This window comes from Litorisediminicola beolgyonensis, from assembly GCF_042679605.1.
In the GTDB taxonomy this organism is placed as follows: Bacteria; Pseudomonadota; Alphaproteobacteria; order Rhodobacterales; family Rhodobacteraceae; genus Litorisediminicola; species Litorisediminicola beolgyonensis.
The window spans coordinates 1-41,002 of sequence record NZ_JBHTMU010000035.1 but is presented as its reverse complement, the minus strand read 5'-3'; the positions used below and the strand labels follow the sequence as shown (position 1 = coordinate 41,002).

At 61.2% G+C, this 41,002-nt stretch carries 27 protein-coding genes; 13 read left to right on the top strand and 14 right to left on the bottom strand.

The annotated features are described in order from the left end of the window. Positions 1-595 precede the first annotated feature (595 nt). Together ACFQ4E_RS16270 and ACFQ4E_RS16265 are read right to left on the bottom strand one after the other, a co-directional pair. The gene (locus ACFQ4E_RS16270) at positions 596-1,123 is read right to left on the bottom strand and encodes a nuclear transport factor 2 family protein (protein WP_386805415.1); all 528 of its coding nucleotides are present in this window, start codon (positions 1,121-1,123) and stop codon (positions 596-598) included. Between the two features lie 12 nt (positions 1,124-1,135). Next, complete coding sequence (locus ACFQ4E_RS16265) at positions 1,136-1,996, bottom strand: SDR family oxidoreductase (RefSeq protein WP_386805413.1); 861 nt, start codon at positions 1,994-1,996, stop codon at positions 1,136-1,138. Positions 1,997-2,104: 108 nt separating this feature from the next. On the opposite strand from ACFQ4E_RS16265, the gene ACFQ4E_RS16260 reads away from it, so the two are divergent. Further along, positions 2,105-2,497: a winged helix-turn-helix transcriptional regulator gene (locus ACFQ4E_RS16260; protein WP_386805411.1), complete on the top strand. Its 393-nt coding sequence runs from the start codon at positions 2,105-2,107 to the stop codon at positions 2,495-2,497. A 112-nt stretch (positions 2,498-2,609) separates the two neighbouring features. On the opposite strand, the gene minE is transcribed toward ACFQ4E_RS16260, so the two are convergent. The 8 genes from minE to repA form a co-directional block, all read right to left on the bottom strand. Next, positions 2,610-2,867 carry a cell division topological specificity factor MinE gene (minE, locus tag ACFQ4E_RS16255; RefSeq protein WP_386805409.1) on the bottom strand — a complete coding sequence of 86 codons (258 nt, stop codon included), beginning with the start codon at positions 2,865-2,867 and terminating at the stop codon, positions 2,610-2,612. Then, on the bottom strand, positions 2,864-3,709 hold the full coding sequence (minD, locus tag ACFQ4E_RS16250) for a septum site-determining protein MinD (protein WP_386805407.1): 846 nt from the start codon (positions 3,707-3,709) through the stop codon (positions 2,864-2,866). Before minD ends, minE begins: the two co-directional genes overlap by 4 nt. After that, a complete protein-coding gene (gene minC, locus ACFQ4E_RS16245) occupies positions 3,706-4,440 on the bottom strand; it encodes a septum site-determining protein MinC (RefSeq protein WP_386805405.1) in 735 nt (244 codons plus the stop codon). The genes minD and minC overlap by 4 nt, the downstream gene beginning before the upstream one ends. Before the next feature lie 170 nt (positions 4,441-4,610). After that, on the bottom strand, positions 4,611-5,024 hold the full coding sequence (locus ACFQ4E_RS16240) for a type II toxin-antitoxin system VapC family toxin (protein ID WP_386805403.1): 414 nt from the start codon (positions 5,022-5,024) through the stop codon (positions 4,611-4,613). After that, the gene (locus tag ACFQ4E_RS16235) at positions 5,021-5,263 is read right to left on the bottom strand and encodes a type II toxin-antitoxin system Phd/YefM family antitoxin (protein WP_386805401.1); all 243 of its coding nucleotides are present in this window, start codon (positions 5,261-5,263) and stop codon (positions 5,021-5,023) included. The genes ACFQ4E_RS16240 and ACFQ4E_RS16235 overlap by 4 nt, the downstream gene beginning before the upstream one ends. A gap of 310 nt (positions 5,264-5,573) precedes the next feature. Further along, positions 5,574-6,779, bottom strand: coding sequence for a plasmid replication protein RepC (repC, locus tag ACFQ4E_RS16230; protein ID WP_386805398.1), 1,206 nt, complete (start codon positions 6,777-6,779; stop codon positions 5,574-5,576). 191 nt (positions 6,780-6,970) lie between these two features. After that, positions 6,971-7,960, bottom strand: a complete 990-nt coding sequence (gene repB / locus ACFQ4E_RS16225; protein WP_386805396.1) for a plasmid partitioning protein RepB — start codon at positions 7,958-7,960, stop codon at positions 6,971-6,973. 2 nt (positions 7,961-7,962) lie between these two features. Continuing rightward, positions 7,963-9,138 (bottom strand): plasmid partitioning protein RepA, encoded by a 1,176-nt coding sequence (gene repA / locus ACFQ4E_RS16220; protein ID WP_386805394.1) that lies wholly within the window; start codon positions 9,136-9,138, stop codon positions 7,963-7,965. Between the two features lie 339 nt (positions 9,139-9,477). Between repA and ACFQ4E_RS16215 the strand changes: the two genes are divergently transcribed. The 4 genes from ACFQ4E_RS16215 (at position 9,478) to ACFQ4E_RS16200 (ending at position 22,751) form a co-directional block, all read left to right on the top strand. Further along, positions 9,478-10,146, top strand: a complete 669-nt coding sequence (locus ACFQ4E_RS16215; RefSeq protein WP_386805392.1) for an imm11 family protein — start codon at positions 9,478-9,480, stop codon at positions 10,144-10,146. 1 nt (position 10,147) lies between these two features. Beyond that, positions 10,148-11,014, top strand: coding sequence for a hypothetical protein (locus ACFQ4E_RS16210; RefSeq protein WP_386805390.1), 867 nt, complete (start codon positions 10,148-10,150; stop codon positions 11,012-11,014). A gap of 212 nt (positions 11,015-11,226) precedes the next feature. Further along, entirely contained in the window at positions 11,227-11,901 is a 675-nt protein-coding gene (locus tag ACFQ4E_RS16205) for a hypothetical protein (protein ID WP_386805388.1), read from the top strand. Positions 11,902-12,791: 890 nt separating this feature from the next. Next, positions 12,792-22,751 carry a cadherin-like domain-containing protein gene (locus ACFQ4E_RS16200; RefSeq protein ID WP_386805386.1) on the top strand — a complete coding sequence of 3,320 codons (9,960 nt, stop codon included), beginning with the start codon at positions 12,792-12,794 and terminating at the stop codon, positions 22,749-22,751. A 204-nt stretch (positions 22,752-22,955) separates the two neighbouring features. On the opposite strand, the gene ACFQ4E_RS16195 is transcribed toward ACFQ4E_RS16200, so the two are convergent. Together ACFQ4E_RS16195 and ACFQ4E_RS16190 are read right to left on the bottom strand one after the other, a co-directional pair. Next, positions 22,956-25,172: a hypothetical protein gene (locus tag ACFQ4E_RS16195; protein WP_386805384.1), complete on the bottom strand. Its 2,217-nt coding sequence runs from the start codon at positions 25,170-25,172 to the stop codon at positions 22,956-22,958. Continuing rightward, on the bottom strand, positions 25,172-26,035 hold the full coding sequence (locus ACFQ4E_RS16190; protein ID WP_386805382.1) for a phosphatase PAP2 family protein: 864 nt from the start codon (positions 26,033-26,035) through the stop codon (positions 25,172-25,174). The genes ACFQ4E_RS16195 and ACFQ4E_RS16190 overlap by 1 nt, the downstream gene beginning before the upstream one ends. Before the next feature lie 480 nt (positions 26,036-26,515). Here ACFQ4E_RS16190 and ACFQ4E_RS16185 point away from each other — a divergent pair, with 480 nt between their 5' ends. Continuing rightward, positions 26,516-28,105 (top strand): hypothetical protein, encoded by a 1,590-nt coding sequence (locus tag ACFQ4E_RS16185; RefSeq protein WP_386805380.1) that lies wholly within the window; start codon positions 26,516-26,518, stop codon positions 28,103-28,105. Between the two features lie 500 nt (positions 28,106-28,605). Here ACFQ4E_RS16185 and ACFQ4E_RS16180 read toward each other — a convergent pair whose 3' ends face one another. Further along, entirely contained in the window at positions 28,606-30,531 is a 1,926-nt protein-coding gene (locus ACFQ4E_RS16180; RefSeq protein WP_386805378.1) for a glycosyltransferase family 39 protein, read from the bottom strand. 486 nt (positions 30,532-31,017) lie between these two features. On the opposite strand from ACFQ4E_RS16180, the gene ACFQ4E_RS16175 reads away from it, so the two are divergent. From ACFQ4E_RS16175 to ACFQ4E_RS16155, 5 genes are all read left to right on the top strand, one after another. Then, positions 31,018-31,980: a glycosyltransferase family 2 protein gene (locus ACFQ4E_RS16175; RefSeq protein WP_386805376.1), complete on the top strand. Its 963-nt coding sequence runs from the start codon at positions 31,018-31,020 to the stop codon at positions 31,978-31,980. A gap of 229 nt (positions 31,981-32,209) precedes the next feature. After that, positions 32,210-33,538, top strand: coding sequence for an oligosaccharide flippase family protein (locus ACFQ4E_RS16170; protein ID WP_386805375.1), 1,329 nt, complete (start codon positions 32,210-32,212; stop codon positions 33,536-33,538). Continuing rightward, positions 33,535-34,440: a sulfotransferase gene (locus ACFQ4E_RS16165; RefSeq protein WP_386805373.1), complete on the top strand. Its 906-nt coding sequence runs from the start codon at positions 33,535-33,537 to the stop codon at positions 34,438-34,440. Before ACFQ4E_RS16170 ends, ACFQ4E_RS16165 begins: the two co-directional genes overlap by 4 nt. Before the next feature lie 63 nt (positions 34,441-34,503). Continuing rightward, on the top strand, positions 34,504-35,652 hold the full coding sequence (locus ACFQ4E_RS16160) for a glycosyltransferase family 4 protein (protein ID WP_386805371.1): 1,149 nt from the start codon (positions 34,504-34,506) through the stop codon (positions 35,650-35,652). Further along, the gene (locus ACFQ4E_RS16155) at positions 35,649-36,662 is read left to right on the top strand and encodes a glycosyltransferase family 2 protein (RefSeq protein WP_386805369.1); all 1,014 of its coding nucleotides are present in this window, start codon (positions 35,649-35,651) and stop codon (positions 36,660-36,662) included. The genes ACFQ4E_RS16160 and ACFQ4E_RS16155 overlap by 4 nt, the downstream gene beginning before the upstream one ends. 103 nt (positions 36,663-36,765) lie before the next feature. On the opposite strand, the gene ACFQ4E_RS16150 is transcribed toward ACFQ4E_RS16155, so the two are convergent. Beyond that, complete coding sequence (locus ACFQ4E_RS16150) at positions 36,766-37,626, bottom strand: glycosyltransferase family 25 protein (protein ID WP_386805367.1); 861 nt, start codon at positions 37,624-37,626, stop codon at positions 36,766-36,768. Between the two features lie 424 nt (positions 37,627-38,050). On the opposite strand from ACFQ4E_RS16150, the gene ACFQ4E_RS16145 reads away from it, so the two are divergent. Further along, complete coding sequence (locus tag ACFQ4E_RS16145) at positions 38,051-39,133, top strand: glycosyltransferase family 4 protein (protein WP_386805365.1); 1,083 nt, start codon at positions 38,051-38,053, stop codon at positions 39,131-39,133. A gap of 958 nt (positions 39,134-40,091) precedes the next feature. Continuing rightward, positions 40,092-40,886, top strand: a complete 795-nt coding sequence (locus ACFQ4E_RS16140) for a terminase small subunit (RefSeq protein ID WP_386805363.1) — start codon at positions 40,092-40,094, stop codon at positions 40,884-40,886. Positions 40,887-41,002 lie beyond the last annotated feature (116 nt).

The following is a 41,002-nucleotide window of genomic DNA, read 5'->3' as shown; positions in this document are numbered from 1 at the left end:
GAGATTAGACATATCACCGCTCTGTTTTCGTGCGGTGAATCATGCCCTTCGGCTCAGATCAATGGGTCCTGAGCCTAACTCATTTCGACCGAATAAATTTACATAAGACGGATTACGCGGTTTTGTGGCTCTCTGTGAGCCAACACTGTCGCAATGAGTAAAATTTCTTTTTGCCTTCGGCACAGAGCCATTCATTTACAGAGGCCAGTCGGTAAAAGAAGGAACTTGCCGTGAACCGGTTTCGTCTCGGAGCGACGGTCCTCGACATGATGACCGATGCGCAATGAGCGACCGCCGTTTACGACTTCTCCGACAAGACGTAGCGCGGCAACCGGTCGAAGGTCGAGACCGGCCCCGTTCCACGCGGCGGGTGATGCGCGAAGACCTGACCGACGCGCAGAACGCGGCGAGCGCGCGCCGAGGTTTCGCACCACACATGTCTCCGTCTCGATCCCCGAGGTCCTCGACGCGGGACTGAGGGCGGTGATCGCCTTGGCGCGAGCGGACCTCGAAACGGAATGAACGAGCACCTCGGAGCTTGCCTTCTCGACCGGATTTGCCGAGTTCGGGCACGACTGGTTCGTGCAGCCCTATCTCAACGAAGGGTTTTTCCCATCGGGCGCGCGTGTCGATTGTCCGCTAGGAACCAGGGCCGGTCAAGGCGGGCATCGCTGCCCGCCTCCGGGTCGGGCCACTCCGCCGGTGTCCACATCGGATTACCGGACACGGTGTCGGTCACCTCGGGCTGAAGAACGTCCCAATGCTCGACGATCCTGCCATCGGCGACACGGAACATGTCGACCCCGATCATCGGTTCGGGACCGAAGCCCTCGACCCGGAAATGGACGGCCACCAGGCCCTGCTCCTCGTCGGCGATGACATTTCCGATCTGGTAGCGGAAGCCCGGAGGGCTGGTCGCGGCGAAGCCGCGCAGCGTGTCCAACCCGTTCGGAAACATCGGGTTGTGCTGGATGTAATCTTCCGAAAAGAGCCGGTTGATCGTATCCAGATCGCGCTTCACGAAAACCGCCGCAAGACCTTCGGTAACGATCTCGCGGGCGCTGTCGGCCAAGGTCGCGGCCGGCGCGGCGAGCAGCACGGTGGTCAGGATCAGGTGTTTCATCGCATGCACTCCTCAGCCTGCAGCCAACACGGCCTTGATCGTATCGGCGAGCGGCGTGGTCGGGCGGCCGATCAAGCCGGAGAGGGTCCTGCTGTCGTCGAAAAGCGCGCCGGTGGCCGCGCCCGCATCCGAGTCCGCCAGCATCGCGGCGAGCCCCTCGGGCAGGCCGGCACCGACCAGCGCGTCCTCATAGGCCTCCTCGGGCATGTCGACATAACTCACGGTTGTGCCGGACAACTCCGTCAGGAGCGCCGCGACCTCAGTCTGCGTGAAGGCCGCATCGCCGCCCAGCTCCAGAACCGCGCCGTCATGGCCACCGGTCAGAACAATCGCCGCGGCCTCGGCATAGTCGTTGCGCGTGGCATAGGAGAACCGGCCGTCCTTCGCGGCACCGAAATGCTGCCCCATCGCCAGGGCGCCACCCACGGCCATGCCGAGGTTCTCGGAATACCAGCCATTGCGCAGGAGCGTGTGGGGGATGCCGCTCTCAGCCAGCATCTCTTCTGTCGCCTTGTGCTCGCGCGCCAGCATCAACGGGCTATGGGCAGCATCGAGGATCGAGGTATAGGCGATGAACTCGACGCCCCGGGCCTTTGCGGCCTTGATGACGTTCCTGTGCTGCGGGACGCGCGCGCCCACTTCGGAGCCCGAAATCAGCAGGAAACGGTCGACCCCGTCCAGCGCGGTCTCCAGGCTGGCCGGATCGGAATAGTCGCCGATCCGGGCCGACACGCCCCTGGCGTCGAACTCGGCCTTGGCTTCGTCGCTGCGCACCAGCACGGCGACATCCGCGGGGGCGACGGTCTTCAGCAGGTGGTCCAGCACCAGACGGCCCAGCTGGCCCGTCGCGCCTGTGATCATGTATGTGGTCATCGTCTTTTCCTTCGGTCACGAATCGAATACAGGTCTCATTTAGAGACCGTATCTGTCCGGCGGAAGTAGGCACCTTTTCGGGACAAGGTTACGCAGAGGGAACCGCACATGTGCGCCATGCGGATCAATAAACTGGAACAATGGAGGGCCGAAGGATTCGAGCCTTCCAACTGCCCCGTGCGGCAAGTTCTGGACAAGGTGTCGGCGAAATGGCCGACGCTCGTGCTTTTGGAGCTGCAACCTGGGCCGCAGCGCTTCAATGCGCTCTCCCGCGCCCTGCCGGATATCTCCAAACGCATGCTGACCCAATCCCTGCGCGACCTCGAGCGGGACGGCCTGGTTGATCGGCAGGTCTTTGACACCAAGCCCCCGAGCGTCAGCTATTCCTTGACCGATCTCGGACACTCGCTGCTCGTTCCGCTTCTGCATCTCATCTACTGGGCCAGCCTGAACATGGAGGAAATCGGCGCCGCCCGACGAACTTTCGACAACGCGCCCTGACCCATCCGCCTTGGCGCCAACCCACGGGACCGGCAGTCTCCTGCCCGTCCTCGCGAGATCGCCGAAGCAAGCGATGAAACTACGTTTGGGCCGGGCACATCAGGCCCAAACGTCACCTTTCAGGCAGCTCGATATTGATCTCCAGGCTCGACAGGGCGTCGCCGCGTTCCATGCGGATGTCGATGCCCTCTTCGGCGACCTGCACATGTTTGCGGATCGCCGCCACGATGTCGCGCTGGAGCTGCGGCAGGTAGTCGGGCGCTTCGCGCCCCCTGCCCCGTTCATGCGCCAGGAGGATTTGCAGGCGGTCGCGCGCGGTCTCGGCCGATTTGGGGCGCCGCGGTTTGAGTGTGAAACCGAAGAGACTCATGCCGACCGTCCGAAGAGCCGTGCTAAGAGACCCGGGCGCGCCTCGCCCGCGATCCGCATCTCGACCTCTTCGCCCAAAAGCCGCGCCACCGCGTCCTCGTAGGCGCGCGCCGCAGCCGAGGGCTCGTCCAGCACCACCGGCGTGCCGAGGTTCGAGGCCCTGAGCACCGCGGGGCTTTCGGGCACCACGCCCAGAAGCGGCACCGCGAGGATCTCCAGCACGTCCTCGACCGTCATCATCTCGCCCCGCTCGATCCGGGCGGCGTCGTGGCGGGTCAGGAGGACCTGCGCCTTCACCGGCTCCGCGCCCTCGGTTTCGGCCCGGCGCGTCTTGCTGCCCAGAAGCCCCAACACCCGGTCGCTGTCCCGCACCGAGGAGACCTCGGGATTGGTCACGACCACGGCCTCGTCGGCGAAATACATCGCCAGATGCGCGCCGCGCTCGATCCCGGCGGGACTGTCGCAGATCACGTAGTCGAACTCGTCGCGCAGCTCGTCCAGAACCGTCTTCACGCCCTCCATCGTCAGCGCGTCCTTGTCGCGCGTCTGCGAGGTCGGCAGCACGAAGAGCGTATCGAGACGTTTGTCCTTGATCAGAGCCTGTTTCAGCCGCGCATCGCCCTGGATCACGTTGATGAAATCGAAGACCACGCGGCGTTCGCAGCCCATGATCATATCGAGATTGCGCAGACCGACGTCGAAATCGATGACCACCGTGCGGTGCCCGCGCCGGGCCAGCGAAGCCGCGATCGCCGCCGAGGACGTGGTCTTGCCGACCCCGCCCTTTCCCGAGGTGACGACGATCACTCGCCCCTTGGGCGTGTCGTCCTTGAGATGTGTCATGCGAAGCTCTCCATCCGTAGAGTGTCCTGTTCGAGAAAGACCTGAACCGCCCTGCCCCGCAGGTCCGGCTCGATGGCATCGCTGGTGCGGTAGAGCCCGGCGATGGCCAGAAGCTCTGCGTCGAGGCTCTGGCAGAAGATGCGCGCGGTCTCGTCGCCCTCGACCCCCGCCATCGCCCTGCCCCGGAGCGCGCCGTAGACATGAATGCTGCCTGCGGCGGCCAGCTCCGCGCCGGACGCCACAGAGCCGATCACCGTCAGGTCGCCGCGCTCCGCGACCTCGAGCTGACCCGAGCGCACCGGGCGCGTGACGACGCGGTTCTCGAGACCGAGCCGCTTGGCCACAGTCCGCGCGGGCGTGCCCTTCAGCGGAGCCTCGCGACCGGCATTTGTGGGGGTCAGACCGAGGCCGCGGCAGGTCACGGACTGAGCCTCGGTCGCTCCCTGGAAGCCGAAGACATGCAGCTCGCGCGCCGAGAGCGCCTCGATCAGCCTCGGCAACGCGGAGCTGTCCATCCCCGGCGCCTTGGCGAGGTCGAGCACCATCGGCGCCCCGGCGAAGAAATGCTGGGTCTTCGTGAGCTGCGCGTCGAGCGCGGCCAGGAACGCGTCATCGAGCGCCACGTCCTCGGGACGCAGCGCCACCGCGGTCAGGAACCTGCCGCGGATCTGGAATAGCTGACCCGCTGCCGACGCGCCTGCGCTCCGGCCGGGTTCGGACTGATCTGTCACGTCGAACCTGTGTGCTCTGCTCGTGCGGGCGCGACTCGGCGCCTCTTGTTCTGCCCCGATGCCTACCCTCAAACGCGACGGGGTCCACGTGGAAAATCGCAGCTCGGACGATTCCAGCGAGGTCCCGCTGTCCAGCGTTTTCTTCGGTCCGCGAAGACCGTCGGCGGCTGTCAGCCGTCGCTGAACGGATCGATGATCCGGCAGCCCGTCGGTGCGAAATCCGCGGCGTTGCCGGTGACAACGGTCCAGTCGCGCGCCAGCGCCTGCGCCGCGATCATCAGGTCGGCGCCGGGATGGCCGATCCTGGCCGAGAGCGCACCCCAAACCCGGGCGTCCTCGGGCGTGAAGGGCAAGAGCCGGTCGGAGAAGAGTGTCATGGTCCGGTCGAGCCACACCCGCAGGTCGGCGGCGAAATCGGGATTTCGACCCTCTTGCAGCCCAATTCCGCGCTCGATCTCGCCTATAGTGATGACGCTGATGAACAGCTCCGCTTCAGCCTGCCCCGCCAGCCAGGCCGCAACTTGAGGCGCTCTGCCCGACCGGCGCACCGCCGAAATGACGTTGGTGTCGAGGATGAAGCTCAAAACTGGACATCACGCGGACGGGCCTCGGCCCGCGGTAGATCGCCCTCGGGAAAGGACATGAGGTGATCCGCGAAACTGTCCCGCCGGGTCTGAGCCGCATCGAGCAAGCGGTGATATTCCTCGACCGACAGCACCACCACCGCCGGCTTTCCGCGCCGCGACACTTCCTGGGGCCGCCCGGCCAGCGCCGCGTCGACCACGGCGCTAAAGCGGTTCTTGGCATCCTGAAGGCTGAGCATTGCGGGGCGTCCTGTCTAGCTACCTGGCTAGATAAATATTGCGGATTGTGGCAATTTTCAAGACCGACGGTTCGGAAGACATGCGTCTCGCCCCAAGTGTGGCGGAGATACCGGCGCGATCAGGCCCATCGGGCGCGCGCCCCCTGCCCTAGCCACAAAATCCCAATAAAATACGAGGCGTTTTCATAATTCCTAATAATTTCATAGTCTTGCAGAAAGTTGACAGCTGTCAACTCTTGTCTCCAAGGTGTCGCGCCCTGCCCTCTTCAACCAGAAAGTTGACAACTGTCAACTTTTGCCCGGCCCGAATTCATGCCGCCTTCTTCGATCCGGTCGACAGAAGCGCCATCACCATCGGACCGGGCGAGAACGCCCCCTGCCCCGCTTTGGTGGTCAGCGCGCGCAGGTAGCCGCCGGGCGACTGGATGCTGTCGGTGCGTTCGAGGATGCAGGCGAGCGTGATCGCGGCGTCGAGGGGGCCCATGTCGGCGCAGGCTGTCTCCCAGGCATGGGCGCTGATGCCCATCATCCCGTAGGCGAAGCTTGCGGCACGGAAGAGATCGTCCCAGGTTCCGATCCTTTGATCCGGGCCGTAGTCGATGATCGATGGGGCCGCTTTCAAGACGAGTTCCAGCGGCAGACGCGGCGCGGCGCCGGGTTTGGGCGAAGGCTCCCCCGCCCCTCGCCGCAGTTCTGCGGGAGGTTCAAGATCTGAAGAGTCTTCGTTTGAATTCTGTTGGTGCCGCTCATTTTCGACGACTCTGCCGCTCATTTCTTTCGTTTCGATGGAGGCAGCGTACGCCTCGGTCACGTCTGTCCCCAGAGTTTTCACCGTGCCCGCAAGATCGCGGAGAGCCCCCCCGTCGAGCTTCCGGCGAAGGGCCCGGCGGGCAAGACGGGCACGGTCCTCCAGCGCGTCCCAGAGGCCCGGGAGCCCCTCTTCCTGTGCGTGGGCGATGAGGCTCGAGGCGTCGCGCAGCGCCAAGACGACGGTCTCGCGCAGGCGGCGACGCTCTTCCTGGGCCTCGCGGGTGGCGCGGGCGGCGGCGGCGATCTCGTCCGCGCGGGCGAGAAGCGGTGCGAGGTCGAAGCCGAAGGCACGGTCGATGCGGCCGGAACGGTCACGGCGGGCGTAGCGCTTGCCGTTGGGGCTGTCGTGGCGCACGAGCAGTCCGGCTGTCACCAGGGCGGCGAGGTGGCGTCGCAGCGTGCTTTCCGCCATGCCATGCGCGCGCTCCGACAGCGCGGCGTTCGAGGGAAAAACCACCATCGCCTCGGAGGCGCCGAGGTCGTCGGCGGGATAGAAGCTTAAGAGCGCGTTCAGGACCGTGAGGTCGCGGTCGCTCACGCCGAAGCCCGCGCGGGCGGTGCAGAGGTCGCGGAAGAGCGCCCATTTCGGGCGCGGCTCGGGCGCCGGGGCAGGGGGGGTCAGGGCCTCTTCGGTCAGCATCCGGGATGCGATTTGCCCAGCCGATACCGGCTGGCGCCCGAAGGGCGTCAGGGTCAGTCGTTCCATATCCTGTCACGAGGCAAAACTTTTCTGCCCGCCGAATCGGCGGCTGTTGACAGCCGTCAGGAGGGGAGACTAAGTTGGGCTTGCTACAACACCAAAGAGCCTTCCGGGTCCGTCCTGGGGGGCTTTTCTTTTATCGTCTTGCCGGCTCGTGCCTCCTTGTCATTGCTCTTGTTGCTGCTCGGGACGGGGCCTCAGGCCCCGGGTCCACCGCCGGAGTTTTCCCAGTTGCGGTGAATCTCGCAGAGGTTCTCGGCCAGCCAGTCGGCGAAGCCTTCGCCGGTACGGGGCAGGGTGATCGAGACCGATTTGCGGCTTTGCTTGAGGGTCGCCAGAGGCGTCCCGTCATGGCGTTTCAGGGTCTGTTGCGGCTTGGAGGGCGGCCTCAGCGCGGCATGCTCGGGCTCGGCCGCCTTCGTGCCGCGCTTCGACAGCCAGTGCACCAACGCGTCGAAGCGCGCGTCCGAGGTTTCCGCGCCGCTGGCCTGCAGCATCTGTTGGGCGAGCTCGACATCGACATCAGCGTGCTTCTGCAGGAGGTCGGCCAGCTCGAGCCAGCGGTCGCGGCCGACGGAGGGCGCGGAGCCGATGATCTCGATCAGCCCGACCGGCAAGGCATCCGCCACGTTCAGAAGCCGCGAAATCAGTGTCTTGTCGGTCGAAAGCGCGTCGCAGATGATCTTGCGCTCGTAGCCCGCGTCTTTCATCTGGCGGGCAAAATTGGCCTTTTCGATAAAGCTCAGATCGCGGCGGGCGGCGTTTTCCTGGCCTTGGGCCATGATCACCGCGTCATCGTCGAGATCGCGGACCATCGCCTTGACTGGCTGCCCGAGATCTTGCAGCGCCATGACCCGGCGGCGGCCGTAGACGATCTGGTAAGCGCCGTCCTGATCAGGATGGGGGCGCACCAGCACGGGGACCTGCTGGCCATAGGTGCGGATCGACTCCATCAGTTTGGCGTGACCCTCTTCGTCATGCTCGAGCCGGTCGGTCAGGCCGCCGCTCTTGATCGCGAAGGGGTCGATCTCGATCACCGAACGGCTTTTCAGATCGGCGATGGAGCGGGAGACCGCGCCGATGGCCCCGCGCGAGTAGGCGGCGCTGTCCGGGCGGGCAGGGGAGCTGGCGCCCTCGGGCTTTGCGGACTGTCCCATCAGGTCCTGAAGCAGGTTCTTGCGTGCCATCCTTAGCGCCCCCATGCAGCCTGGATCAGGCCCTCGATCTCGCCGTTCACGGCGTTCAGGCTTTCCATCGCACGATCGTATGTGGATCGGGTGAACTGACCGCGCTCGACCTCGTAGAGGGTCTGCTTGGTGATGCCCGCATCCGAGATCGCGGTGGATTTCAGCACCGTGTGGTTCAGGACGTGATCGCCGAACATGGCGCGCATGAAGCTGACCATCTGGTTCTGCGGACCGTCTCCGGGCTCGTAGCGGGTGACGACATAGCGCAGCCAGTCATAGCTCATGTCGCCCCCGGCCTCGGCGACGACGCCAAGAAGGTTCGAGGTCATCAGAAGAAACTGGCACATCGACATGACGTCGAGCATCTGCGGGTGCACGGTGACCAGAACGGCGGTCGCGGCCGAAAGCGCGGACATGGTGAGAAAGCCCAGTTGCGGCGGGCAATCCATCACGACCACGTCGTAATCATCGGCGATTTGGGCCAGAACAGAGTCTATTCTGGTGAAAAACATCGCGCCCTGGTTCTGCGCGAGCGCGCGGGGCGTGTCATGCTCGAACTCCATGAGATCGAGATTGCCGGGCACGATATCGAGATTGGGGAAATAGGTGCGCTGGATGATGTCGCGGATCGGCACCGGGTCCTCGTAGCGGATCGCGTCATAGAGCGTGCCGCCGTCGAGCAGGTCGAACTCGGGCTGGAAGCCGTGGAGCGCGGAGAGCGAAGCCTGGGGGTCGAGATCGACCGCAAGCACCCGGTATCCATCGAGCGCGAGCTTCTGCGCCAGATGCGCCGAGGTGGTGGTCTTGCCGGAGCCGCCCTTGAAGTTGATTACCGTGATCACTTGCAGATGGTCGCCCTCGCGACGACCCGGAAGGTAGGTTCCGGGCGTTTTTGCGCCGTGTTCGAGATGATTTCTGAGCTCGAGAATGTCCGAGGGCGAATAGAGCCTGCGCCCGCCCGGCGCGATCTCGGGGGAGGGGCCGCGACCATCGAGATGGAGCTTGCGGAGATAGGCGTCCTTGACGCCCAGGAGCGCAGCCACCTCGCCCGAAGTGAACTTGCGCAGCTCCTTGCGGGCGTTCGGGGGAAAAAGTTGCGCCCGGTGCGCCTGAAGGCGCTCCGAGAGCCGGGCGGCATGGTCGCCCACGAGCTGGTCGATCCGCTCGGGTTTGGTCATAGTCTCGCTCGTCACTGCCTCGACGCTGCCCCGTTGTTACGGTTTGCGCCGTGTTTTTCGCTTTGTTGCGTAAGTTAATGACGCGCGCGGGAGATTCGGGCAAGATCTTTCTGCCCCACATGCTGTGGCACGCAGGGCAGGGGGCACAAGAGGGCAGTCCGGTTGGGCTGGAATAGAGCCTGTTGCGGGCCATTTGATCCGGTTGTTCAAGCGCAACGGATCCGCCTCGACGGTGCGACCAGTCACAGCCGTGCTTGCCGAAGGGAACAAATCCCGCAAGGGTTGTGCGCGGGTCGCGCGCTTGGTCCGACCCGGGACAGGAAGACCTACGGCAGGCAGATGGTTTGGGCTTTGATCGACCCGGGACAGTTCGGGACATATTTCATTGACGGCGACTATCCCGGCTGGGCCGATCGGTTGCGGGTCTATTACGAGACCGCGATGAGCGACGCGGAAAAGCGCGCCATGGGCATGGAAGATCGCCTGCTGCTCTCGGAGTTCGCGGCGAAATTCACGAAGGATCGGGGTCGCCTGGCAGAGCATGAACGCCCCGCAACATTCGTCTCTCAAAGCCCGCTCCACTCGCTTGGCGCGATGGTCAAGCTGACCGACAGGCTTTTGGCGGTCGATGACCGGCTGGCGGAGATCATCGAGCGCCACGAGCCGGGGCGCCACCAATTCTGGCCCATCGACATCCGATTTCACGGCGGCGCCACGCCGGACCGGCCCTATTTCGGCTTCGTGATCGGCATCTTCCTCGAAACGTTCGATCCGGACCGATCCGATCCCGGCGCATGGCGGGCGCGTGGTCCTCGCTATTCAGCGATCACCACGACGACGCCACATGTCTCGAAGCTGGCGCTCTCCAGCGAGGCGATGGGCGATGCGCATATCTGGAGAGAGACCCGCCTGTCGCGCCCCGAGATTTGCCTATCCGACGTGCTCCATGCGGCAATCGCGGAGGCGGGGCTCGCGGTCCCGAAAACAATCCAGATGAGAGAGGTCTGAGATGGCGGGCCGCAGAGCCGTGTTCTTCTCGTCGCCAGGATGGCGCTTGGTCGTGCTTGCCGCTTTTGCCACGGCCGCCGCCTTCTTCGCGGGAGTGATCGCCACGCCGTCCCCGCAAGCCGCCCTGATCGCGCCAAAGGCGCTGGAAAACGGGCTCGTGGAATACAGGCTGGTCGATTTCGGCGCGGATGGCGTGCGCTTCACCGAAGATGACCCGGTCTGGGTGCTGCGGTTTCCGTCCTCCTACGACGTGCAGGTTCCCGATCTGCGCCGCAGTCAAGAGCAACGCGAGGCCAATCCCGCCTGGAAGAACAACTGGGAGCTGGGCATGCGCCTCGGCCCGTCAGGTGAGCCTGTCACGGAAAGCACCGATCTGAGCGGAGAGGGGATCGCGCTGCGGGTGACCGCCGCGCGGGTGGACTATGGCGATCCCGGAGGGGACGGCTGGCTCCTCGGATCGACGTTTTCGGCCCAGGTCAGCCGCATGGCGCAGTACCAGTGTCACCCGGAGATCGAGGAGTTCCCCGGCATCTGGCGCCTGCGGGAGCAGCGGCCTGCTGAGACGGCCGAACTCCGCGCGCGGCTCTCCGACGAGCTTGGCGTTCCGGAGAGCAGGACCGGTTTCGTCGGCAAATGCCGCATCGAAGGGACCAATTTCGACAGGTATATCGCCTATCACGAAGACGGTGCGGTGATGGGGCAGGGAACCTGTTCCCGTTCGGAGCGCGGCACTTGCACGCTCACGGTCTGGCTGCCGCAACGCCGGGAAACGATGCTACAGTTCGACAGGGACAGGCTGTCTGAACTGCGTAGGATCTATGCGTCGGTGGTCGATCTGTTCACGCGCGCCACTGTTTCCGATCCTTGAGTCCGGGCAGGTCGCCCGTCGCAGACCGACGTGACAGACGCGCTGATGTCGCAGAGCAAAATGAAGGACGGGCGATCCGAGATGGGCAGGTGAGGCCGAGAACAGATTGGACAGCCAGTGCCGTCCCCATGGCGCGCGCACTTATGTGTGCGTCTATCGTCCTTGCGGGTATCGCTGACGTCGCGATCTCCGGAGAGACAGAAGCCGGAGCTTTGATCAAGCGCTTCGAGATAGATGGTTTGGTCGTCGATCTGCCCTGCGGCCGCGACAGCCGGGGTCTCAACATCGTCGTCGGCACAAGCCCGCATGTAGAGACCTGCGCCGCCGATCCCGACCCGGTCGAGACCGAGCGATTGTACTTCTATCCGTGCTGCCAAGGCGTGCTCGACTGGGCGGGCATGGCATCGCCGACCGCCGACACTCCCGTCTGGGATGGCGGCGCGACGATCTTCAAGCTTGACGGGCGGCGTGCGGAGAGCCGTTCGGATGAAATCCGGGCCACGTTCCATGCGACCTTGGCGGAGTTCGATCTTGCGCTTGTCAGAACCCCCGACGGACGGCTCAGGCCAGCCGAGACCGAGCCGATGCACGGAATGTTCGTTCTCCACAACGACGACGAGGTGACCTTGCTGCTTACGGAGGACCGTCTTCTTGCCGGGCGCCAGCTCTTGGGTGAGTGTCGAACCTATTGCGATTTCACCTCTGTGCTCGATGAGACCGACGGACCCGGTGCGCGTCCGGTCGTCACGTTCGGAGGGCTGCGCTGCCCGAATTTATGCCGATCCATGCGGATCGACAGGGAACGCATGTCAGGACCCGCCTGGTTGGCGGACGTCACCCGGACTCTCCGCGCGCTCGACCGGTTCCTGTTCCGCGACCAGCCGTGAGCCAGTCTGCGGCATCGGCTCCGGCAATGCGGTCAGGTTGGCGTCCCGGTGACCTGCTCCCCTGAAAAGTCCACGTTTTGAGGTTAGCCTGTTCTCCGTATGATGTGCCACCTAGCGTGCCCTCGGCCGGCGTCGTGCGCTGATTTCATCAGGTCCGCCGGAACCTTGTGCCCGATGGCACTGTGCGGCCGTTCCTCATTTTAGGTTCTACGCCAAAACTCCGACTTTTCCGCCGCATAGACAGCTCGCAGTTTCCGGAAAGCAATTCACGACGCGAACGTTTTCGATGCGCCGCAGGCAGGTCCTCACGCTGACCGCGCGTTTTTCACGCTGAATTCACGGCGCCGGTCTGCCTACAGCGTCGCGACCTCGTCATGATCGCACTGTGCATCGATATGCGATGCGCAAGGAGCAGCGCGGGAAGGGGGGCGTCCGTGTCGATAGTGCATCACCGTTTTCGATTGTCCGGCCGCGACCCCGGTGTTGTCGCGCAGCTCTGCACGGCATCGCGGAGGTCTGCGGGCCCGTATGACTGGCGGACCCGGACCTCCGCATCGCCGATCGCGCTTGGACCCGCGGGCGTGGCCCGTTCGCAGGTCATAGACCGCGCGTCCTGCGAGGGCCAAAGGCTGCCGTGTGACGAACTTGGCGCACCCGCTTCAACTCCCAAACTCGAGACGTTTTCCACGACGGCGCGTCCCGGGTGCGCCGGGCATCCCGACCGGAGCTCCCTCCCGGTCGGGACACCGGCCCGATTGCCCGACTGGGCGCGCTAGCGGTCTCGGCCGCCGCGGGCCCGGGATCGGGCCGCCACAGGACATTTCAAGCATCGGGGTCCCGGGCGCCAAAAGGCGTGCGCAGGTGAGACCCGTAGTCAAGGGGACCATATCATGACGATCAGCTATTCGGATATTGCCGGTGACACCTATGCGGGCTTCGGGCCGGACGACGTCCTAACCTTCAATCTGTCCCTGAATGCGACGCTCTTCCGGATCGTGCAGGTGGGTCCCGACGTGGAGATCCGGCAGGGCGGCACCGTGACGACCCTGAGCTCCACCGACCTGGCGCTGGTGACCGGCTCCCTGGACGACGGCACGCTTCGGCTCTCCTTTGCGGATGGCTCGGTCTATCTGCGCGCCGACGGGTCCGGCGCTCCGCTGATCGGCAGCGGCTCAGGCGACGCGATCGACGGCGCGGATCTCAGTGGAGCCTACGAGATCGCCGCCGGTTCGGGCAATGACCTGATCTATATCGGCACCGGATTGTCGGGTGATGACCGCATCGACGGCGGCGACGGCTTCGATCGTCTGATCTTCGAGGGCGTGATGGCCGACCTGATCCAGTTCGATGCCGCGACGGTGACCGGGGTCGAGCGTTTCGAGGCGGCGGAGGGCAGCCAGGTCCGCATCGCGCTCGCGAACGAGACGGTCGGCGTGCAGGCGATCTTCGACTATACCGCGACGGCGCAGGTGCAGTCCGATCTGAGCCATGTGGATGGCAGCGCCGTCACCTCGGCCCAGTTGCGGCTGACCGGCGGCGACGGCGCAGACACGCTGATCGGTGGGGCGCTGGATGACACGCTGCGGGGGAACGACGGCAATGACAGCCTCGAAGGTGGGGAGGGCGCCGACCTCATCATCGGCGGGGCAGGGCGCGACACGCTGACCGGCGGTCTGGGCGACGATCGCTTCAGCTTCGGTTTCGCGTCACCGCGCAGCGAAAGCTCTCCGAACGTCGCGGATACGATCACCGATTTCGAGGGCCGGGGCGTCGCGGGCGGTGACATCATCGAGTTGCCGGCCTTCGCGGGCAGCCTGCCGCTCGTGTTCAATTCCGAAAGCATCGATTTTGCGCCCGATCCCGACGGGGCCATCGGCGAACAGCTGCCGCCCGAACTGATCGGAGACGGCTTCGCGGATGTGAGCTGGCGGCGCGACGGGACCGGACATCTGATCTGGGTCGATGCGGATGATGATGGCCAGTTCTCGGAAGAGGACATCCTCATCCGTCTGTCCGGGGTGAGCGCCGCGACGGATCTGAGCATCACCGCAGAGGATTTCGCCTCGGCGTTCCGGGTCGTGCGTCTCACCCAGGGCCCCGACATGTATCCGGAGACGGCGGGGGCGAATACCGGACAGGACGAGATCTACGGGCTGGGCGGGAATGACGTGATCTCGACCGGAGCGCAGAACGACACGGTATATGGCGGCGGCGGCGACGACCGCATCTTCGGCGGCGACGGAAGCGATAGCCTGCTCGGCGATGACGGTGACGATTATATCGAGGCCGGGACGGGCGACCGGGACACGGTCCGCGGCGGCGACGGCAATGACGAGATTCACGGCATCTCCGGCAACGAGCAGGTGTTGCAGGGCGATGCCGGGAACGACCGCATCTTCGGCGGCACCGGCACGGACCGCATCGCCGGCGGCGCGGACAACGATGAGCTCGACGGCGGCGACGCGAACGACACGATCGGCGGCGGCAGCGGAGACGACCTGATCCGGGGCGGAAAAGGCGACGATTTTCTGAGCGGCGGCACCGGCAACGATGTTCTCGAGGGCGGCGACGGTGACGATGTCCTGAACGTGTCGGCCGGGCTGGACGTGCTGACCGGAGGGATTGGCGCCGATCAGTTCTGGGTCTCGACGTTCTATACCTCGACCGGAACGGTCATCACGCCGAACCGGGTCACGGATTTCGATGTCGCGAGCGGCGACCGGATCGTGATCCCGAGTTATCCGACGGGCAGGCCGCTCGCGTTTCGCGGCGCGGTTCTCGAGGCGGGGTTCACCGGCGCGGTCGGCGACAGCCTGAGGGGCATCGACAACGATCCGCTGGGATCGGGCTTCACGCAGGTCTTCTTCTGGCAGAATGGCGTCGATGCCGAGATGTTCATCGACCTCGATGGCGACCGCGTTCTCGACAGCACCGATGTGCGGATCATCTTCGAGGGTCTGGATGCGGCCCTGATCGGCGAGGATGCGTTTGTTCCCGGCACGTTCACGGTGCAGATCGGATCGCCCGGTGACGACACCCTGTTCGGAGACAGCCTCGCGAACGAGATCTACGGGTTGGGAGGCGCCGACGAAATCACCGGCAATGGCGGCCGCGACACCCTTTTCGGCGGCACCGGCAACGACACCCTGATCGGCGGAACCGGCAATGACACTCTTGTCGGCGACGAGGATGACGATTTGCTGATCGGTGGGGGCGGCTTCGACTTTCTCCAAGGCAGGTCCGGAAACGACCGGATCAACGGCAGCGGTGGCCAGGTCTATGCCAATGGAGGCTCCGGCGACGATATCCTCGACGGCGGCGATCTGGCGGACACTCTTTTCGGGGATACGGACAACGATCTTCTCCGCGGACATGGCGGCAACGATTCCCTCGATGGCGCGTCCGGGGACGACGAGCTTCATGGCGGCGACGGCGCGGACATCCTTTCGCCCGGAGCGGGCGACGATGTCTCCTTCGGCGGCACAGGCGCAGACCGCTATCGGCTTTCGTCGGGAATGGACGTCTTCACCGGCAACGGAGACGCCGACGTGATCGAGGGCCGGGTTTTGGACAGTTCGGCGACCTCCGCGCAACCGCAGCTCCAGGCCTTTACGACGGTGACGGATTTCGATCCCTCGGGCGGCGACGAGCTTTATCTGACGAACGGCACCGGAAACGGCCGCGCCGTGCGGCCGTTTGTGTTCCTGGGCGAGATCGCGCTCGACGGGACCGAGCCTCTGGCCGGGGCGGCGCTTCCGACGAACGGGCTCGAGCCCGGCTTCACCCCGTTTTTCACCTGGACCACGACCGCGGGCACCTGGCTTTTCGCGGACAGCAACGACAACGCTGTGCTCGACGCCACCGACTTCACGCTCTTCTTCGAGGGCAGTCAGGGGTTTGGACAAGAGGCATTCCGGGCCGGCACATTCGCCGTCATCGTGGGCGATGGATCGGCCAACGAGCTGACCGGCACGACGCTCGGCGATACGATCTACGGGCTTGCGGGCGATGACCGGATCTTCGGCCTGGCCGGGGCGGATTCGCTTCTGGGCGGCGATGGCAACGACATCCTCCAATCGGGCGACGGGCTGGACACCGTCCGGGGCGGCGAGGGCGACGATCACCTGTTCGGCGGCAACGACTACGACCAGCTCTATGGTGACGCGGGCGCCGACCGGCTCGAGGGGATCGGCGGGTCTGCCAACCTTCTCTTTGGCGGCGCCGACAACGACACCCTGATCGGAGCCGACGGGAACGACAACCTGAACGGCGACGCGGGGGCCGACAGCCTGCTTGGCGGGCAAGGCGACGACTGGCTCAACGGCGGTGCGGATGACGACGCGCTCTATGGCGAGGACGGTACAGACCGGCTGAACGGCGGGGCAGGATCCGATCTGCTCGACGGCGGCGCGGGCGACGATATCCTGACGGCATCGACGGGCGCGGACCGGATGACCGGCGGCACCGGCCGCGACGTTTTCTACTTCTCGGTGACCGGCGCACCGATCTCGTTCCTTTCCGAGCATACGGTCATCCTCGATTTCGACCGGGACGAGGGGGACGTGATCGACCTCGCGAACAATATCTCCTCCTTCCGTCCGCCCTTCGTTCTGCGCAGCGAGATCGCAGCCGGCTACACGAACACCCTCGGCGACACTCTGGGCGGCGACGATCTCGGCACCGGGTTCACCCAGTTCTTCAGCTGGTTCGACGGGACCGGCACCTGGCTGATCGGGGATACCAACGACAACCGGCAGCTCGAGGCGACCGATTTCGTCCTGCGTCTCGATGGTGCGCACCCCCAGCTCGACCGCTTCTATTTCGCCGATGACGTGTTCGCCGTGCGCGTCGGAACCGATCTCGGGGACACCCTGATCGGAGATGGCGAGGCCGATACGATCTACGGTGTCGGCGGCAATGACAGTCTCCTGGGTCTCGGCGGCGCGGATTCGCTCTATGGCGGTGCCGACAGGGATACGCTCGAGGGCGGTGACCTCGGCGATCGGCTCTATGGCGGTGCGGGCGAGGATTCGCTCCTTGGCGGAGCCGGGCGCGACACGATTTACGGCGGAGACGAGGCCGATGTCATCTCGGGCGGGCTCGACGCCGACGCGCTCTTTGGCGGCGGGGGCAATGACGAGATCACCGGAGGGTTCGGCGACGATGCGCTTGACGGCGATGCCGGCGACGATGTCCTGCGTGGCGGGGCGGACAATGACCAGCTCCGGGGCGGGACCGGAGATGACAAGCTCTTCGGCAATGACGGCGCCGATTTCCTCGATGGCGGCAGCGGCAATGACATGGTCGACGGCGGGGCGGGCCGCGACCGGGTGCAGGCCAGTACGGGCCAAGACATCTACATCCTCTGCACCGGTGCCGACATCTTCCAGGCCACCATCTACGGCTCGGGCGCGGCGGCTCAGACCTCGACCCTGGCCGAGGCCGACATCATCACCGATTTCAGGCGCAGCCAGGGCGATGAGCTGGCGCTGACGTCTGGCGTCGGCATTCCGGTCTGGCAGCTCGAATTCCGCGGCGCGGTCGCCGATGGCTTCACAGGGATCGGCAGTCGCTTCGGCGGTGCGGCGCTCGAGGCGAACACGCTCGGGCTCTATACCCATACCGAATGGGGCGAGGTGACCGATCCCTTCGCGCGGACCTGGCTGATTGCGGACAGCAATGGCAACGGAATCGCCGATGCGGACGATTTCGCCCTGCTCTTCACCGGCGGGCTGGAAGAGGCGTTGCAGCGCAGCGATTTCGACGGGCTGGTCAATGTCGCGCCCTTCGCCCGCGACGACCTGATCGAAATCGACGCCTCCACTGCCCGCGCGCTCGAGAACCTGCGGGCCGATTGGGGCCAAGGGATAGATTTCGATCCCGAGGGCCGCGAGCCCGAGCTGGTGACGCTGCACTACACCGATGCCACGGGTCAGGAGGTCAGCACCGCGATCGGCGCTGCGGTCACCGTGACGCTCGAAAGCGGGGCAGAGCTTCGGGTCGAGGCCGATGGCAGCTTTGTCTACGATCCGAACGGTGCCTTCGACACGCTGGCCAGCGGCGAGACCGGCGAGGACATCGTACGCTACACGATCACCGACAGCGATCCCGATGGCGCGAAAACCGCCGACGCGACGGTGACGTTCCGTATCCTGCCTGCGGGCGAGAACATCGCACCGGTCTTCCGCGACGCGACGCTCTCGATTGCCGAGAACCCCGTCGCCGGAGCGCGCCTCGGCACGGTGAGCGCAACGGATGCCAACGACCTCAACGATCTGCGCTACAGCATCGTCGACGGAAATATCGGGGACGCCTTCGACATCGACGCCGTCTCGGGCGAGGTGATCGTCCAGAACCCGTCCTTCCTCGACCACGAAACCAATCCGGTGGTCTTCCTCGAGGTCGAGGTGCGGGATCGCAACGGGCTCGGCCTCTCGGACACCGCGACCCTGACCGTGCTGATCAAGGACGTGAACGAAGCGCCGGTGATGCTCGACCAGGTCCTGACGCTCGACGAGAACAGCGCACCGGGCACCGAGCTGATCATCGCGCCCGCGGCCGATCCCGACAACCGTCCGCCCTTCGACACGCTGAGCTACACGATCCTCTCGGGCAATGACACGAGCGCCTTCCGGATCGACAGCGCAACGGGGATGCTCTCGGTGGTCGACGCCGCGCAGCTCGATTTCGAGCAGCGACCGTCCATCGTGCTCGAGATCGGGGTCACGGATGGCGGATCGCCCGCCCTGTCCGACCAGGCGCTCGTCACCGTCTCTCTGACCGACCTGAACGACGAGGCGCCCGAGGCCGACCTGAACGGCAGCGCCGCGGGTCGCGATCTCGCCACGACCTATCTCGGCGGCACCCAGCTCCTGATGCCCGAGATGATCGTCACCGACCCGGATTTCGGCGGCACCGGCACGCTCTCCGGGGCGACCGTCCGCTTCTCCGCGCCCGACGGGATCGGCACGGAGCGGCTGTCCGTCGATACGGCCGGGACGGCACTTGCCTTGACCTACCGGAGCGAGGGCACGACGGCGATCCTGGAGCTGACCGGCGAGGCGGGAGTGTCCGTCTATCAGCAGGTTCTCAGAACGCTGAGCTACGAGAACGCCGCCGCTGCGCCGACCCTCGGGGAGCGCAGCCTCGACGTGAGCTTGAGCGATGGCGTCAACAGCGGGGCGCCGAGCCTTCTGAGCCTGACGATCACGGTAGCCAATGCGCCGCCGCGGATCGATACCAATCTCGGCGGCACGCTCGCCGAAGGCGGCGCGCTTCTGATCGACAGCTCGCTCTTGTCGGGCAGCGATCCGGACGGCCCGGATGGCGATCTGATCTACACGATCACTCGCGAGGCCGCGCATGGGGCGCTTACCGTGGACGGCATCACGCTGGGCCTGGGCGACAGCTTCTCGCAGACCGTGCTCGCCACCGGCTTGCTGAGCTACGCGCATGACGGCAGCGAGACCGTCGCAGACAGTTTCGCATTCGCGCTTTCGGACGGCGAGGCGACCCTGCCCGAGGCCGATTTCGCACTGAGCGTGACGCCCGTGGACGACGCGCCCGAGGTCAGTGTCAACACCGGCCTGATCGCGACGGAGCGCGGCCTGTCCCTGATCGGACCCGACGCGCTGGCCGCCATCGATCCCGACACAGACCCCGAGGCGGTCAGGTTCGTTCTGACCTCGCCCCCGGCTCTTGGTCTGGTTCAGCGTGACGGCCAAATTCTGGGCACCGGCGACAGTTTCAGCATGGCGGATATTTCCGCCGGTCTCGTGGGGTATCAGGGAAATGACGGCTCAGCTCCCAGCGTCGGCTTCCGCTTCAGCCTCACTGACGGGACGACCGTTCTCGCCGAAGAATACTTTCGGATCGAGCTCGCCTTCGGCAATGCGCCTCCGGTCATCGACCCGGACGGGCTGTCGCAGCTGTCAGGGCGAGTGACCGAGCTGGAGGATGGCGCTCCGGGCGAGGGCACGGACCTCCTGACGGTCAGCGGCGTCGTGACTGTCTATGATCCGGAAATCCTCGACAATCCCAGCGCCTTCGTCACGGCGCCCGCCGATGCGATCGGGACGATGGAGATCATCCGGCACCCGAACAGTATCCTGTTCGGACCGGATCAGTCGCTCACCTGGGTGTTCTCCGTGTCCGATGCCGCGCTCGACGCGCTGTCCGAGGGAGAGGAGCTGACCCAGCTCTACGCGCTCACCGTCGTGGACGGCAGCGGCGGCGTCGCGACCTCGGAGATCGAGATCACCCTGGAAGGGCGGGGCGACGCGGTGGCGACACCGCTGGACGCCGTCGCCGAGACGGTGCTCGAGCGCGCCGACGGTGCGCCCGACGAGGGCGCCGCGATTGCGACGAGCGGCACGATCGCCTTCACCGATCCCGATCTGGCGGATATCCACAGCGTCCGGATCGATCCTCTCGACGCGGGGCTGGGCGGCATCCTGACCGCCGTGATCGACAGCGACACCACCGGAACGGGCAGCGGGACACTGCGCTGGGACTACCTGATCGACGGCAGCGCGCTCGACAGCCTGAACGCGGGCGAGGTCATCACTCAGAGCTTTGCCCTGACCCTTCTCGACCCTGCCGGGCTCGACCGGACCGTCACGATTGCGATCGACCATGTCGGTGCCAATGACGCGCCCGAGCTCGCGCCGGAGATCGACCTCGGCGCGATCTCCGAAGACGCGACGCTGGCCCTCGATCTGGCCGAGATCTTCGCGCTGGGGGATCGCGCCCGCGACGCGGATGCCGAGGATGATGCCGCGACGCTCGCTTACGAGGTCGTGGGCGGACCTGCGCTGGGCAGCCTCACACAGACCGCGGACGGCCTGCTTTTCGACCCGGGCACCGCGCTGCAATCGCTCGGCAGCGGCGAGAGCGTCGAGGTCGCCCTCGACGTGGTCGCCCGCGACGCACGCGATGCGGTGTCGAACGTCTCGACCCTCCGCCTCCGCATTGACGGGGTGAACGACGCGCCCGAGCTTTCCGTGAATGCACCGCTGGCACTTGTCGAAGGCGGCGCGGCGATGATCGGCAGCACGATCCTGAGCGTCACCGATATCGACGACGCGGCCGAGGACATTCTCTATCGTCTCGCCGAGCGACCGCCATACGGCGAGCTCGTTCTGGGCGGGTTGACCCTGCAGGTGGGCGACAGCTTCACCCAGGCCGATATCGACGCGGGTCTTGTGCAGTATCTTCACGACGGCAGCGACACGCTGTTCGACGGCCTCACCCTGACCTTCGGCGACGGCGAAGCGCCCGAGCAGACCCTCCGGCTCAGCATCAACGTGACGCCGGTCGACGACACGCCTCCGGTCGTCGATCTCGATGGACCGGCGACGTCCGGGATCGACCGCGATCTGGTCTACGAAGGAGGCGCCCTGGCGGTGGCCGATACCGACGCCTTCATTCTCGATCCGAACGGCGAATCCCTGATCGCGCGGATGGAGATCCGGCTTTCGGGAGACCGCGATGGCAGCGCGGAGAGCCTTTCGCTCAATGCCTCGGGAACGCCGCTGACAGTGACGGTATCGCCGGATGGCGCGGTGATCGTGACCGGGCTTGCAGAGCCGCAGGTCTACGAGGCCCTGCTCGCGACGCTGACCTATCGCAACGAGGCCGACAGCACGACCGGAGGCCTCCGGAGCGTGACCGTCGCGGTCACGGACGCCGCGGGCCTGACCTCGCCAGCCGCGGTCGCGACGATTGCGGTGTCGCAGGGCAATCGCCCGCCGGAGGCGCTCGATCAGTCCTTCGACATCACCGAAGACACGCTTCTCTCCGGCGCCTTCACCCTGTTCACCGATCCCGACGCGGGCGACGTCGTCCGGATCACCGCTGTCAACGGCGACCCCGCCGCTGTTGGCGGCGCGATCCTCGGATCGGGCGCGGTGTTCCTGCTGTCAGGCGACAGCAGCGGGACGAACCTGATCTACGACCCGCGACAGGCCCTGAACGGGCTGGCCGAAGGCGAGACACTGACCGAGACCGTCACCTTCACCGTCACCGATGAGGCGGGCCTGACCGACACCGGAACGATCACCATCGACGTCGCGGGCGTGAACGATGCGCCGACGGCGCTCGACGATGTCACCTCGGTCTTCGAGGACGGAACCACGCTGGAGCTTGCCGAGACGCTCCTGTCGAATGACAGCGATCCCGACGGCGATACGCTCAGTATTCTTTCCGTCGACAGTTCCGCGACGGTGGGCACGGTGATCTTCGACGCGGCGACGCAATCGCTGCGCTACCGCGCCGACGCGGACATCCTCGACGCGCTCGAGCCCGGCGACAGTCTGGTGACCGGGTTCGACTACGTGGTGACCGACGCGTTCGGCGGCACAGACACGGCGCGGGTCGAGATCACCGTCTACGGCGTCGCCGAGCCCAACAAGGGTGGCAACGTGAATGGCGGCGGGACCGACGACGTGCTCCAGGGCGATACCGGAGCGAACTCCCTGCGCGGAGGCGCCGGGAACGACACGCTGATCGGAGGCGGCGGCGACGACACGCTGAATGGCGGCGCCGGTGCGGACGTCTTCGTCTTCGGCCCCGGATCGGGACGGGACGAGATCACCGGATACGAGCCAGGCCTCGACCGGATCGACGCGGCCGCGGCGCTGGGGCTCACGGGTGCGGGCGCGGTGTTTGCCTTTTTCGACAGCACGGGCGATGGCCGGATCGACGATCTCGACAGAGATGCTTTCGTGATCCGCGGTCGCCTGACGCTCGAGTTCGACGGAGACGGGATCGATGGCAACGCTGCCGATGCCGTGACGCTCAAGTCGATTTCCGCACTAACCAGCGCGGATTTCGGCGACGCCATGTTCTGAGGCTCAAGCGGGGTGCCCTGCGGCGCCCCGCGGTTGGCTGTCGAGCATCTTTATCGCCGCGGCACAGCTTTGAGTCATGAGCCAGGCCGCCCGTGCGAGCGAAGTTCTCGCTTGCCAGGCTCTACTTTCATCGGAAGGTTCGCCTTGAGTCACCGCCGCCCCTGTGGCGCGTTACGTCTGCCTTCTCGCCGTTGGCCTCCGCGGTCAGCTCCGTGACACACCGGGACGCGGAATGTCGTGAAGCCGCCCGGCCCCCGCTTTCGCGCGCATGACCTGGCCCGGAAAGGATTGGGCGGTGTCGTCCGAGCGCGCTTGTCTGTCGAGCGCCATCCGAACCTGCGCGATGTTGGGTATCTGGCCCGGTGGCGCGCTGAGGAAGATGTCCGCGATCCGGCACGAGAGTTGCGCGGCGGCGAAACTGGTGCCCTCCATCGCCACACGAGACCCGTCCCGCGCGCCCGCCGAGAAAGTCCCCGGCTGGGCCGCGCCGTCGCGGATCGGAGCCGACGCGCAAGGCTCGGTTCCGCCGCCCCCGAGCGCGTTCGCCCGAAAACCGGTCGCCGAATAGGGCATCATGCGCCCATCCGAACGGCGATGGCCCGCGCCAAGAAACACAGCGCTTTGACCGGTGGCCGCGGCCAGAGGGCTACCGAGAGCATTGAATGTTCCATGTCGTTGCAGCACAGCAGACCCATCCGTATCTGTGGGTGTGGAGCCATCCAGCGGATAGTCATAGCTGTCGATGGCGCGACCGGTGCTGTCGTATCGATGGTAGTCCTCGGTTGCGAATTTCGCGCGTCTGTTGACCTGCGAGCGAGGTTCCTCGGATTGGTCGGTCTGTACCGTCAGAAGAATATCCAGAGGCGCTTGACCGGTATTGGTCACCGAGATCTGCCAGTCTCCCGAAGGCGCAAGCGCAGTGGTCTCGAATAGCTCGGTCTGTTTTATCGCCAGAAGATAGCTCAGGCGTTCCTGCGCCGGTGCCTTCCCACCAAAGGCCGAGGTTTCGGGATAGCGGTCGAAATAGAGGCGGGCGATTGGGTCCGTGCTTTGAGTGTCGACCAGCGACTGCTGCATGCCGCTGGCGCCCGGAAGATCGGCAGAGCTTTTGTAATGCCCGGGCGGTTCGATTTCTACAAGGAGCGGTAAAGCGCTGTTTAGAGGCATCGCCTCACGGGTTCTGATCTCAACGAAACTGGCGGATTGATCCGACGGCGGCACGCGCAATGTAAATTGTTCCGTGGAGCCACCGGAGAGGCGAATCTGGACATTGCCTTGCTGGAGGTTCTCGTTTCCCGCCGGCACCGACAGGAGAACCGGCGGGCGATTGTCTTGACCGCGACGGGCGTTGAGCGTGGAAATCAGGTCGGGGATGAGGTCGTAACCACCACGAGTGGGTGCGGCCTTGCCGAAGGACAGGTTGATCACGATCGGGTAGCCGGTCCTGTGCGATGACCCATACCTTGTCGCGTTCCGTTGCCAGAGAGCATCCGCAAGCATCACCACGCGGATGATTCCGAGCGCGGCGAAATAACCCAGGAACTCGGCGCCGTGACCGACCAGCCCTCGGTCGGGCATGTTGATAGCGATGATACGATGTTTGTGTGCATGCTGATCCGAAGGATCGCGGCCGACCGCCGTATCGAGCACATGCGCACCGTGGCTTGCACGGCGCGCGAGGTCGCGCTGGCCGGTGAGGGTCTCGAAGTCGACGAGCCGCAGCGCGGCGTTGAAGCCCGGTTCATCGAGAGGATTGTTCCTGGGATCTCCGCCGGAGAAGTGGGTGAGCGCTGCGTCGATCTCGGCCGCCAGAACCTCGCGGCCGAAGGGCAGGTAGAATTGACGCAGCTTTTCGGTTCCGGCGCTTTCGTTAAGATCGGTCCGGCTCGCTGTCTGCTGCCATGCGGCCAGAACACGTGTCTTGCCACTGTCGAGCCGCGTGCGGCGATGGCCGAGCGGAAGGCCGACGTCGATTATGCCGGTGATGACCGTGTCCTCGTCGATTTCAAGCTCGGGCGGCAGGGCCTCTGTCGCATCGGGCATCAGTATACCCGGCAGGGCGAGATGGCTGGTCACGTGGGAGATGAAGCTGTCTAGCGGGTTCGCGGTTCCGTCCGGCCCCAGGCTGCTCTCGGGCACCGGGGGAAGATGCTGCTTCGTCGCAAAGTTCTCCAGCATGGACTGAACCATGAGTTCGACCAACGCCTGCTGGTGCTGCATGTCGGCGTTACCCGAGCGGGCCGAGAGAATTCCAGGCAGCTGCACGACCGTCGTCTGTGGAATTTCGGGCAGGACCAGCGCGTCGCCGAGCGCGCCCGAGCGCAGTGACGGAAGAATGCCTCCGGTTGCCTCGTTCCAGTCGATATAGCGATTGGGCTCGGCGGAGATCAGCGCGTTCCAGGGCGTCCAGGTCGCTGTCATCAGTGGCCCCACTCGCTGCTGAGCTTCGCTGCGTATTCGGCGCAGGCAAAGCGACGACCAGCCACCTGTGGGCGGTTTGCAAATTCATCGAGCTCAACCTCGCTCAGAATAAAATCTCCCCCGGGCAGTGGCGTTTTTACCTGAAAAGACACATTCGTTCGGGCCAGAAGCGCCCAGATCGCCTCACCTATGGCGCAGCCGAGCCGAGCCCCTGCGCTGTTGTCGAGCGGGAAATGCACGCCCGCGATGGTGCGATTGACCGCGATCCGATGCGCAAGCTGAAAGACCTGATCCTGCGCGGCCAATCCCGCAATGGCACTGCGCGATGGATCGCGCATGCGCGTGAGGACAGTGGCCAATGCGAACGCCTCGGTCGCCTGTCCGCCCGGAAAGCTTGAATGGTCCGGGGTCTGGATCATCGGTTGCACACGGGTGGACATGTCGATGGGGCGCGGCGCCCAAGTCAGCGACTTGATCCGCATCACCAGCATGTAGGCCAGCCTCAGCGTGACCATCATCACCTCCATCGACCGACGGCGTGCAGATGCATCAAGCTGTGAGATCGCGCCGAAAAACGACAGCATGTCGTCGATCTGCAGATTGATCTCGGCGATCCGGTCGAAGCGCAGATCGGCGTAGTTCCGAACCCATTTCAGCTGCGGCTCAAGGGTCGTCGGCGCCGGAGCGGTCAGGGTCGCAATCGGATAAGGCCCGCAGGACAGGGTGGCAGTTCCTGGAGCATATTCACCGGCGTTGGCGTTCGAGGCCGATCCGTCGACGCTGAACTCCCCTGCAAGCTCGCACAACAACATGTCCATGCGCCGCGACGGGTCGAGATCGGTCAGATCGTTCGGCGCTGGCATCCGACTGAAGAGCGCTCGGTCCGATGTGTCTTGTTTGCCGTCCCAAAATCCGCTGAGAGCGTCATGAGTGACGGTGAGCCCGACATTGAGAAGCGGCGAAGACCGACCACCCGCATGACCGCCTCCTGCACCACCAGCGCCAGCACCTCCGGCGCCCGCGCCACCTGCTCCTGCCCCGCCTGCGCCAGCCCCACCGGCTCCCGCGCCACCTGCGCCGGCTCCGCCAGCGCCCGCTCCGCCAGCCCCTGCGCCTCCTGCCATCGTGCTCATTCCATCCCCCCTCAGAAATATCCACAGCAAGGATCATGTCACGGGATTGAGCTTCGCCACGTCAATCGAAGCCGATTATTTTTAGCGGAAAATTCACGCTAGGCGCGAAAATATTTGGAGATTTCACGCCTTTTCCATAGGATGCAGCAATTGCTGAGGCTTCGACTGAGATGCGTGCCGGGCCATTCGGCGCGTGGGGGTGTTTCATATTTGTTCGATTGTCTGACTGTACGGCTGTTTGGGCCGTTCGCCGCGATCTCCGCGTCGGGCGATGATCTTCTCCCGCGCGGAAGCAAGGCGCGGGCGCTGGTCGCGCTCCTTGTGACATCGGAGACATTCCAGCGGCGGCGGTCCTGGCTCCAAGATATGCTCTGGAGCGATCGCGGTCCCGAACAGCGCGCCGCGAGCCTGCGGCAGGCGCTTGTCGAGCTGAGGCGCTGCTGGGCTGAGATTCCTGATCTTCTCCAGACCGACCGACAGTCAATCGGCCTGGATCCCAAGAAGGTCCGCATCGACCGCACGGGGGAAGGCAGCGGGGCGCTTTTTCTTGAAGACGTCAAAGTGCGCGACCCCGCTTTTGTCTCTTGGCTCAGATTGCAAAGATTAAGCGTGAACTGCGTCGCGCCGGATCCCGCCCGGATCGAGCCGCGGATGACCGCCACGGATCGGACGATCACCGTTCTCTGTCGCAGCGACCACGACCCGAACGCGATTGCGCTCGAACATCTGGTGCAGGATCGAGTCTGTTTCATGCTCGGCGAATGCGCGGGCATCCGTGTGCGGATGGCCAAAGCGCTTTCGGTTGAACCCGATCCGCTACTTTGCAGCCTCAAGGCGATCTTGCCTGAGAGCGGACCGCCAGTGCTTCGGATCACTCTGGAATCGCTGCCGGGCGCACTGATGCTGTTCTCTGGCAGCACGCGTCCCGGACGCGATCCGGTCACCGCTGCCGATGCCCCCGGCACCCTCGCGCTCTGCGCGCAATTGGCAGATATCGTAAGGTGTCATCGTAGCGCAGCGGAGAGCTCCGAAACCGTGTCCGATCTTGTCGGCGAAGCGGTGGCGCTCATGTTCAGCTTCGAGCCCGCGAAGACCTCGGCAGCGGTCAGAAAACTCGAAACCGCGCTGAGCCTGGAACGCTCGGGCGTCATCATGGGATGGCTGGCACAGGCCCTGAACATCCAGTTCGTCGAGCGCCACGTGACCGCGGACGCAGCGTTTCTCGAACGCGTCGAAGCCTGTTGTCGCGAAGCCCTGGCCCTGGCGCCAACCAACAGCGATGTCTTGGCGTCGGTCGCCAACGCGCGCGTCAATTTCGAGAAGGATTACGCCGCGGGGTTCGAGTTGGCGCGACGGGCGGTCGAGGTCAATCCGGCGAACCCGCTGGCCTGGTGGGCCCTCTCCAATGCCGAATTGTGCATCGGCCGGGTGGATGCCGCATTGCGCTCGGCGCTGCGTTCGCAATTCCTCGCGCAGCGCACGCGGTACGAATTCTGGGCGGATTTTCAGGTCGCCTTGGTCTTCGCCGTCAAAGGGACGACCGACGCGGCCCTGACCATGGGCGAGCGCTCTGCGGCATTGCGACCCGGCTTCCGTCCGCCGCTGCGCTATCTCGTGGCGCTCCACGCAATGAACGGCGATCTGGGTCGCGCCCGGGACAAGGTCTTGCGGCTGGTTGCCGAAGAAGAAGACTTCTCCGTTGTCCGAATGCTCGAGGACCGGTCGTATCCGATCGGCATCATGCGTCGCTATGGCAGCGCCCTGACGGAGAGTCTCAAGAGGCTTTCAGGCGAACTCTGATCGGGCGACCTCACAAGCCCGCGATAGGTCTTCCGATTATTTCACGGTTTATTAGCGACCGGCCCCTGCACTGACGCCGACCAAAACGGCAATACTGATCCTGCGTATCGGGGGCGATGCGACAGAGAGTTCAAATGGCCAGATCGCCGGTGGTATTTGAAGACCGGTACATAGCAGAAGGCCTGAGCTCTTGTCGGAGCTGCTCGCAAGTGAGTGTGCGAAAACGGCAGCAATCCGATCTGGCGGCATGGTCCCCACCGAGATGCGCAGGAGCGTCGTGCGGGTAAGTTCAACTCCCACCCAGCGGCGCACGCGCCTGTCGCGTGACGTGCCCCGGTAAAGTGAGTGCTTAGGACCGGGGCACGGATCCTCTGGTTGTGCTCTGACGCACATAGTTTGCAACCAAGGCGATAGGCATCACGTCACGTGTACGAGGGTGACGCCATTTACCTTCCAAGGTCAGACAGGATCCAACCCTCGTCGCCAAAGAGGCGCTGTCGCTACGGGATCTCCATCTCCCAGAAAATCAGTGCCTCGCTCACCCGACCGACTTCTCGAACAGCGAGTCCAGGATGCTTTAAGCTGAGGTGCCCGATGACCTCAGGATCAGAGCTGATCACGCGCCAGTTCTTCTCCATGGCGGTCGAAAGGAAGTCAAAATCGGCTTTCGCTCCCAATTGCGGGTGACTGAGCAAGACCCGCTTTTTTTCGAAGGCCGAACTCAGACCGGTTATCCATCCAGACAGAAAAATTGTGTCGTTCATGGGAGGATCGAGCACTTTTGCAACCTGAGCCGCGGTTGCGCGCCGAACGGCGCTGTTTGTCAGCTGAAAGAAATTACAAGAGACTAGGGCCATCGCCAGAGCTGGAACGAGAAGCACCCAGGTTGCACTTAGGAGCAATTGAGTGCGCAGACAAAGCGCAAGTATCGTTACGGTTAGAAGAAAACCAAACCAAACGGCAGGCAGAGGCTGCATTACTAAACCTAAGGTCTCCTGCTTCCCAGAGAATGCGTACGATGCAAACAAGACCGACGCTGCGATGAGAGCTATCGAAATCAATCCGATCCTCGCAGGTCTCAACGAGAACAGAGACCGAATTGAAAGCGCCCCAAGAATCGAAAACGCGGGGAGAGTGACCAGAAAATACCTGAGATTATTAGACAATCCGCCGTGCCAGTTCTTGTACAGAAAGGGAAGAGAAGCGCCTACCACCGTCAATAGAAGCAATGTACGAGTGCCGTGAACATCTGTGCGCCACAGGACGCAAAGGGGCAATATCCCGAGCCAAGGCATATTCTGCGCAAGAGACTGCTTGTAGACACCCCAGAAATACGCTCTCGCCTCACCTGCGCTTACCACTCCGGGACGCACGTTGACTTCGGGATGGGCCGCCAGATCAAAACCCAAGTAATACAGACCCCGAAGAATTGCTTTGGGGATCTTTCCAAGTTCAGGACTTAGTACGACCCCTGCAACCGAGAGCCCTGCTAAGAGCAGGATAAGACCTTTGCGGAAGTTCTTTGGGACATGCCGCCACAACAGAACCACTGCAAACGAGGCCAAAATAACAAGGCTCAGAGGGAGATACGTGCCGACAGTCGCTCCACCGCCAGCATTGGATACGCCGTAACTCAGTGGGTTCCACGTGCCAAATTTTTCATGATTGAGGAGCGCACTTGTAAAAACACCGGGGAACAGCCCGATCATGGCACAGGACAGCAGCAGCAGTGGTCGGCGGGCAAAAAATGCAATCCATATCGCCAGGCCTGGAACCACTAGAAGCGCATCCAATCGGATATTGATACCGACGCCGACACTCAGACCAGCCGCCAGTGCCCAGGCACATGCTGTGCGGAGATGCTCCTCGGATGCCTGTGCGCGCACCGTGGCGAAAATCGCCAGAACCGCGAAGAGTGTCGCAAGAGCGTGCGGCCAAACGGCGGATGAATAGTCGACGAGGAAGGTGCATCCGACAAGCAGAATGATCGCTAGCCGAGCGGTCACGACATCTGTCAGATGTTTCGCGATGCCATAGGTCGTGAAAACGATACCTAGTGCGCTCAAAAGGTTGAGGGCGAACAATCCCTTTATCCCACCTAGGAGCCAGAACGGATAGGCGATGAAGCTGTAACCGCTCGGGTATTGCTGTGCGTATCCTTGCGGTCCGTCACGCAGCATAATCAACGACAGGTCAGGGCTGTCGAACAGCTCTTTTCCATTCGGCACACTAAGTAGATGTCCGTCGGAGAGACCGACAAGACCACCGATCAGGATCAGCTCATCGAGTGTGTAGAGGCTGGGGGGCATCATCAACCAGACGACGCTCCAGAACAAACTCGTGAAGATCAGGAATGCAATCGTATAAGGATCGACAGCATGGCGTGCTCCGACGGATTTGCGGTGCGTCAAGACTATCTGTTCCATCAATGACCTTTCAAAACGGCTTTACGAATACTCATTAAAAGTTGCCCTGTTCGAGAACGTCGGACCGATACCAGACTTTCTCATCCTTTGCATTGATGTCGCAACGACGTGCCCTGCATCCTCGATCCGTCTCGAGGGGCGCAGCAGAGCCACGAAGATCGCGCACGTCAAGCCTCCGGAATTAGTAGAGCCGATCACCGAGGCTTACTTCAAACATGAGAGCCGACGTCGCTCTTCGAGAGGTTCCGGTCGGTGGCGAGAAGGCGACACACATCACCTTCAGTAGTCTCCGCCACGGTCAACGTCACAAAAAAACTTTGGCATCGTCCAAATGTCTCTACAAATGTCGCTAATGTGGCGAGACGCCTTTCGTTGAGGAATGATTTTGCACGTCTGTTGTTTTCGACGGCCTACCTTTGGCCATGTCCTGATCTTCCGCGCGGTGCCATCCCTTGGCTCTGGCAATGAAAATATCCCAGATATCTCATGAAGTTATTTGTTCACATCCCTTGTTTGAACGAGGCCGAGTTCATTGCCGATGTCGTGCGCTCTATCCCTCGAAATATCGACGGATTCTCGAAGGTGAATGTTCTCGTTATCGACGACGGATCGACCGATGACACGGCAGAGCGTGCTGAGGCTGCGGGCGCCGACTACGTGCTGCGCAACCCGGTCAATATGGGGCTCGCGTACACATATATCCGCGGGCTTGAGGAGTGCATCGAGCGAGGCGCCGATGTCATTCTGAACTACGACGCCGACGCGCAGTACAAGGCCGAATGCATCCCCGCCCTGACCAAGCCCATTCTCGAAGGGAAGGCGGACCTTGTTGTTGGGGTGCGCCCCATCCGCCAGATCGAACATTTCTCGCCTGCCAAGAAGGTCCTGCAAGGCCTGGGAAGCACAGTCGTTCGGAAGGTCAGCGGAGTGTTGGTAGAAGATGCGCCAAGCGGGTTTCGAGCAATCACTAGGAAGGCCGCGTCCCACCTCTTCGTCTTCAACGGGTACACCTATACCTTGGAAACCCTGATCCAGGCCGGACAAGCCGGGATTGCCGTCACCACGGTCCCCATCGAGGTCAATCCGCCGATCCGGCCGTCGCGCCTGATGCGAAATTCGACAATCTACATCCTGAAGTCCGCCGCCACGATCCTCAGGGTCTCGTTTCTCTATCGTCCCTTCAAGATCATGTTGTGGCTCGCCCTGTTCACTGGCCTGCCTGCGTTGGTCGCCATCGTCCGCTTCCTGATCGCCTATGCGGCTGGCGAGGGCAATGGCATGGTGCAGTCGCTGGTCTTGGGAGGAGCGTTGCTCGTCGTCTCGACGATGCTTCTCGTCGGAGGCATGCTGGCCGAGTTGCTCGCAGCCAACCGCCGGATCCTGCAGGATACGCGCGCGCGCCAACTTCTCGGCCGCGGTGCTGTGAAGATTGGGCCTGAGCCGCGATGAACAAAAACTGCTCACTTGAATGCTCCATCAAGCGCAATTCGGCCGAACCCGTCGAAGCGCCACTGCAACAGACTACCTATCTCGCTACGGTATTAATACCGTACCTTCGGTCCTTACTTCACAGATTAAGCCCGCTCCAAGCGATAACTCTAAAATATAGTCTCTTGACCTTGAATCGGCAGCGCACTGCGCCACTGGCTAGCTACAAAAATATGCAAAACGGCTACGCATGCCGATAGTTTTCCTCCAATCGTTTCTCTCAGGCCCAATTGCTCGCGGCGCCTCAATCAGCTTCGTGATCCGTATCCTAAGTATCGGCGTGGCGACCCTACAGGCTATTCTGACTGCGCAGATGTTAGGCCCGGAGGGCTACGGAACGGTTGCTTATATACTTTCCGTTTCAATGATCTTCGCGACACTCTCCCTCATGGGAACGGAGCCCCTCGCCGTTCGCGAAGTCGCTCGATTTTGTGCCTTAAAAGATATCGCAAAGCTACGTGGCTTCATTTTCACTATTCGATTGTCACTCATCTCAGTCTTGGCTTTGGGGTCCACTATCTTGATCATAATGTCCCCGCTTATCTCGATGACCGAACATGAGTTCGGCGACCTAATTCTATTTACAATACCAATCTTTGCATTGATAGCGCTCACTTTACAGAATCAGGGAATATTGCGCGGACTTGGCTCAGTGGTATCTGCACAAGTTCCCTTCCAAATTTTGCGACCGACAATCATGGTCGGAATTCTTGGTTTCGCCTGGGTCACCGGGCATACGGTGGGCAAAAAAGACTATCTAGCCGCAACGATTATGGGTACCGCGGTTGCGCTCATCGCCACATTCTTTGCTCTCAGAGTAGCGATGCATTTTAAAGAAACAGAAAAAATCATACATCCTCGTATCTGTAAAGTCGCGAGTCAGGCAGCGCCATTTTTCGCGGGTTCGCTGCTTGCGCTCCTGCTCAGTGAAATCAACACACTCATGCTGGCTTGGTGGGCTGGACCGGAAGAAACAGGTCTTTTCCAGCCGATTGCCCGTATTACGCCTCTTATCATACTTGGCGTTCAAGCTGCTGGCGTTCGATACGCGCCGCGCGTAAGCGAACTTTGGGTCAAAGGCGAGAAGGAAAGGCTCACAGCTGTAACTCGAAAATTTACTTTTATCACAACGACTTTCGCTGTAGCCACTGCTGTCTTTATCACTGCCTCTGGAGAGTTCATTCTGGGTTTATTCGGCAAGCCGTTTTCCGCAAATTCAACCGCTTTATGGTGGGTTTCTGGAGCGCAAATTATCAACTCGGCATGTGGTCCGGTTGGTATGCTCCTAACTATGACCGGCAAAGCTTCCCTGACGATCCTACCCCAGGTAGGTGCACTGGCGGTGAATTGTGTCCTCGGATGGCTCTTCATATCCGGTCACGGAGTAGTCGGCGCAGCTATCGCAATGAGCGGAGGGATTGTTGTGTGGAACCTCGGAATGCTGGCGATTGTGAGACGCAAGCTTGGGCTGGATCCCAGCATGCTAAGTTTAGTACTTAAGCGGACGAGACACACATGAAATATCCAAACCTTTTTATCCCAGGCGCTCCGAAATGCGGAACCACATCGCTCGCATACTATCTCGGACAACATCCGGATATATTTGCGCCACTCATAAAAGAACCAGCTTTTTTTGGCTCAGATCTAAATGCAGCTCGCCCTAGAATATCATTAGAAAGCTACCTAGATCTTTATAAAGAATGGAAAGAAGAGACTGTAGCTTTCGACGCTAGCACTCACTACTTCTCTGCTAAACGAGCTGCGGCGGAAATTGCGGAAGCAGCTCCAGAAGCCCGCGCAGTCATAATGGTTCGTAATCCTGTAGAAGCTACATATTCTATGTACCACCAGCTGGTATTTAACGGAGCTGAGCAACCAAACAGCTTCGAGGAGTCTCTCGATGCGGAGAGCGGTCGTACTACAAACGCAGAAGTCAATCGCTTTGCTTATTCTCAAAACTTTCTTTATTCAAAAATATTCTCATTTGATGAAAATATTAAGCGATTCGAATTTTGCCTTGGCAAAGAGCGAGTTCGTGTTGTTCTCTTGGATGACCTCAAAGAAAACCCTATAGAGCAGATCGTCAATATATGCAATTGGCTTGAAATTAAAGTTGCCCCAGTTTATAAATTTGATTTGTCCAAAAAAAACGAAGCTAAGACCGTAAGGATCCGGTGGCTAAACACAATCGCCAACTATCCACCTGCGTGGATCGGGAATTTCACCAAACCGATTTTCTCAAAAAAATCTCGAGTGGGCGTGAGAACGTTTCTAGGGCGCTACAATACTAAAACGTCAAAAAACCCTCCGATGCATGCAGAAACGCGCAGACGCCTAGTAAACCATTACACGCCAGAAATTGAGAAGCTTTCACGTCGGCTGGATCGAGACCTCTCTCACTGGCTGTCCACCGAAGGGTAAAATTTGCAACGCTTGCGTATTGCACATTTGTGCTTCACTGCGTTCCCCGCGACAGTTGGCGGAATGGAAATGGTCGTAGATAGCCTGATCAGGTCGCAGGCTTTAGCCGGGCATGACGTGACCCTTGTTACACGCTGGAAACAAGCTTCGGCCTTGCGGAAAGTTTCGCCAGATTATCCCGTAATTGCCCTGCCGCCGCGCCCGTCGGGAGGAAGCCAGGCGTTTCTCGATGTTGGATCTCGGTGGCCCGTTGCAGCCGCCGTGGCGTTTCATCAGCTTCGACATCGCTTCGATATCTGGCACGCTCACTGGCTATACCCCACCGGATGGATGGCCGAAAGCGTACTGCGTCCACTTGGTGTCCCGCTAGTCATGACGGCCCACGGCGCTGACGTGAACGTGGACGAAGAGGCCTCTTACGGATTCCGCCAATTTCACAAGCACGATACCCGCGTTCGCGACATGTTAAAGAGGCCATGCTGGACCACTGGAGTATCGCCAGACATATGCGATGTTTTACATGACTTAGATGCAAAAAACATAAGATGCATTCCAAACGGAATTAGCTTCGAAGGAATTACTGCTCGGAAAACTGATGTTTTCGCCATACGTAAATCCCTGTCAGTTTCAGAAGATACGTTCCTGCTGCTTACAGCCGCAAGGAACGTACGAACAAAAGGACTTCATCATATAGTTTGGATTTTGAAGGCTCTTAGTCGCACCAATCTAAAGATCGTTTGGATAATCGTTGGACAAAACGTGGAAGGCCTGAAGCAACAGTTTCATAACGAGGGTCTTTCGGAGCAAGTCCGACTTTTACCAGCGATATCGAAGGACCTGCATGATCCATCTTTGGCGCCGCCATCTGCACTGATTGACCTATACCGCTGCTCTGATCTATTCGTATTTCCAACCCATAATGAGGCGTTCGGCTTGGTCGCCCTCGAAGCCATGGCCGCTGGCACTGCGACTATTGCCAGTGACATCGGTGGATTAAGAAGTTTTATGCGCTCAGGTGAAAATAGCCTACTCGTCCCGCAGGGAGACGAAAGCGCCTTCGCAGACGCGATTATATCTCTTTTGATAGATCCAAAACGTCGACAGCGCTTAGCTGACCAAGGTCAGAAAACAGCTCAACGGTACGCATGGTCGAAGGTTTCGGATAGCTACTTAACCTTTTATCATGAAGTAATCAGCGAGACATTGAAATGAGGCCCCGCGTTTCCGTCGTCATGTCTGTCCACAATGGCGAGCGATATCTACGCGAGGCGGTGGACAGCATTCTGAGACAGACGCTCCGAGACTTTGAGTTCCTGATCGTCGACGATGCCTCAGAGGATGCAACGCCGGAAATACTCGCCAGCTATGCGGCGCAAGACCGTCGCGTTGTAATCTTACGTAACGAGAACAACATTGGCCCCTATCCGAGCGCCAACCGCGCGATCGAGATCGCGCGCGCGCCGCTCATCGCCCGCATGGACTCCGACGACATCAGTGATCCGGAACGCTTCTCGCGTCAAGTTTCCTTCATGGATGCTCATCCAGATCATGTGCTGGTTGGGACAAGTTACCGTTCAATCGACGGGGAAGGGAGATTGCGTTACCAGAGACCGAACCCCATGGATGATTTTTCAGTGCGTTGGGTGTCTAGATTTCGAATGCCCATGGTTCATCCAAGCTTTTTATTCCGGGCACGTTACCCTGACGGTTCACCAGTGTTCTATCGCGAAGACCATCATGTCGCCCAGGACTACGCACTGATTTCTGACTTACTAAAAGCCGGTCGCGTGGCGGTGTTATCCGATATGCTGGTCGACTATCGTATGCATGCAGTTAATATTTCTTCAACCAAGAAGCGGGAGCAAGACAAGATTGCCTACGAGGTCTCGCGGCAGATTCTTTTGCGCGAATCGGGTAGCGAGATGTGCGAACGCTTCGATATTCTTCACGCTACGCTCTACGGTCGTCGACGCAAGTCACCCGCCGACATTAGCATAGCTCGACAAGCTTTCGACAAACTAATCGACGGGCTTACTCCTCAAAATAGTGAAAAATGGCAAAGACGGCGCGCTGCAGGAATACTTGCGGAAACCTATTTGGCCAATGAACGTGGCGCAAATGCTTTTCACTGGTTTACCCAACTATGTATCCGCGCGCCAACCTATATTTACCCACTGCTGCTTAGAGTTATGGAAATTCGCGGATACAAAAATATCAAATAAAAAGACGAGTGCTTCAAGTTATTTTCTCTTTACCCCTACCCGCCACCCTCGACCCAATTAATTCACGAAAAGTAAATACCCCAATTTTCTCCACTGGCCAAGCTCACGATCCGCCAACTTTTCGAAAACGCGAAAAATGTCTCATCATCCATAGATGACCTATAAACCACCGAATAAGTAATAGAATAAACTGCCTCGCATCGAGCCTTCTCCCCCCATCTAATTCTCGATCGATTGAGCTATCGCGACCTACTTGCTTGGTAGGGAAGGGCCTAATTTCAGCCACAATAACGCCGGTTTTCCAAGGCTCGAAAAGCACCTGATCTACCGGCCCGTATATATTATCGAGCTTACTTACTAGTGTTTTTGCCGCCAGCCTCGTTACAATGTATCCCGCGGACCGCCATTTCGGAAGACCAAATACTTCTATGCTCCACCTACCAACCGATGCAACTCGAACACTAAGCCGAGGAACCGCTCCGGTAGAGCCCTCCAGTTTAATGATTCCAATTCTAGGTGGAACTTGAACGGTTTCAATCACTTCAAATAGCTCTTCGTTTAGTATAACATCATCTTCTAGCACGCACACAACAGGGTGAGGGCCTTCCGATATTCGTTGCAAAGTTTTTTTATGGCTTAGAAAGCAACCGATTTCTCCTAAAGATAAGGGCGCAGAGCGCCACCAAAGGCGCCGGTTAGGACATATTCTTTCTAGATCCTTCTGAGAAAGGGATGAGCCAGGCACCGCCGAAAATCGTTCGTACTTTATGCCTTGGCGCTGAAATCCTCTTTCCATCACCTCTCGACGTTCTACGTCATTGTCGAGGTTGATAAATATGATTGGCAATGGATTATTTTTTTGATTTTTCAAAAACTCAGGTCCATGTTGTCGATCTAGAGTGTGACGGTGAATTTCTGAAGCATGATTGAAGTTTATCGCGCCAAAATTTTCAAGACCCATCATCTGGCCACCCAACGTTGCGTTTCAAGTCGGTCAATTGATCTCAGCTTACAGGACCAAGGTCGGAAAATTTCGAAATAAGGCGTGGTGAGTGTGTTTTTCTTACGTCAGCGTACCGACCCCGTGCCAGTCTCCATGAACGAGGCGAGGCGAAAGAGCTGCTCTGTCCCCAAAGAGTTACTCTCCCGCGATTGAGAACATGCCGCACTCTGAAGCCAAAGGCAAACTACGAAGCGCTTTGGTAGAACATCCACGGCCGCGCAACCAAAGTCGCAAACCAAAAGCAAACCTTGCACAGTTCTTCATTTAGCATGAGAACTTAAAAAAACCCACAATCAACTATTAATTCGTTGCACTTGGCGTAGATGTGTAACCAGTATACGGCATAAAGGTACGGACTAACGTACGGAGCACTTGAGAAACACCGATGGTTCATCCGAAACCGTTTGCTAGATTCGTCACACGCAAATGGCCGCCAGCGGTTGGTGGGATGGAGCGATACAGTCAACGTCTTGCTGAGCGTCTACCAAGATTCTGCCATCTTGATCTAGTCGCTCTTCCCGGGCGAGCGGATGGGACGACGCCGTCCAAGATCGAGCTCGCATTCTTTGGCATTCGAACGTTTCTGTCATTTCTGTTCGTTCGAAAGAGTTCCGACATACTACATGTTGGAGATATGGCCAGTTGGCCTTTGGCGCTGCCCTACGCATTGTGGAATAGAAATGGGGTCATTGTCGTTTCTGCGCATGGTACAGACATAAGCTACGCACTACGTGATCAATTGAAGAACAGAGTGTACAAACTCTATCTCGCACTCTTCCGGCACCTTATCCCGAGCGCGCGCATCATTGCCAATTCGAGTGCCACCGCGACCGCTCTTGAGAACCTTGGCTTCGAAGTTGCGCGCATTGTACCTCTCGCGGCCGATCGCCCCCCCAGACTCGAGCACTCACCGCCGTCCAAAAGGCTACTGTTTGCGGGGCGATTACTACATCAGAAAGGGCTCTCCTGGTTCGTGTCAGAGGTCCTTCCACTTCTTCCGTCCGAAATTGGACTAGATGTTGCAGGGCCGGTCTGGGATGCGACCGAAGCAGCCGCTCTCGAAGATCCTCGGGTCGAGTACCGAGGCAATCTCGCTCCAAAGGAGCTTTTTCAAGCTTACAGAGACGCGCTCTCCGTGATCATACCTAATCGGGATCTCGGTTCTGGGCATTTCGAAGGTTTTGGGTTGGTCGCCCCGGAAGCAGCTGCATCCGGCGGCGTTGTCGTCAGCGCTGATGTCGGGGGATTGCGAGATGCTGTGCTCGACAAAGAGACTGGTTTTTTACTTCCCGCAGGAGACGCAGAACATTGGGCAGCAAAGCTTGTTGAGATTTCGAACTGGAGCAAAGTAACGCGAGAGGAATTCGTAAGCCGGTCCGTTTCTGCAGCAGAGTGGCACTTCAGCTGGGATCGCGTTGTGCGTGATACGTTCGCCGTGTACACGGAAGGCAGTGGACGCCAACAATAGTAAATCAATTTTTTTCCTTTCGTATTATAATCTTGTAGCCATTTGTGCAGACGACCCGACCCCTTTTCACCACTCCTACCCCTCTATGAACGACACTAGCGCGCCGACCATGTGGCCGGGTGCGCTGTAGGAGCCGTAGTGGCCGAAGCCGTCGAAAGTGCGGAGCTCGGCTTTGTGGAGGCACTCGGCCAGGGCCTCGGCCATCAGGGTGTAGCGGGGATAGATCTCGCCTCACGCTAGGATCAGGGTGGGGACCTTGAGCGCCGAAAGCTGGTCGCAGCTCAGCTGCTGGCCCGGCGGAGCGGCGAACTGCACGGGAGGGTGCGGCCAAGGGCCAGGACATGAGTGTGCAGAGCGCCAGAAGGCCGGCGCGAAGCGGACAGGTCATGGAAATCTCCAGTCGATAAATAGATGTCCGAGAAACACGCCTAAAATGCCGGTGCGCTTGCAAGGTCCGTCGGTCCCCCGTCAATCACGAAGCCGGAGCGATCTGCGTCATCCACGAGGGACGCTGGCATGCGGAACGCCAAGCGCAGGGGTGATGACATTTGCTAACATTTTAGCAGTTTCGGTTCAGGCCGATATTTTCCAAGAATTTTCGTAATAGACTGATTTTAAATTAATTATTAAATACCCATAGGTGGTTCATTGTCACTATCTGTGACACAGGATCCGACGGTGATAAACTCTGTGTCAAAAGGCGCTGCAGAAAGCCAATCTAAGAGGCTCGAATGACCTGGCGCAGCTAGCAGCGACCCAATGTGGTCCTGTGTCGCCAACTCTGCGCCAGATCGAACGTCGAGCAGCCTCTTCGATTCAAAACATACCCGCAGAGACGCATCGCTGTCGGCGCGCTAAGCCGAGCGGCAGCACGCGCTTCGGGCCGCAGTCTTGGCGTTCGCTTCGACGCTCGATCAGACTGGCGTAGAAGCCGTCCGGCTCGGCGAACTTGAGATGGATGATCAGTTCAGGTCAGCCAAGGCTTTGGTTTTCTACGCAGGCCGTGTGCTGCGCGGCGCGGATGGCGGTCTCTTCAAACGCCTGTCTAGCCTCGACGAAATGGGACCGCTTCGTTTTAGAGCCTCGAGCACTGGCGGTTGGCACCACGCTCGTGAACGCAAAACCCAAAAGTAAACGAAGCGAGCCAACTTCATCACGCTTCCAGAAAGCGTTTCTCGCAAGAGTTGCGCTGGGCATGCGGTTCGGTCAAGATCTTTCCAAGAGAAATCAGACCCGAGGCGGCATGTTGACTGAACCGAAAAGAGAAGCGTTTTGCGTTGCTTACGCCCTTCACGGTAACGCCACGAGGGCAGCAGTAGACGCAGGATATTCGCAAAGGTCCGCTTACTCTCAGGGATCGCGCTTGTTGAAGAATGATGAGGTTCAGAACAGAATCCGCCAAATCCGCACTGAACGCTCCGAGCGTCTGGAAATCAGTCACGACCTTCTGTTCAACCTGCCGGTCGCGCGAGCCACCTCGAACATCGCCAAGTTCGTCGATTTCAACGAAGACGGGAGCCTCGACCTCACCGACAAACGGGCCTCGATTTACGATCTCGCAGTAGTCAAGAAACTGGATGTTCAAACGATCACCAGAGGGACCGGCGACAAGCAGCGCACATCGCGCCGGATACGGATCGAGACACATGATCCTCTACCCGCGATCATTCGCCTGCTGGATGAGTTTTTCGATCAAGAACCAAACGCAAAGCTGCGGCTCGATCTTGACCAATGCCGATCGTGGCGAGACTGAACTCTGAAGGAGATCTTTTACGGCCGTCGCTGGGCGGTCCCTAGGCTCAGGACTCATAGCCAGTAGATGACGATAGCGGCGAGAGCGATGGCCGAGAGGAAGACCTTGGGGCACCT

Excerpts from the sequence above, each read along its gene's own strand:
- ACFQ4E_RS16270 (WP_386805415.1), bottom strand. The coding sequence starts at position 1,123 with ATGAAACACCTGATCCTGACCACCGTGCTGCTCGCCGCGCCGGCCGCG.
- ACFQ4E_RS16265 (WP_386805413.1), bottom strand. The coding sequence starts at position 1,996 with ATGACCACATACATGATCACAGGCGCGACGGGCCAGCTGGGCCGTCTG.
- ACFQ4E_RS16260 (WP_386805411.1), top strand. The coding sequence starts at position 2,105 with ATGTGCGCCATGCGGATCAATAAACTGGAACAATGGAGGGCCGAAGGA.
- minE (WP_386805409.1), bottom strand. The coding sequence starts at position 2,867 with ATGAGTCTCTTCGGTTTCACACTCAAACCGCGGCGCCCCAAATCGGCC.
- minD (WP_386805407.1), bottom strand. The coding sequence starts at position 3,709 with ATGACACATCTCAAGGACGACACGCCCAAGGGGCGAGTGATCGTCGTC.
- ACFQ4E_RS16235 (WP_386805401.1), bottom strand. The coding sequence starts at position 5,263 with ATGCTCAGCCTTCAGGATGCCAAGAACCGCTTTAGCGCCGTGGTCGAC.
- repC (WP_386805398.1), bottom strand. The coding sequence starts at position 6,779 with ATGGAACGACTGACCCTGACGCCCTTCGGGCGCCAGCCGGTATCGGCT.
- repB (WP_386805396.1), bottom strand. The coding sequence starts at position 7,960 with ATGGCACGCAAGAACCTGCTTCAGGACCTGATGGGACAGTCCGCAAAG.
- repA (WP_386805394.1), bottom strand. The coding sequence starts at position 9,138 with ATGACCAAACCCGAGCGGATCGACCAGCTCGTGGGCGACCATGCCGCC.
- ACFQ4E_RS16215 (WP_386805392.1), top strand. The coding sequence starts at position 9,478 with ATGGTTTGGGCTTTGATCGACCCGGGACAGTTCGGGACATATTTCATT.
- ACFQ4E_RS16210 (WP_386805390.1), top strand. The coding sequence starts at position 10,148 with ATGGCGGGCCGCAGAGCCGTGTTCTTCTCGTCGCCAGGATGGCGCTTG.
- ACFQ4E_RS16200 (WP_386805386.1), top strand. The coding sequence starts at position 12,792 with ATGACGATCAGCTATTCGGATATTGCCGGTGACACCTATGCGGGCTTC.
- ACFQ4E_RS16195 (WP_386805384.1), bottom strand. The coding sequence starts at position 25,172 with ATGACAGCGACCTGGACGCCCTGGAACGCGCTGATCTCCGCCGAGCCC.
- ACFQ4E_RS16190 (WP_386805382.1), bottom strand. The coding sequence starts at position 26,035 with ATGCCAGCGCCGAACGATCTGACCGATCTCGACCCGTCGCGGCGCATG.
- ACFQ4E_RS16180 (WP_386805378.1), bottom strand. The coding sequence starts at position 30,531 with ATGGAACAGATAGTCTTGACGCACCGCAAATCCGTCGGAGCACGCCAT.
- ACFQ4E_RS16175 (WP_386805376.1), top strand. The coding sequence starts at position 31,018 with ATGAAGTTATTTGTTCACATCCCTTGTTTGAACGAGGCCGAGTTCATT.
- ACFQ4E_RS16170 (WP_386805375.1), top strand. The coding sequence starts at position 32,210 with ATGCCGATAGTTTTCCTCCAATCGTTTCTCTCAGGCCCAATTGCTCGC.
- ACFQ4E_RS16165 (WP_386805373.1), top strand. The coding sequence starts at position 33,535 with ATGAAATATCCAAACCTTTTTATCCCAGGCGCTCCGAAATGCGGAACC.
- ACFQ4E_RS16160 (WP_386805371.1), top strand. The coding sequence starts at position 34,504 with ATGGAAATGGTCGTAGATAGCCTGATCAGGTCGCAGGCTTTAGCCGGG.
- ACFQ4E_RS16155 (WP_386805369.1), top strand. The coding sequence starts at position 35,649 with ATGAGGCCCCGCGTTTCCGTCGTCATGTCTGTCCACAATGGCGAGCGA.
- ACFQ4E_RS16150 (WP_386805367.1), bottom strand. The coding sequence starts at position 37,626 with ATGATGGGTCTTGAAAATTTTGGCGCGATAAACTTCAATCATGCTTCA.
- ACFQ4E_RS16145 (WP_386805365.1), top strand. The coding sequence starts at position 38,051 with ATGGTTCATCCGAAACCGTTTGCTAGATTCGTCACACGCAAATGGCCG.
- ACFQ4E_RS16140 (WP_386805363.1), top strand. The coding sequence starts at position 40,092 with ATGATCAGTTCAGGTCAGCCAAGGCTTTGGTTTTCTACGCAGGCCGTG.